Source organism: Rhodospirillales bacterium (assembly GCA_018666775.1).
In the GTDB taxonomy this organism is placed as follows: Bacteria; Pseudomonadota; Alphaproteobacteria; order SMXQ01; family SMXQ01; genus JABIXC01.
Genome location: JABIXC010000010.1, coordinates 171,783 through 229,453, shown reverse-complemented (window position 1 = coordinate 229,453; position 57,671 = coordinate 171,783). Strand labels below are relative to the sequence as shown.

Annotated in this window: 47 protein-coding genes, 1 tRNA gene and 1 riboswitch (2 of these 49 cut by a window edge); of the genes, 26 read left to right on the top strand and 22 right to left on the bottom strand. The window is 53.4% G+C overall.

All coding sequences use genetic code 11. The features are described from left to right. A protein-coding gene (locus HOJ08_06220) for an aminopeptidase P family protein (protein ID MBT5673029.1) crosses the window boundary here: on the bottom strand, positions 1 to 591 show its start. 1,236 nt of this gene lie to the left of the window's left edge; the window shows 591 of its 1,827 coding nt (coding positions 1-591); the start codon lies at positions 589 to 591; its stop codon lies beyond the left edge, outside the window. 150 nt (positions 592 to 741) lie between these two features. On the opposite strand from HOJ08_06220, the gene HOJ08_06215 reads away from it, so the two are divergent. Both HOJ08_06215 and HOJ08_06210 read left to right on the top strand, forming a co-directional pair. After that, entirely contained in the window at positions 742 to 1,011 is a 270-nt protein-coding gene (locus tag HOJ08_06215) for a hypothetical protein (protein MBT5673028.1), read from the top strand. Between the two features lie 626 nt (positions 1,012 to 1,637). Beyond that, positions 1,638 to 1,886 carry a hypothetical protein gene (locus HOJ08_06210; protein ID MBT5673027.1) on the top strand — a complete coding sequence of 83 codons (249 nt, stop codon included), beginning with the start codon at positions 1,638 to 1,640 and terminating at the stop codon, positions 1,884 to 1,886. A 13-nt stretch (positions 1,887 to 1,899) separates the two neighbouring features. Here the strand turns inward: HOJ08_06210 and HOJ08_06205 are convergent, their stop codons facing one another. From HOJ08_06205 to HOJ08_06195, 3 genes are read right to left on the bottom strand one after another with little or no spacing between them, the layout of a single operon-like run. Then, the gene (locus HOJ08_06205; GenBank protein MBT5673026.1) at positions 1,900 to 2,796 is read right to left on the bottom strand and encodes a methyltransferase; all 897 of its coding nucleotides are present in this window, start codon (positions 2,794 to 2,796) and stop codon (positions 1,900 to 1,902) included. Between the two features lie 28 nt (positions 2,797 to 2,824). Continuing rightward, entirely contained in the window at positions 2,825 to 5,167 is a 2,343-nt protein-coding gene (locus tag HOJ08_06200) for a UvrD-helicase domain-containing protein (GenBank protein MBT5673025.1), read from the bottom strand. A gap of 47 nt (positions 5,168 to 5,214) precedes the next feature. Then, on the bottom strand, positions 5,215 to 7,002 hold the full coding sequence (locus HOJ08_06195) for a chloride channel protein (protein ID MBT5673024.1): 1,788 nt from the start codon (positions 7,000 to 7,002) through the stop codon (positions 5,215 to 5,217). Between the two features lie 374 nt (positions 7,003 to 7,376). After that, positions 7,377 to 7,524, top strand: a riboswitch (TPP riboswitch). A gap of 147 nt (positions 7,525 to 7,671) precedes the next feature. Here HOJ08_06195 and thiC point away from each other — a divergent pair. After that, positions 7,672 to 9,516: a phosphomethylpyrimidine synthase ThiC gene (gene thiC, locus HOJ08_06190; protein MBT5673023.1), complete on the top strand. Its 1,845-nt coding sequence runs from the start codon at positions 7,672 to 7,674 to the stop codon at positions 9,514 to 9,516. A gap of 70 nt (positions 9,517 to 9,586) precedes the next feature. Continuing rightward, the gene (locus tag HOJ08_06185) at positions 9,587 to 10,087 is read left to right on the top strand and encodes an N-acetyltransferase (GenBank protein ID MBT5673022.1); all 501 of its coding nucleotides are present in this window, start codon (positions 9,587 to 9,589) and stop codon (positions 10,085 to 10,087) included. A gap of 10 nt (positions 10,088 to 10,097) precedes the next feature. On the opposite strand, the gene metH is transcribed toward HOJ08_06185, so the two are convergent. From metH to HOJ08_06170, 3 genes are read right to left on the bottom strand one after another with little or no spacing between them, the layout of a single operon-like run. Next, positions 10,098 to 13,814 (bottom strand): methionine synthase, encoded by a 3,717-nt coding sequence (gene metH / locus HOJ08_06180; protein MBT5673021.1) that lies wholly within the window; start codon positions 13,812 to 13,814, stop codon positions 10,098 to 10,100. Next, positions 13,814 to 14,719, bottom strand: coding sequence for a methylenetetrahydrofolate reductase (gene metF, locus HOJ08_06175; protein ID MBT5673020.1), 906 nt, complete (start codon positions 14,717 to 14,719; stop codon positions 13,814 to 13,816). Before metF ends, metH begins: the two co-directional genes overlap by 1 nt. Further along, a complete protein-coding gene (locus HOJ08_06170) occupies positions 14,719 to 15,669 on the bottom strand; it encodes a metalloregulator ArsR/SmtB family transcription factor (GenBank protein ID MBT5673019.1) in 951 nt (316 codons plus the stop codon). Before HOJ08_06170 ends, metF begins: the two co-directional genes overlap by 1 nt. Positions 15,670 to 16,124: 455 nt before the next feature. On the opposite strand from HOJ08_06170, the gene HOJ08_06165 reads away from it, so the two are divergent. Both HOJ08_06165 and HOJ08_06160 read left to right on the top strand, forming a co-directional pair. Continuing rightward, a complete protein-coding gene (locus HOJ08_06165) occupies positions 16,125 to 16,958 on the top strand; it encodes a VacJ family lipoprotein (GenBank protein MBT5673018.1) in 834 nt (277 codons plus the stop codon). Between the two features lie 72 nt (positions 16,959 to 17,030). Then, positions 17,031 to 17,663, top strand: coding sequence for an ABC transporter substrate-binding protein (locus tag HOJ08_06160; protein ID MBT5673017.1), 633 nt, complete (start codon positions 17,031 to 17,033; stop codon positions 17,661 to 17,663). A 22-nt stretch (positions 17,664 to 17,685) separates the two neighbouring features. On the opposite strand, the gene ettA is transcribed toward HOJ08_06160, so the two are convergent. Further along, the gene (gene ettA, locus HOJ08_06155) at positions 17,686 to 19,371 is read right to left on the bottom strand and encodes an energy-dependent translational throttle protein EttA (protein MBT5673016.1); all 1,686 of its coding nucleotides are present in this window, start codon (positions 19,369 to 19,371) and stop codon (positions 17,686 to 17,688) included. Between the two features lie 183 nt (positions 19,372 to 19,554). On the opposite strand from ettA, the gene HOJ08_06150 reads away from it, so the two are divergent. Beyond that, entirely contained in the window at positions 19,555 to 20,532 is a 978-nt protein-coding gene (locus HOJ08_06150) for a hypothetical protein (GenBank protein MBT5673015.1), read from the top strand. Between the two features lie 134 nt (positions 20,533 to 20,666). Here HOJ08_06150 and HOJ08_06145 read toward each other — a convergent pair whose 3' ends face one another. Beyond that, positions 20,667 to 22,622, bottom strand: coding sequence for a methyl-accepting chemotaxis protein (locus HOJ08_06145; protein ID MBT5673014.1), 1,956 nt, complete (start codon positions 22,620 to 22,622; stop codon positions 20,667 to 20,669). 437 nt (positions 22,623 to 23,059) lie between these two features. Here HOJ08_06145 and HOJ08_06140 point away from each other — a divergent pair, with 437 nt between their 5' ends. The 3 genes from HOJ08_06140 to HOJ08_06130 all read left to right on the top strand — a co-directional run bounded on the left by HOJ08_06140 (position 23,060) and on the right by HOJ08_06130 (position 25,211). Continuing rightward, positions 23,060 to 23,722, top strand: a complete 663-nt coding sequence (locus tag HOJ08_06140) for a response regulator transcription factor (GenBank protein ID MBT5673013.1) — start codon at positions 23,060 to 23,062, stop codon at positions 23,720 to 23,722. Between the two features lie 175 nt (positions 23,723 to 23,897). Beyond that, on the top strand, positions 23,898 to 24,479 hold the full coding sequence (locus HOJ08_06135; protein ID MBT5673012.1) for a hypothetical protein: 582 nt from the start codon (positions 23,898 to 23,900) through the stop codon (positions 24,477 to 24,479). Positions 24,480 to 24,536: 57 nt separating this feature from the next. Next, complete coding sequence (locus HOJ08_06130) at positions 24,537 to 25,211, top strand: hypothetical protein (GenBank protein ID MBT5673011.1); 675 nt, start codon at positions 24,537 to 24,539, stop codon at positions 25,209 to 25,211. Between the two features lie 18 nt (positions 25,212 to 25,229). Here the strand turns inward: HOJ08_06130 and HOJ08_06125 are convergent, their stop codons facing one another. The 3 genes from HOJ08_06125 to HOJ08_06115 form a co-directional block, all read right to left on the bottom strand. Next, positions 25,230 to 26,357: a 5-methyltetrahydropteroyltriglutamate--homocysteine S-methyltransferase gene (locus HOJ08_06125; protein ID MBT5673010.1), complete on the bottom strand. Its 1,128-nt coding sequence runs from the start codon at positions 26,355 to 26,357 to the stop codon at positions 25,230 to 25,232. 64 nt (positions 26,358 to 26,421) lie between these two features. Beyond that, positions 26,422 to 26,874 carry a VOC family protein gene (locus HOJ08_06120; GenBank protein MBT5673009.1) on the bottom strand — a complete coding sequence of 151 codons (453 nt, stop codon included), beginning with the start codon at positions 26,872 to 26,874 and terminating at the stop codon, positions 26,422 to 26,424. A 26-nt stretch (positions 26,875 to 26,900) separates the two neighbouring features. Then, positions 26,901 to 26,976 (bottom strand) — tRNA-Ile (locus tag HOJ08_06115). Between the two features lie 230 nt (positions 26,977 to 27,206). On the opposite strand from HOJ08_06115, the gene HOJ08_06110 reads away from it, so the two are divergent. Together HOJ08_06110 and HOJ08_06105 are read left to right on the top strand one after the other, a co-directional pair. Continuing rightward, entirely contained in the window at positions 27,207 to 29,249 is a 2,043-nt protein-coding gene (locus tag HOJ08_06110; GenBank protein MBT5673008.1) for a tripartite tricarboxylate transporter permease, read from the top strand. Positions 29,250 to 29,360: 111 nt separating this feature from the next. Next, positions 29,361 to 30,455, top strand: a complete 1,095-nt coding sequence (locus tag HOJ08_06105; protein ID MBT5673007.1) for a hypothetical protein — start codon at positions 29,361 to 29,363, stop codon at positions 30,453 to 30,455. Between the two features lie 187 nt (positions 30,456 to 30,642). Here the strand turns inward: HOJ08_06105 and rpoD are convergent, their stop codons facing one another. From rpoD to HOJ08_06090, 3 genes are all read right to left on the bottom strand, one after another. Continuing rightward, positions 30,643 to 32,943 carry an RNA polymerase sigma factor RpoD gene (gene rpoD / locus HOJ08_06100; protein ID MBT5673006.1) on the bottom strand — a complete coding sequence of 767 codons (2,301 nt, stop codon included), beginning with the start codon at positions 32,941 to 32,943 and terminating at the stop codon, positions 30,643 to 30,645. Between the two features lie 174 nt (positions 32,944 to 33,117). Beyond that, on the bottom strand, positions 33,118 to 35,034 hold the full coding sequence (locus HOJ08_06095) for a DNA primase (GenBank protein ID MBT5673005.1): 1,917 nt from the start codon (positions 35,032 to 35,034) through the stop codon (positions 33,118 to 33,120). Between the two features lie 172 nt (positions 35,035 to 35,206). Then, positions 35,207 to 35,671 carry a GatB/YqeY domain-containing protein gene (locus HOJ08_06090; GenBank protein MBT5673004.1) on the bottom strand — a complete coding sequence of 155 codons (465 nt, stop codon included), beginning with the start codon at positions 35,669 to 35,671 and terminating at the stop codon, positions 35,207 to 35,209. Positions 35,672 to 35,915: 244 nt separating this feature from the next. On the opposite strand from HOJ08_06090, the gene carA reads away from it, so the two are divergent. From carA to greA, 3 genes are all read left to right on the top strand, one after another. Then, entirely contained in the window at positions 35,916 to 37,166 is a 1,251-nt protein-coding gene (gene carA, locus HOJ08_06085) for a glutamine-hydrolyzing carbamoyl-phosphate synthase small subunit (protein ID MBT5673003.1), read from the top strand. A 3-nt stretch (positions 37,167 to 37,169) separates the two neighbouring features. Next, entirely contained in the window at positions 37,170 to 40,436 is a 3,267-nt protein-coding gene (gene carB, locus HOJ08_06080) for a carbamoyl-phosphate synthase large subunit (protein MBT5673002.1), read from the top strand. A 174-nt stretch (positions 40,437 to 40,610) separates the two neighbouring features. Beyond that, positions 40,611 to 41,084: a transcription elongation factor GreA gene (gene greA, locus HOJ08_06075; protein ID MBT5673001.1), complete on the top strand. Its 474-nt coding sequence runs from the start codon at positions 40,611 to 40,613 to the stop codon at positions 41,082 to 41,084. A 7-nt stretch (positions 41,085 to 41,091) separates the two neighbouring features. Here greA and HOJ08_06070 read toward each other — a convergent pair whose 3' ends face one another. Next, positions 41,092 to 41,574 carry an Lrp/AsnC family transcriptional regulator gene (locus tag HOJ08_06070; protein MBT5673000.1) on the bottom strand — a complete coding sequence of 161 codons (483 nt, stop codon included), beginning with the start codon at positions 41,572 to 41,574 and terminating at the stop codon, positions 41,092 to 41,094. A 181-nt stretch (positions 41,575 to 41,755) separates the two neighbouring features. Here HOJ08_06070 and trxB point away from each other — a divergent pair, with 181 nt between their 5' ends. Together trxB and HOJ08_06060 are read left to right on the top strand one after the other, a co-directional pair. Then, positions 41,756 to 42,736, top strand: coding sequence for a thioredoxin-disulfide reductase (gene trxB / locus HOJ08_06065; protein ID MBT5672999.1), 981 nt, complete (start codon positions 41,756 to 41,758; stop codon positions 42,734 to 42,736). A 34-nt stretch (positions 42,737 to 42,770) separates the two neighbouring features. Further along, positions 42,771 to 43,661, top strand: coding sequence for a LysR family transcriptional regulator (locus tag HOJ08_06060; protein MBT5672998.1), 891 nt, complete (start codon positions 42,771 to 42,773; stop codon positions 43,659 to 43,661). Positions 43,662 to 44,104: 443 nt separating this feature from the next. Here the strand turns inward: HOJ08_06060 and msrP are convergent, their stop codons facing one another. The 5 genes from msrP to HOJ08_06035 form a co-directional block, all read right to left on the bottom strand. Further along, the gene (msrP, locus tag HOJ08_06055; GenBank protein ID MBT5672997.1) at positions 44,105 to 45,100 is read right to left on the bottom strand and encodes a protein-methionine-sulfoxide reductase catalytic subunit MsrP; all 996 of its coding nucleotides are present in this window, start codon (positions 45,098 to 45,100) and stop codon (positions 44,105 to 44,107) included. Positions 45,101 to 45,210: 110 nt separating this feature from the next. Next, positions 45,211 to 45,381 (bottom strand): rubredoxin, encoded by a 171-nt coding sequence (locus HOJ08_06050; protein MBT5672996.1) that lies wholly within the window; start codon positions 45,379 to 45,381, stop codon positions 45,211 to 45,213. Between the two features lie 28 nt (positions 45,382 to 45,409). Beyond that, complete coding sequence (locus tag HOJ08_06045) at positions 45,410 to 45,865, bottom strand: hypothetical protein (GenBank protein ID MBT5672995.1); 456 nt, start codon at positions 45,863 to 45,865, stop codon at positions 45,410 to 45,412. 189 nt (positions 45,866 to 46,054) lie between these two features. Next, positions 46,055 to 47,269 (bottom strand): pyridoxal phosphate-dependent aminotransferase, encoded by a 1,215-nt coding sequence (locus HOJ08_06040; protein MBT5672994.1) that lies wholly within the window; start codon positions 47,267 to 47,269, stop codon positions 46,055 to 46,057. Positions 47,270 to 47,397: 128 nt separating this feature from the next. Further along, positions 47,398 to 48,081: a cupin domain-containing protein gene (locus tag HOJ08_06035; protein MBT5672993.1), complete on the bottom strand. Its 684-nt coding sequence runs from the start codon at positions 48,079 to 48,081 to the stop codon at positions 47,398 to 47,400. A gap of 99 nt (positions 48,082 to 48,180) precedes the next feature. Between HOJ08_06035 and uvrB the strand changes: the two genes are divergently transcribed. The 8 genes from uvrB (at position 48,181) to HOJ08_05995 (ending at position 56,511) form a co-directional block, all read left to right on the top strand. Then, on the top strand, positions 48,181 to 50,352 hold the full coding sequence (gene uvrB, locus HOJ08_06030; protein ID MBT5672992.1) for an excinuclease ABC subunit UvrB: 2,172 nt from the start codon (positions 48,181 to 48,183) through the stop codon (positions 50,350 to 50,352). A 122-nt stretch (positions 50,353 to 50,474) separates the two neighbouring features. After that, positions 50,475 to 51,455, top strand: a complete 981-nt coding sequence (locus HOJ08_06025; protein MBT5672991.1) for a calcium/sodium antiporter — start codon at positions 50,475 to 50,477, stop codon at positions 51,453 to 51,455. A gap of 35 nt (positions 51,456 to 51,490) precedes the next feature. Continuing rightward, entirely contained in the window at positions 51,491 to 52,270 is a 780-nt protein-coding gene (locus HOJ08_06020; GenBank protein ID MBT5672990.1) for an SDR family oxidoreductase, read from the top strand. 8 nt (positions 52,271 to 52,278) lie between these two features. Next, the gene (locus tag HOJ08_06015; protein ID MBT5672989.1) at positions 52,279 to 52,731 is read left to right on the top strand and encodes a dihydroneopterin aldolase; all 453 of its coding nucleotides are present in this window, start codon (positions 52,279 to 52,281) and stop codon (positions 52,729 to 52,731) included. 487 nt (positions 52,732 to 53,218) lie between these two features. Further along, positions 53,219 to 55,129, top strand: coding sequence for an excinuclease ABC subunit UvrC (uvrC, locus tag HOJ08_06010; protein MBT5672988.1), 1,911 nt, complete (start codon positions 53,219 to 53,221; stop codon positions 55,127 to 55,129). Between the two features lie 69 nt (positions 55,130 to 55,198). Next, entirely contained in the window at positions 55,199 to 55,780 is a 582-nt protein-coding gene (gene pgsA / locus HOJ08_06005; protein ID MBT5672987.1) for a CDP-diacylglycerol--glycerol-3-phosphate 3-phosphatidyltransferase, read from the top strand. Continuing rightward, on the top strand, positions 55,777 to 56,028 hold the full coding sequence (gene moaD, locus HOJ08_06000) for a molybdopterin converting factor subunit 1 (protein MBT5672986.1): 252 nt from the start codon (positions 55,777 to 55,779) through the stop codon (positions 56,026 to 56,028). Before pgsA ends, moaD begins: the two co-directional genes overlap by 4 nt. Before the next feature lie 15 nt (positions 56,029 to 56,043). Continuing rightward, the gene (locus tag HOJ08_05995) at positions 56,044 to 56,511 is read left to right on the top strand and encodes a molybdenum cofactor biosynthesis protein MoaE (GenBank protein MBT5672985.1); all 468 of its coding nucleotides are present in this window, start codon (positions 56,044 to 56,046) and stop codon (positions 56,509 to 56,511) included. Positions 56,512 to 56,523: 12 nt separating this feature from the next. Here HOJ08_05995 and HOJ08_05990 read toward each other — a convergent pair whose 3' ends face one another. Beyond that, a complete protein-coding gene (locus HOJ08_05990; GenBank protein MBT5672984.1) occupies positions 56,524 to 57,423 on the bottom strand; it encodes a branched-chain amino acid aminotransferase in 900 nt (299 codons plus the stop codon). A 77-nt stretch (positions 57,424 to 57,500) separates the two neighbouring features. Between HOJ08_05990 and HOJ08_05985 the strand changes: the two genes are divergently transcribed. Beyond that, positions 57,501 to 57,671: the 5' end (the start) of a MarR family transcriptional regulator gene (locus tag HOJ08_05985; GenBank protein MBT5672983.1), read on the top strand. The gene runs 384 nt beyond the window's last position; the window shows 171 of its 555 coding nt (coding positions 1-171); the start codon lies at positions 57,501 to 57,503; its stop codon lies beyond the right edge, outside the window.

Below are 57,671 nucleotides of genomic sequence, written 5' to 3'. Positions count from 1 at the left end.
CAACACAGCCGCATCGATCCCTGCCGCAGCCATCGGACCGGCGATTTGGGATCGCTTGTCCCGGGCGCTTTTGCCAGAATATTTATTTGGAAAGACCTTAACTGGCCCCATCGGTGGTAGAGGGCGATCCGTCCAAATGGCATCAATGGGATTTGCCGAGACCGATACCAATTTTGCACCGGCCTTTTCTGCACCCGCCCCAAACCGTGCCCAATCACGGCCTGTCACCAACCACGGGTCAAACCCGATGCGCGCACCCCGTTTGGCATTGGCCGCAATCCACGCCATGGGGGAAAGCTTGGCCGTTTGGTGAATTGAAAGCTGGCCGGTATCGACCTCATGGCGGGCCTGCAACCCATAACGCCCATCGACAAAAAGGGCTGCCTTATCCTTCAACACCACTGCCAAACCGGCTGATCCGCTAAAGCCCGTTAACCAGATAAGGCGTTCTTCTGAAGGTGGCACGTATTCACCCTGATGGGCATCGCTGCGGGGCACAATAAACCCATCCAGCTTCATCTTTGCCATTCGCGCGCGCAACTGCCTTAAGCGCTCACCCGATTCTGTCTTGTTGTTTGACGTGTTTGCCATGAATTACCTGTAGATTGATCACCCGAAGCTAATGGCGTGATCCACCCAACACAAGCCCCCCACCCCACGAAGTCATACAAAAGCCTTTAAACATGATGATATAATTCCCATGTTAATCGTGCGGAGCTGAAAACAACAGGAGATGCCATTATGTCTGATATTAATCATCTGCCCTATGAAGAAGAAGCAAAGCTTATGACTGACATCATCAACTTTTTTACCGAACGCCTTCCCCATGCAACAGGGGATGCCCTTGAGCTTCTGGATGAAGCCGCCCTTGGGGCCGAACTCTTTGAAAACCTGTCGGCCAGAACCACTGCAGAGCTTGCAGAACTCGGTATTGAACGCGATGACCTTTCCCGAGTTTCAGCGGCAGCAGCTGGGTTGTTTATCATCGCCCATAAAAACAAACTGGGCTGAATCTAACCATTCCTGACCTGATATTACTATATAAGTCACTGTAATTGTTTAATAAACTGCCATGTATGATTTGCATGGCAAAGGCCATAAAAATGGCTTCTTTACAATCTCTATATAATTAGTTAGAATACTAATTATAGTGACGAGAATATCCATTGTTTGAAGTTATACCCTGATTACCCAGTTAGTTGGCGTTAGTCCCCCAGCCACCTAACACCCCTAAATAAGGCGACCCCCCATGGTCGCCTTTCTTTTTGCAACTTTTTATGGGCACTTCAGGCCTGGATCAGGTGGGAAGCATGTCTGAAATGTTGTCTTAACATGTTGTATTTGCAGGGTAAGTTAACAATCCGACGACGAATGCTTAACAAAATATGAACAAGCCATGCTAATTGTGCATGGCTCCGTTTACCAATGGGCGCTGCTCATTTTTGTGGTTTGGGTGCATAAACACGCCAACGACGACGGTCGCACCCGGGAAACCCATTCAGACTTCCCACAAGGCCAGACCAGCCGCCGACACTAATAAAAGACCGGCAGTTTCAGGGGATGATTACGGAGCAGTCCGTTGCATCCCAGTAGCGAGTTGGTTTTTTGAAGCAACCATTTATCAGGAGTTAGAACCCATGACCGACCATTCAATCCTCGCCCCAGGCATCGCTGATCTTCCTTTTCGCAAAGAAGCCGAATTGATCTCCCGTTTCATCAAGTTCTTCAGCGCACCAAAATCCAACACGCTGGCCTATGCCATTTATGCCCGTGATCTGTTTGCTACCCTTGAGCCCCTCAATGATAGCCAGCTTTCCAACCTTGGCATCGACCGCCAGGGCATTGCAGTCTATGCCGCCAAAAAAGCAGGCATCCTCGACCGCTAAACCAAGATTACGCTTATCGGCCCAGTATCATCGTGCTCCATTCACCGAGCACGATGGTACGGCTAAGCTTAAGACCAACGTCCCTGTATGCGCTCATGACATCGCCTTGCTGGCGGGTCAAAAGCCCAGACAGGATCAAAGCACCCCCCGGGGCCAACCGGGCTTCGATATCACCGGCCAACGCAATCAGCGGTTCGGCCAATATGTTGGCAAATATCAAATCAAACGGTGCCTTGTTTTGCACCCCATCAGCGGCCACACCAGACGCAGCCACCGCATCAACCAAATGCGCCAGCCCGTTGGTTATGGCGTTGTTTGCTGTTGTTTCGGCCGCCACAGGATCAAGGTCGCTGGCCATGACCGGTTTGCCCGTGGCGCGCGCAAATGACAACGCCAAAATGCCCGACCCACAGCCAAGATCAAGGGCATGATCAAACGCCCGTTCATTCAGTAATTCATCAAGGGCCAACAGGCAGCCCCGCGTGGTTTCATGGGTGCCCGAACCAAAGGCCGGGCCGACATCTAGATTGACCACATGTTTGTCAGATGGCGGTGTGCCATCAAAGAAACTGCCATGGATAAAAAACCGCCCGGCGGTGATGGGCGGGAATTGGCTCCGGTTCAGGGCCAGCCAATCCACATCATCCATTTTGGAAATATGAAAATCAGGCATATCCCCATGGGCCTGACCGACGGCAGCAGCAAGGCAAAGGGCCACCTCTGCGATGTCGGGCTCTTGATCCGCAATCGCTTCTATCCGCCAACGCTTTGCCATGCCATCCGGGATATCTTTTTCCTCGAACCGGGCAACCGACTGACCAAGGGGAGCCAAGGCAGCCTCCAGAACCGGGGCAAGCACATCATCAGTGTCGAGCCAGATGCGCCAATAGGCAGGCGATTGTTCAGCCAAGGGTTACACTCCGATTGTCTAAATGCCTTTAGGCAGGGTTCACAAAACTGGCCATGACCTTTTTGCGCCCGGCCTTATCAAAGGAAATATCAAGCTTGTTGCCTTCAACGCCCTGCACCCGGCCGTAGCCAAATTTTTGGTGAAATACCCGGCTGCCCTTGGTCAAGCCATCGGGGGTTGCAGCAACCATTGAGCCCGCATCTTCCTTTTTTGAAGATGGCTTGGAACGGCGTTTGCCGCCATAGCCCTGCCCATGCGCACTGCCACCACTGCCACCACCACCATATTTTTTCTGGCGCTCCTCTGGAGGCGATCCCCCATAAAGCCCCTTGGAGACATCCACCTCCACATGGTCTTTGGGTAGTTCTTCGATAAATCGCGACGGAATGGCCGAATTCCATTGGTTATAAAGCCGCCGATTAGCCGCAAAACTGATATAGGCAAGCTTTCGCGCCCGGGTAAGCCCAACATAGGCAAGGCGGCGTTCTTCTTCCAGGCCCGCAGCGCCTTGTTCATCCATGGCGCGTTGATGGGGAAACAGGCCTTCTTCCCAGCCGGGTAAGAAAACCACATCAAATTCCAACCCCTTTGCCCCGTGCAGGGTCATGATATTGACCATGTCCGTGCCCGTGTTGTCTTCGTGCTCCATCACAAGGGAAACATGCTCTAGAAAACTGTCCAGGCTTTCAAAGTCTTCCAATGCCGAAACCAGTTCCTTCAGGTTTTCAAGTCGACCAGGCGCCTCTACCGATTTGTCGTTTTGCCACATTCCGGCATAGCCCGATTCGTCGAGCACAATTTCTGCCAATTCTGACGGGTTCATATTCTGGGCCTGGGCGCGCCAGCGGGAGAAATCTTCCAGCACCCTGGCCAATGCCGTACGGGCCTGGGGCCTGATATCATCGCTGCCAATCAGTGCGCCACAGGCGGACACCAAAGACGTGCCTTCGGCCCGGGCCAGAACATGGGCAACCTGCAAGGTGGTGTTGCCCAAGCCCCTGCGCGGCGTGTTGATAATGCGTTCAAAGGCAAGATCATCATCGGGCTGGGCAATGACACGGAAATAAGCCACGGCATCCCGGATTTCCTTGCGTTCATAAAAACGCGGCCCCCCGATAACCCGGTAGGGAATGGCACAGGTAATAAACCGTTCTTCAAAGGAACGGGTTTGTGACCCTGTGCGCACCAGAACGGCAATTTCATTAAGGCTTGTCCCGCCCCGCTGAATGGCCTCAATGGTCTCGGCCACATCCCGGGCCTCTGCATCGCCATCCCAAACGCCGGTTACCCTGACCTTTTCACCATCATCGCCTTCGGTCCACAGCGTCTTGCCCAACCGGCCCTCGTTATGGGCGATCAAGCCACTGGCTGCGGCCAAAATCTGGGGCGTTGAACGGTAGTTGCGCTCCAGGCGAACAATGTGAGCACCGGGAAAATCTTTTTCAAAGCGCAGAATGTTGCCAACCTCTGCCCCGCGCCAGCCATAGATGCTCTGGTCATCATCCCCGACACAGCACACATTGCTGCCACCCTGGGCCAGCAAGCGAAGCCACAGATACTGAGAAACATTGGTATCTTGGTATTCGTCCACCAAAATATATTTGAACCGGCGCTGGTAATCAGCCAGCACATCCGGGTGTTTGGTAAACAGGGTCAGGTTGTGCAACAGCAGGTCGCCAAAATCACATGCATTCAGGGTTTTAAGCCGGGATTGATAAAGCCGGTAAAGATTAAGGGCCTTGCCAGATGCAAATTCGCTGGCCTCGCTGGGGGTGACCTTATCCGGGGTTAAGCCCCGATCTTTCCAGCGCTGAATAATGGCGTTAAGCGCACGGGGCGGCCATTTTTTATAATCAACATTTTCCGCCTCCATGACTTGTCGCAACAAGCGATGCTGATCATCGGTATCCAGAATAGTGAAGTTAGATTTCAAGCCCAACATTTCTGCATGGGCGCGCAATATCCGGGCGGAAATGGAATGAAAGGTGCCCAGCCACAACCCCTCGGCACCACCCCCCAACAAATTGCCCACACGCTCCATCATTTCCCGCGCGGCCTTGTTGGTAAAGGTCACCGCCAGAATTTGCCCCGGAAAGGCCCGGCGCGACATCAGAATATGGGTAAGACGCGTCACCAGAACACGGGTTTTGCCCGTCCCCGCCCCGGCCAAAACCAGAACCGCACCATCCAGCGTGCCTGCGGCTTCGCGTTGTTCGGGGTTCAACATGGCAAGATACGGTGGGTCCCCTGCCGCCATCGCACCACCGGTCACCGGGCCGGATGCTTTAGGTTCCGCTTCTGGCCCAGATGCGGGCACAGATTCAGGATGCGCTTCAGGCGTGTTTTCTGAAAATTCAAAGGGATCTGACATCGACCCCTTATAGCACGATCAGGGTGCCCCAAATCCACGACTAATCACTATCCCGACGACACTTCGCCTCTTTCTTCGGCCCGGGCGGCTTCCATGGCCTGATTGTAGGCCGCCATGACATCGCGTTCCCGCAAGAAGCCAACCAGCGTCATGCTTTCCATGTCTTCAACGACGGCAATCTGGTTTTCCTGGGCGTCATCCAGCAGGCGTCGCGCTTCCTCCAGATTGGCGCTGATGGGCAGCACCGGCGGGTTGGCACGCGCCACATCCACGGCCTTTAAATGCGCGTCATATGACGTTTCAAAGGCCGCTTCGGATAGATCGGCCAAAGTAATGGTGCCACTTAAGGCGCCATCTGCGTTGATCATGAAGAGTTCACCGTACGAAACCTTTTGCAGGCGTGCGCGCAATTGCGGCAAGGACATATCTTCGGGCACCCCATCGTAATCATCGCGCATGATCTCATCCACCCGCCTGGAGCGCAAAAGCCCGGTTTCCCGCCCACTATCAAGGCTGATGCCCCGGCGTTTCAACTGCTGGGTAAAGAACGAATGTCCTGCCGCCTGTTCTGTGATCACCGAAGCCACCACCACCCCCACCATCACAGCAATGGTCAGGGTGAAATTGGATGTCAGTTCGAAAATGATCAAAATGGTTGAAATCGGCGCCCCCAGAACCGCGCCCGCCAACGCTCCCATCCCAACAATGGCATAGGTTCCAGGCCCCGATGACAATTCCGGAAACGCCGCCGTTGCGATGATGCCAAAGGCACCGCCGGCCAGTGCCCCCATCACCAAAGACGGGCTGAACACGCCGCCAGAAAAGCCAGCACCCAGACATAAAACTGTCATGGCCCATTTCAAGATCAGCAATCCGATCATCATGGCCAAAGAAAATTTCACGGACAAAGCCGCATCGGTGGTTTCATAGCCCACCCCCAAAACATGGGGAAATGCAATCCCAACACCACCCAATATCAATCCAGCCATCGCCGGCCTGATCCAGACAGGACCCGGCAATTGCGCCGCCTGATTTTGCGCCGCCATGGTCGCCTTGATAAAGGCTGTGGCAATGATGGCTGCCACCACGCCCAAAAGCGCAAAGGCTGGCAATTCCAGAAACGATGCAATGGTTTGATTGGGAATGGTGAAGGCTGGAAAGTTACCGTAGTAAAGCCTGGAAATGATGGTCCCGGTCACAGAGGCGATGACAATAGGGGCAAAAGAAGAAAGGGCGTAATGCCCGACCACCACTTCAAGGGCAAAAAACACCCCGGCAATGGGCGTGTTAAAGGATGCCGCAATGGCCGATGCCGCCCCACACCCCAACAGCGTCAACCGGAGCTGGCGCGACAGATGCAACCTGCGGGCAATCCATGCAGACAGGGTTGCGCCCAAATGAACCACCGGGCCTTCACGGCCAACGGATGCCCCGCTCCCAATGGACACCATTGATGCAAGGGCCGCAACCATGCCTGTCCTGAAGTTCAACCGCCCGCCATGAAGCGCCGTTGCCTCCATCACATCAGGCACGCCCCGGGGCCTTCGATCAGGCATATAAAAATGGATCAGCAAGCCCACCATCAACCCGCCAAGGGTTGGCACCAAAAGGATCTGCCACCACGGCAATTGGGCGGCCTGGGTATACATACGCTCTGATGAGAAACCAAAACCAACGAACTGGATCAGCCCGATCAAATCGCGAAAGGCAATGGCCGCCCCTGCCGCCACCGCGCCAATGGCAATCCCCAATCCAAACAAGACAAACTGGCGGTTCCTGACAAATGTGTTCAGAAACGATAGGACATCATGAAAATGCTGCGCTGGTTTGGCCATGCTCTTGGGGTTTTGATAAGGGTTCCCCATCTTAAAGCCAAAAACGTTTATGAATCAAAAACTTGTTTACGAGCCTTGTCCGCAACATGGGATTCCAGGAAAGCGATTGCGCTTTCGGAAAAATCTTGAATGGCCTTTGATCTGCTTAAATTGCCCACGGTATTATCCGCCAACGTTAAACCAAATGATCAGTTTATAGCCGGCCCCCCCGGCGTTTTACGTGACCCATCATGATCGCCAGAACCTTAAGGCGCCGTTTATCCACAGCCCCTAAAAAAACCCGAAAACAGCCAAAAATTACCATGTTATTCAACATTTTTTACGGCCGCAAACAAGTCCACCCTTGACCTTTAAGAAGCGTTCGCACACCATGGGCCTGTTCCTGGGGGTGCTCCTGCATGGGGCTGAGAACCATCATCTCAGGGCCGTAAAAAGAACTGCTTTTTCACGGCATTAAAGATGATAGAACCCTTTGAACCTGATCCGGATCGTACCGGCGTAGGAAAGGAATGAGGCGAGGCCTAACGGCAACCATTTAGCGGCAATTTTTGATCCGCGCCTCAAGGCTTCAATGCCACTTTCAAATGCCCCACGGTTTTCCCCGGATCAGCCCTGTAAAAATCCAGATACAGTATGTCTGGATACAAAAAACACTTTAAGGAGGCGATCATGGCCGACGGCACAAACCCACAGGATTTCACTGTAACCACCGGGGCACTACCGGCATCTGACAAAATTTATATCGAAAGCGATCGCTTCCCCGGCGTCTCTGTCGCCATGCGGGAAATTAAGCTGGACGCCCCCGAAGACCCCCCCGTCGCGGTCTATGACCCATCTGGCCCCTATACCGATCCTGCCATGGACATTGATATCCGCAAAGGGCTGCCCGCCCTGCGCCGCGACTGGATCATTGCCCGCGGCGATGTCGAAGACTACGAAGGCCGCATTTGCCGCCCCGAAGACAATGGGTTCACGGAAGCCAAACAAGACCCCTTTATCGAATTCCCGTCAAAGCCTGAACGCCCGCTTAAGGCCAAACCGGGCCAAACCCCAACGCAGCTGGCGTATGCCCGTGCGGGCATTATGACGGCGGAAATGGAATACATCGCCATCCGCGAAAACATTGGTCGCAAAGTTGGCGCCGATGCGCCATCGGGTGGTGAAAATTATGGGGCCAACCTACCCGCCCTGGTCACCCCGGAATTTGTCCGCGATGAAATCGCCGCCGGACGGGCCATCATTCCTGCCAACATCAATCACCCCGAAGCCGAACCCATGATCATCGGGCGCAACTTCTCTGTGAAGATCAATGCCAATATTGGCAATTCCGCCATTACGTCCACGGCCGCAGAAGAAGTAGACAAGCTGGTCTGGTCCATCCGTTGGGGTGGGGATACGGTGATGGATCTTTCCACCGGCACCAACATCCACAACATCCGCGAATGGATCATTCGCAACTCTCCTGTGCCCATTGGCACGGTGCCCATCTATCAGGCGCTGGAAAAGGTTGATGGCGTTGCCGAAGACCTGACCTGGGAAGTGTTCCGCGACACCTTGATTGAACAATGTGAACAAGGCGTCGATTACTTCACCATTCACGCCGGTGTTCGCCTTGCCTATGTGCCCATGACCGCCAAACGCATGACCGGGATTGTTTCCCGCGGTGGCTCTATCATGGCCAAATGGTGTCTGGCCCATCATAAGGAAAGCTTCCTTTATGATCATTTCGAAGACATCTGCAAAATCATGAAGGAATACGACGTGTCCTTCTCTCTGGGTGATGGCTTGCGGCCGGGTTCAATTGCCGATGCCAATGACGAAGCCCAGTTCGCAGAACTGCGCACCTTGGGTGAGCTGACCAAAGTTGCCTGGAAACATGATGTTCAGGTGATGATCGAAGGCCCGGGCCATGTGCCCATGCACAAGATCAAGGAAAACATGGACGAACAGCTGAAGCATTGCGCGGAAGCACCGTTCTATACGCTTGGCCCGCTGACCACCGATATCGCGCCCGGCTATGATCACATTACATCGGCCATTGGTGCCGCACAGATCGGCTGGTACGGCACAGCCATGCTGTGTTACGTGACACCCAAAGAACATCTGGGCCTGCCTGATCGCGATGATGTGAAGGTGGGGGTTGTGACCTATAAAATTGCCGCCCATGCCGCCGATCTGGCAAAAGGCATGCCCGGTGCGCAAATCCGCGATGATGCCATTTCAAAGGCCCGGTTTGAATTCCGCTGGCGCGATCAGTTCAACCTGTCCCTGGACCCGGAAACGGCCATCGATTACCACGATCAAACCCTGCCCGCCGAAGGCGCAAAGATTGCCCATTTCTGTTCCATGTGTGGCCCTAAATTCTGCTCCATGAAAATTTCTCATGAAGTGCGGGAATATGCCGAAAGCGGCATGGAAGAAATGAGCAAAGCCTTCAAGGAAACCGGCGGAGAGGTTTATCAGGAAAAAGAAGTCTTCGACAAAAAAGCCAAAACCCTGCCTGCCGCCGAATAGCCAAGCAGTTAAAACAAATCTAAAAAGGGCGGGGAAAAATTCCCCGCCTTTTTTTTATAAGGATCAGGTCATGCCGCCCGTCACTATCCGCCTTGAAACGCCTGCCGATCATTTGGCCATTAAGAATGTCACCACGGCAGCATTTGGACAAAAGGACGAAGCGCAATTAATCCAGCGTTTGCGCGAAGACGGTTCCGTGATCTTGTCTCTGGTGGCAACGAATGATGCGGGCCGGGTCATTGGCCACCTGATGTTCACCGATCTGATCATTGAGGGCATTGAAAATGCCGCCGCGCTGGCGCCAATGTCCGTGCACCCCGATCATCAGAAAAAGAGGATCGGCACCGCCATGATCAAGGAAGGGTTGGAAATATGCCGAAGTTTAGAGATAAACGTGATCGTCGTGCTGGGCCACGAAATGTACTATCCACGCTTTGGGTTTTCGGCTGATCTTGCAAGATGCCTTGATGCACCTTTTTCAGGCCCGGCACTGATGGCCCTTGAATTAACCCCCGGCACGCTTTCCGGGTCAGACCTGAAAGTAACCTACCCTGCTGCATTCGGGATTTAAAAAGACGGGTTTATTTTCCCGGTGTATAGGCCAGATTGGAGGCCAGCCAGCGCTCAACTTGTTCGGTGCTGACATCACGGCGGTTTGCGTAGTCTTCGACTTGGTCGCGGCCGATTTTACCTAGGCCAAAATAGCGCGCGTCCGGGTGGCCGATGTAATAGCCAGACACGCTGGCGGCGGGCTGCATGGCGAAGCTTTCGGTCAATGCCATGCCGGTGTTTTGGCGGGCTGATAACAATTCGAACAGGGCTGGCTTTTCCGAATGATCCGGGCAGGCGGGATAGCCCGGAGCAGGGCGAAGGCCTGCGTATTTTTCGGCAATCAAATCATCATTCATCAGCGCTTCTTGTGCGCCATAACCCCAGTATTCAACGCGCAGGCGTTGATGCATGCGTTCGGCAAAGGCTTCGGCCAAACGATCGGCCAGCGCCTTCAACAAGATTGATTGGTAATCATCCCCCGCTGCCTCAAACGCTTTGGCCCGCGTCGCACAGCCAAGCCCTGCCGTAACAGCAAAGCCACCCATGTAATCCTTTATCCCGGTTTCCTTAGGTGCCACGAAATCAGCGAGGCACACATTTTGGCCCCGGGTCTTTTTCATCTGCTGGCGCAGGAAATGCACCGGTTCCATAACGGCTTTCCGGGTATCATCGGTATAGAGTTCGACATCATCGCCGACGGCGTTGGCCGGCCACAAACCGATCACGCCCCGGGCAATCAGCCACCGTTCATCGATAATTTTTTTCAGCATTGCTTGCGCATCATCAAACAGGCTGCGCGCGGCCTTACCTTGTTTGGCATCTTCTAAAATGGCCGGATAACGGCCTTTCAGTTCCCAGGTTTGGAAAAAGGGCGTCCAGTCGATAAATTCTGCGATTTCGGCCAGATCATAATCGTTAAACGCCTGAATGCCGGTCAGGGCCGGGGTTGGTGGCGCATACCCATCCCAATCAATTTTAACGCCATTGGCCCGGGCATCTTCAATAGTGTGCAGCCGGGCTGTGTCATCGCCGGATTCGAACGCCACCCGCACATCGTTATAATCATCGGCCACTTCTTTTACGAAAGCGCTGGCCTGGGTATCAGACACCAGTTTTTGGGCAACCCCAACGGCGCGCGATGCATCCAGAACATGGACCACAGGCCCTGAATAATTGGGCGCAATTTTTACAGCTGTATGCACCTTTGATGTTGTGGCCCCGCCGATCAAAAGCGGCAGGGTTAATTTCCTGCGCTCCATTTCCGCAGCGATCACGGTCATTTCTTCCAACGACGGCGTGATCAGACCTGAAAGCCCGATCATATTGGCTTCGTGTTTGGCTGCGGCTTCCAAAATGGTGTCATAGGGCACCATGACGCCCAGATCGATGACTTCGAAATTGTTGCATTGCAACACAACGCCAACGATGTTCTTGCCAATATCGTGAACATCGCCCTTAACCGTGGCCATGATCACCCGGCCCTTCGGCCCACGCTTGCCCGCCGCTTTTTCGTCTTCGATAAAGGGGATCAAATGGGCCACGGCCTGTTTCATGACCCGGGCAGATTTCACCACCTGGGGCAAAAACATCTGGCCTGATCCAAACAAATCGCCCACCACGTTCATGCCATCCATCAACGGGCCTTCGATCACTTCAATGGAAAAATTGGCCTCAAGGCGGGCTTCTTCGGTGTCTTCGACAATGTATTCGGTGATGCCCTTGACCAATCCATGGGTCAGCCGTTCGCCCACCGGGGCTTCGCGCCACGACAGGTCTTCAACTTTTTCCTTACGTTCGCCGCGCACATGGTCGGCCACTTCCAGCAATCGGTCGGTGGAATCTTCGCGACGATTGAGCACCACGTCTTCGACGCGTTCGCGCAAATCTTGCTGAATATCGGCATAGATGGCCAATTGGCCCGCATTGACGATGCCCATATCCATGCCTGCCTTCACCGCGTGATACAAAAATACCGCGTGCATGGCTTCACGAACGGGATCATTACCCCGGAACGAAAAGGACAGGTTCGATACCCCGCCCGAAATATGGGCATGGGGTAAATCGGCCTTAATGGTGCGGATGGCTTCGATAAAGTCCACGCCATAATTATTGTGTTCTTCGATCCCGGTGGCGACGGCAAAAACATTGGGATCAAAGATGATGTCTTCGGGCGGGAAATCGACGGTTTCGGTCAAAATCTTGTAGGCCCGGGCACAGATGTTGATTTTTCGTTCCAGACTATCGGCCTGGCCCTGTTCATCAAAGGCCATGACCACCACGGCGGCACCGAAGCGTCGAACTTCGCGGGCTTGATTGATAAAAATTTCTTCGCCTTCTTTCAGGCTAATGGAATTCACCACGCCCTTTCCCTGCAGGCATTTAAGCCCGGCAATCACCACGGGCCAGCGCGACGAATCCACCATGACCGGCACCCGCGCAATGTCTGGTTCTGCTGCCACCAAATGCAGAAAACGCACCATGCATTCTTCGGCATCCAGCATGGCGTCATCCATGTTGACGTCAATCACCTGGGCGCCGTTGTTCACCTGTTCACGGGCAATTTTCAAAGACGCATCAAAATCGCCTTCGCGGATCAGTTTGGCAAACCGGGCAGAACCCGCAACATTGGTGCGCTCACCTATATTGACAAACAGGGCGCCACTGCCAATTTCATCCTCAGAAGAGTTGCCCCCAATTGTCAGAGGCTCCATCCCTGAAAGACGACACGCAGGCGTTATTTCCGGGACGGGACGGGGGATTACCCCGTCAACCTGATCGGCAATTTCGCGAATATGTTCCGGTGTGGTGCCACAACACCCACCAACGATGTTGATGATGCCATCACGGGCAAACCCGCCGATCTGGAATCCCATCATTTCTGGCGTTTCATCATAGGTGCCAAAGGCATTGGGCAGGCCCGCATTGGGATGAACCGAAATGGGCACCCCAGCCACCCGCGACAAGGTATGGATATGGGCGCGTAGGCCCTCTGCACCCAAAGAACAATTGAACCCCACCGACAGGGGCCGCACATGGGAAACGGCATTCCAAAAGGCTTCGGGGGTTTGGCCCGATAACGTGCGCCCGGATGCATCCGTGATGGTGCCCGATATCATCACCGGCGGCATTTCACCGGTTTCATCGGCGCGCGCCATCAAGGCATATATCGCTGCCTTTGCATTCAAAGTATCGAACGAGGTCTCGATCATGATGATGTCGGCCCCGCCTGCCAACAACCCATCAAGGGCGAGGCGATAATCCTTGGCCAAATCATCAAAGGAAATGTTGCGAAAGCCCGGATCATTCACATCGGGAGACATGGTGGCCGTGCGGTTGGTTGGCCCCAACACACCGACCACAAAACGGGGCTTTTCCGGGGTTTTTTTGGTCCATATATCTGCCGCAAACCGCGCAAGAATGGCACCCTGTTCATTCAATTCATGGACAAAATTCTGGGTCCGATAATCGGCCTGGGAAATGGTAGTGGAATTGAAGGTGTTGGTTTCAATCAGATCAGCGCCCGCTTCCAGAAACGATTCGTGGATATCGGCAATGATATCGGGGCGGCTCAGGTTCAAAAGATCGTTATTGCCCTTCAGATCACAGGTCCAGTCCCTGAAACGGTCGCCAGAGAAATCCTCTTCGTTCAATTTCCGGTTCTGGATCATGGTGCCCATGGCCCCATCGAGCACTAAAATGCGCTCTGCCATGATCGCTTCAAGGCGCGCGCGAATGTCGTTATCCATTACGCGCCCTCTCCAACACTGGGTCGAAGCCCCAGAATGTGACAAATGGCATAGGCAAGATCAGCGCGGTTCAGGGTATAAAAATGAAACTCCTGCACCCCGCCTGCGGCCAGTGCCCGGCATTGTTCAGCCGCCAGCGTCGCTGCCACCAGTTTGCGGGTTTCGGTATCTTCATCCAGGCCTTCAAACAATTGCGCCATCCAATCGGGTATTGATGCACCACACATCTTTGAAAATTTCTGCACTTGGGCAAAATTTGTGACCGGCAAGATGCCCGGGATAATCGGCACGCTGATGCCTGCTGCGCGAACGCGATCCAGAAACCGAAAGTAAGTATCAGGATCGAAGAAAAACTGGGTAATGGCGCGGTTGGCTCCGGCATCAATTTTGCGCTTTAAATTATCAATATCGGCTTCCGGGCTAACTGCTGTGGGATGCGATTCAGGATAAGCCGCAACGGAAATATCGAAATCCCCAACACTTTTCAGCCCCGAAACCAGTTCTTCGGCATAGGCAAACCCGCCCACATGGGGAACATAGGCTTGATCGCCATCAAGCGGATCACCCCGAAGGGCCACAATATGGCGCACACCGGCGTCCCAATATTCACGGGCCACCTCTAATACTTCTTCGCGTGATGCGCCCACGCAGGTTAAATGTGCCGCAGGGGTGAGTGCCGTTTCTTTCAAAATGCGCACCACCGTTGCATGGGTGCGTTCCCGTGTTGTGCCCCCGGCACCATAAGTTACGGAAACAAACCGGGGACCAAGGGGTGCCAAACGCCCGATTGAATCCCAAAGGGCTGCTTCCATTTTTTCGGTCTTTGGCGGAAAAAATTCGAATGAAACCGCGATATCGCCCGTGATATTTCCACTGGCCCCTGCATCAAAAAATGGTGCTCTCATCATGATCCTGCTCCCGCTGCCTTTTGGGAAAGCCAGATTTTTACCGTCAAGGGCTCTCCGGCAAGAGAGACCGGGGCCTGAGGCTCAAGGCCCGCAGCAACACACCAATCAGAAACTTCGTCATCTTTGAACCCAAGACGGCGGTGGGCATGATCGATGCGCAGCGTTTCTTCGCTGTGGGGGGCAAAATCAATGATCACCAGAGAGCCACCGGGCTTAAGAACCCTGGATGCCTCAGCGATGACCACCCCGGGCTGGTCGGCGTAATGCAACACCTGATGGATGGTCACCAGATCAAACTGGCGGCCATCAGCGGACAAGCCATACATGTCGCCATGACGAACCTGACAATTAACGAGCTTTGCACGTTCCAGATTGGCCCGGGCCACGTTTAACATGTCGCTTGAGAAATCAATGCCGAGCCCGTCTTTTGCGCGCGGCCCCAGCAATTCCAGCATGCACCCGGTGCCGGTCCCGATATCCAGGAACGACCCAATCGGGGCATCGCCCAAAACTTTAAGCACGGCGGCGTCGACCATTGAATCATCGGCATGTAATTTACGTAATGCATCCCACTGGGCAGCATTTTTACTAAAATAAGCTTGGGCTTCTTTGGCCCGGTCCTGCTGAATGTCGGAAAACCGCTCCATATCCCGGGTAAACGCGAGATCATCCATCGGCAACATATCAACAATTTTACGGGCAAGTTTAGCCCGGTCTGTTTCCCGCGCCAGACGATAAAAAGCCCATGTGCCTTCGCGGAATCGTTCCAAAAGCCCCGCATCGACCAAAAGTTTGAGGTGTCTGGAAACACGCGGCTGGCTCTGGCCCAAAATCTGGGTCAATTCCGTCACCGTTAATTCGCCACTGGCACACAGCACCAGCAACCGAAGTCGGGTCGGCTCAGCCGCTGCCCGAAGACTTGTCAGAAATTCATCAAAACCAACCATCACGTTTTCCATTCTTTGCGCGCAACCCACATCATCTCAGTAAATTGCCCCCCAAAACGGCGGGGCGGTGTGGATGCGGCAACATATCCTATATGTATATATTAATAAATATATTATTATGTATGAAGAAATTGTAAAAAAATGACGAATATTTGGGGGTAATCACAGATTTTTTGCCCCAAATAACGACCCCCTGCAAAGAACAAAACCTATAATTTAGATGCATTTTTGGATATGCGTAAAAAATTAAAAAGCCATATTTTTACGTCCAATTTAAGAAAAACTTTACATGACGGAGCAATCATAGCGGTTCAATTCAAGCCCCCTTCCATGCTTGCCAAAATTGGGGTAACTATCTAAGACCCGTGTATTTTTTTGTGTAACTTGTTTGGTGATCAATCTATTATATGGTTAACTACGGCACGATTTTGGGCCGCGTTTATCGGAAAGACATGATGTTTGCTTTTTCTTCATTAGGGTTAAGTGCCCTGCCACGGTTTGTGGCTGGTTTGACCATCGTCATGGGTGGCTTCCTTTTGCAGGGGTGTGCCACCCCGCCAAGTGACCCAGCTGCGCGGGCTGAATTTGAAAATGACAACGACCCATTGGAACCCTTTAACCGGGCAATGTTCCAATTCAACCTTCAGGTTGACGGCATGTTCTTCAAACCTGCGGCAACCGTTTACCGTGAAGTTTTACCCGAACCTGTCCAGAAGGGCGTCAACAATTTCCTTTCCAATTTGCGCTCTCCCGTGGTTTTGGCAAACGACCTTTTACAAGGTGAAATGGACCGCGCGGGCAATACCACGGGTCGGTTTGTGATCAACACCACGGTTGGTATTCTAGGCGTCTTCGATGCTGCCACGTCTATGGGCATGGAACGCCATTCTGAAGATTTTGGGCAGACCTTTGCCAAATGGGGTGTCAGCGACGGGATGTATCTGGTTCTGCCATTTTTCGGCCCCAGCAATCCCCGCGATGCGGCTGGTCTAGTCACCGAATATTTCCTAGATCCTGTTAACATCTGGGCACGCAATGAAAATGCCGATGGCTGGATCACGGCTCGGGCAATGACCACCGGGATCGATTTTCGGGCACGAAATATGGAAACCCTGGACGAGCTGAAACGGACCTCGATTGATTACTACACCGCTATTCGCAGCCTGTACCGTCAACGCCGGACCAATGAAATCCTGAATGGGGCGCCAACCTCTGCCCAACCCGTGCCTGGCATTTCATACCAACCGCGCAACAATAAACTCGACAACAAATCTGCAAGCGCAGAGTAAGCCGTCTAAAGCCTTCAGATGGGATGTTTTGCGATGAATTTTGCATGCTCACAAATTACTGGACTGAGCCGGATGGCCGGACCCAATCGGGCCACCCGCTTCTTTTCTGTCCTTGCGGTAGCGCTAATGTTGGCAACCCCAACGGTCGCACAGTCACGCAGTGGTGCCAGAGATTTTGTCCAGAATTTGAGCGACACCGTTATCAAGGATCTGGCCTCAAGAAAGATCAGCGATGGCGAACGTGTAATACGCTTGCGCCAGTTGTTAACACGATCCTTTGATATCCCTGCAGTCGCCAAGTTCGTTCTTGGCGTTTATTGGCGTCGAACCAACGACAAACAATTCAACGAATTTCTCAAACTCTATGAAATTTATGTTGCCCATAATTATGCTGGGTTGTTCAAGAAATACAGTGGGCAAACAGTGGATGTCCTTCGGGTCGTCCCGGTAAATGACGACCTGACCGTCGTCTATGGCCGCATCAATCAGGTCTCAGGGCCGGCCATCAGCATGGAAATGCGTATTCGTAAAAAAACCAGCGAATACAAAGCATTGGATTTAAAAATTGAAGGCATCAGCATGCCACTGACCCATCGCAAACAATTTGCATCAGTCATCAATCAGCGCCGAAAAGGCGTTCAGGGCCTCATCGAAGCCCTGCGCAAAGCCACCAACCGGTTCGAAGCAGAAACACCCTCTCAATAAACGGGCCCAGTAAACGAGCTGGTCAATTCCGGGCGAGGGGCTTGTATTTGATGCGATGGGGGTGATCAGCGGCAGCGCCAAGGCGCCGATGACGGTCTGCTTCATAATCAGCGTAATTGCCCTGAAACCATTCCACATGACTGTCGCCTTCAAAGGCCAAGATATGCGTGGCAATCCGGTCCAGAAACCACCGGTCATGGCTGACAACAACAGCGCTTCCGGGAAAATCCAGCAAGGCTTCTTCTAATGCCCGCAATGTATCCACGTCCAGGTCATTGGTGGGTTCATCAAGAAGTATAAAATTGGCCCCAGATTTCAGCATCTTTGCCAAATGCACCCTGTTGCGTTCACCCCCCGATAACTGGCCAACTTTTTTCTGCTGGTTGGGGCCCCTGAAATTAAATGCCCCAACATACGCACGCGACGGCATGTGATGTTTGCCAAGAATGACTTCATCTTCGCCATCCGAAATTTCTTCCCAAACGGTTTTGCCATCCTCCAGCGAATCACGAGACTGATCCACAAAGCCAAGCTTCACTGTTTCACCAAGGCGCAAGCTGCCCTGATCGGGCTCTTGGGCACCGGTAATCATTTGCATCAAGGTACTTTTGCCAGCCCCATTGGGACCGATAACGCCAACAATGCCCCCTGGGGGCAATTGAAAATCAAGTCCATCAATTAAAAGTTTTGCACCATGGGCTTTGGTCAAGCCTTTGGCTTCGACCACCACAGTCCCAAGACGCGGGCCAGGCGGGATTAAAATCTGGGCATTCCCAACGGTCCGGGTTTCTGCATCTGCTACCAGGCGGTCATAAGAAGCAAGCCGGGCCTTTGACTTTGTCCGACGGGCCTCTGGACTTGCCTGAATCCATTCCAGTTCACGGGCAACGACCTTGGCCTGAGCGGCATCTTCGCGGGCTTCTTGGGAAAGCCGCTTTTCCTTGGCTATCAACCATGCAGAATAATTGCCTTCAAACGGGATCGCACGGCCCCGGTCCAATTCCAAAATCCACCCCGCCACGTTATCCAGAAAATACCGGTCATGGGTCACGGCAACCACCGTGCCTTCATAATCAGCAAGGAAGTGTTCCAGCCAGGCAACGGATTCTGCATCCAGATGGTTGGTCGGTTCATCAAGAAGAAGAAGATCAGGGCGACTTAGCAATAACCGGCAAAGTGCCACCCTGCGCTTTTCCCCCCCGGACAAGGTTGTCACATCCCCATCAGACGGCGGACAGCGCAGCGCATCCATGGCGATTTCCACCTGACGTTCCAGTTCCCAGCCGTCTGCGGCATCAATTTTTTCCTGCAATTCACCCTGTTCGGCCAAAAGGGCCGTCATTTCATCATCGGTCATTTCCTCGGCAAAGCGCGCACTGACGGCTTCAAACCGATCCATGATTTCCTTGATTTCACCAAGCCCCTCCAGGACATTGCCGATCACATCCTTGGCTGGGTCCAGTTCCGGTTCTTGGGGCAGGTAGCCGATCTTGGCACCGTCCGCTGCACGGGCTTCACCTGAAAATTCGGTGTCCAGCCCCGCCATGATCCGCAAAACTGTGGACTTGCCAGTACCATTGGTACCAAGCACCCCGATTTTTGCTCCCGGCAAAAAGGCCAGGGTCACATCCTTCACAGTTTCCCGCTGGCCTGGATAGGCCTTGGTCATGTTCTGCATGGTGTAGATGTATTTTATATTTTCTAACATACTGATTTAGCACCGTTAATTTAGAGGGTCACAGGGTGTCGCCACCAAATAGCATATTGCCACCAAAAATTCAGTGTGTTTCTAGAACGCCCCTTAGAAAGATTAGCTGTGCTTTGCTACTCTGGATGGTTAACTGGTCCTATAAAAATAGAAACACCGCTACAGGTGGATACAGGGGGAAACATGAGCGAACAAAAATCACCAAAAGAGGCGAGCGAAAACTGGGTCAGCGCATCAACCATCCGTGCCCAACTGGTTCTGGAAATGGCCGCTGGCATGGTGGCGATCGAAGATCAGCCCATGCGCCAAGTCAATATCCAGATACGTGAAAAAGATGCAAATACCTGGCCCGTTTCGCTGTTTGGCAACAGCACAATGGAAGGCCTGAATGCGGTCATTGATGGCACGGCAACCCTTTCCATGATTAATCCGGCCGCCATCTTAACCATGGCCCATCGGGGGACTGGCATTTTTACGGCCCCCCAACCCGTTCGCATGATCGGTGTCATCCCGTCTTTTGATCAACTGGTATTCGCCGTTAATTCAGATTCAGGGATCACTAATCTGGAAGATATTGGTGCCAAAAAATATCCCCTGCGCATGTTGCTGCGCGATCCACCCAACCATTGCATTCACATAATGGTCGAGCACATTCTGGCCGCCGCCGGCTTTTCAATTGATGACATCAAATCATGGGGTGGCAATGTCGATTATGCTGTGCGCCCCGGAAAACCCCGGTTTGGTGCCATTGAAGCCGGCACGGCCGATGCCATCTTTGATGAGGCAGTGCAGGAATGGGTTGAAGATGCCATTGATGCAGGCATGAACATCCTGTCGCTTCGGGAAGAAACCGTTGTGAAGCTAGAAGCCATTGGGTACCGCCGTGGGATTATCAGCAAAAGCCTATATCCCAAATTACCTCACGATATTCTCACCATTGATTTCAGTGGTTGGCCGATCTATGTCTTGGAAAAAACCCCCGATGATCTGGTACACACCATTTGCAAAGCCCTGGATGCCCGACGGGACCTTATCCCCTGGCAAGGCGAAGGTGCGCTGCCGGTAGCACGCATGTGCAGGGATGCCCCAGATACGCCGCTGGATGTGCCGCTGCATGATGCGGCTGAAGCCTATTGGCGTGAATGCGGTTATCTGGACTAGGGCACAAAAGGAAACCGGCCCGCAAAATTTGCGGACCGGTTTAGAAGGAAAAAAATAATAATTCAGAATGTACCAGATATTCAGTAGAGAAATTGCCCGCCCGAAGTTTGACCTTCGGGCGGGTAAAACCGGCCTTATGCAGCGCCAATTTTGCTCATGAACTGATCAATTTCAGATGAAAGCTGGTTGCCCTGTTTGGCGAGTTCCGAAGAAGCATTCAGAAGATCTTCTGATGCCTTTCCGGTCTCCTGGGCGGCTTCGGTAACACCAGCAATATTGGAGGAGACCTCCTGGGTGCCTTTCGAAGCTTCCTGGGTGTTGCGGGCAATTTCCTGCGTTGCAGCACCCTGCTCTTCAACCGCCGCCGCAATGGCACCAGCGATTTCATTGATCTGTTCAATGGTAGAGGTAATGCCCCCAATGGCGGAGACCGCTTCCTGGGTTACCGTCTGCATTGAATTGATCTGAGCAGCGATTTCTTCAGTCGCCTGGGCCGTCTGGGTGGCCAGGCTCTTGACTTCAGAAGCCACAACCGCAAAGCCTTTACCTGCATCACCGGCACGGGCCGCTTCGATGGTTGCGTTCAGGGCCAACAAGTTGGTCTGAGCCGCAATATCGTTGATGAGGTTCACAACTTCACCGATCTTTTGTGCCGCTTCGGCGAGACCCTGGACCGTTTCGTTGGTCTTTTGGGTTTCTTCAACTGCCTGGCGGGCAATGTTGGCAGACTGGGAGACCTGTTCCCCGATCTCGTTGATCGAAGCGGACAGTTCTTCCGCAGAAGATGCCACAGTCTGGACATTGGTTGTTGCCTGTTCAGAGGCAGCCGCCACAGCACCAGCCTGCTGGTTGGTTTCTTCTGCCGTTGCCGACATGGATTCAGCAGTGGATTTCAGTTCGGTCGCTGATGCAGCAACTGCATCAGTCACTTCACGAACGCGAATGCCCATGCCGATCTGTTCACTGATCACATCCCAACAAACCATCGGCCCAAGATACTTGCCACTTTCATCACGGACTGCTGAAACTTCCAATTTCAGAGTTTCATCGCCGAGTTTGATATTGGCTTCATGGGGCAGGTTATCAGGGTTGCCAAGCAGCTGACGCTGATGGGCAGGATTTTTATGGAAGATATCCACACATTTGCCTGCAACTTCTTCCGCACTACACGGCAACAGGCTTTCAACCTGCTTGAGCGTATTTTTAGAAGTCTGGTTCAGGTAGTTAATGGTGAAGTCTTCTGGATCCAGGGTCATCACATTGATCGGCATCTGATCAACCATGCTCAACAGGCGCTTGGTATCAGCTTCGGACTTGATCTTGGCTGTGACAATATCCCAGCTGAGCATCGGCCCAAGGTATTTGCCTGACTTATCGGTGATCGCCGTGACCGTCAGGTCCAAATATTCTCCGGCAAATTCGATAATCGTCTGATGGGGCAAATTAGCAGGATCGGCCAACAGACGACGCTGATGGGCCGGGTCCTTGTGGAAGATATCAATACAGGTGCCAACCAATTCATCGGTCTTGACCGGCATGACATGTTCCAGGGTCTTGATCGTATCCAGTGTCGCCTGGTTGGCATAATCTATCTTGAAGGTTTCAAGATCAGCCGTCATGACATTCATGGGCATCTGCTCAATCATGTTCAAAAGACGAGACGTTTCAAAATCGGCCTTCACCTGTTCGGTAACAATGGACCAGGTGAGCATGGGGCCAATATATTTGCCCGAAGCGTCATAAATAGCTGTGACCAAAAGATCCAGAATTTCATCTGCCACAGTGATCTGCGCTTTATGGGGCAGATTGGCGGGATCAGACAGCAGCTTGCGCTGATGGGCCGGGTTTTTGTGGAAAATATCAACACAGGTTCCAACCAGTTGATCAGCCTTGACGGGAAGAACGGCTTCCAGTGTTTTCGCTGTGTCCAAGGTTGATTGGTTCACATAGTTGATCTTGAATTCCACGAGATCACACGTCATCACATTGATGGGCATTTGATCGACCATCTGGCGGAATGCCGCGGTCTCCAATTCTCCTGAAGTGCTGACCTCAGAGGGGCCAACTTTCTTTTTAAGTGCCGAAAACATTATTTTTTCCTTCCTAGTGGGCCTTTTAGGGGCCCTATGGGTCTCCAAAGGTAAAATCAAGGCTGTCCCCCAGCCTCTGCATTTTTTGACCTTTGCATTCATTTAATAGCGTTATGCGAATGAGTGGCATTTCGCTGGCAGGCTAGTGTTACGCAAATTTCGTATCTACTTTGTCTAAAATCCAATCTTGTTTTTAAGGTAAACCGGTAAACAAAAGGTTTAATTTCGAAATGACTCATAATTATTCGCAACACCGGAGAAATATTCTGGCTGTTATTCAGGCCTTCAAGGTTATGTTCTGGGCCAAACCTACTAGACTTTTATGCCGAACTCCCCTAAGAGTGGCTCTGTATTTATGGTAAATTAAACAGTAAGAATTGGGATATGTCGGCAAACACTATAGGGCCGCATCTGCCAGCCAGAGGAAATGCGGGCTCATGAATATCTTGATTGTCGATGCCCATTGGGCAACGCGAGCCGGGCTTGCCAGCCACCTTCTAGATATAAATCCTCGCTCTAAAATCACAGAAATTGAAAATCTGGACATGGCCCTACAGGCCCTTGCCTCCAAAACATCCTTTGATCTTTGCCTGTTTGATTTCTCCATCCCTGAAATTGAACCTTTGGGTGAATTGAAACGCCTGCGCCAGACCGCTCCCACGGTCCCCATTATTGTCATGACGGCCACAGATTCCCGGCGTTGGGCATTGCGCGCCATTGAATCAGGGGCGGCGGGGCTATTTCTCAAATCATCCCCACGGGCGGCCCTGGACATTGCCATTGAACGCGTCCTGTCTGGTGAAATTTGGCTACCCGCAGGACTGGCAGATACACCAGAACCTGGAATATTGCAGGAAACCCAAACCAGCTACATCTATGAAGACGACAGTAGCCCCCTGGGGGTTTTGACATCCCGCCAGCGCCAGGTTCTGGAATTGGTCGCCACAGGGAAACGCAATGCCGACATCGCCAAGGCCCTGGAGATATCGCCGCGCACCGTACAAATCCATGTTTCCACCATTTTAAAGCTGCTCAAGGTTAACAACCGTACCGAGGCCGCCCTTCTTGCACACAAGTTCGAACAGGCCAAAGCCGGATAATCACACCTTCGAATGGCAAAGCCCCCCTGCCTTCTGGCCCCACTTGGCGGGCTAAACCTGGTTAGCAAACACCAATTTATCTAAATTTAAGAATTTCAATGCAACCCTTGTTTCGCCTGCTGCTAAACATGGCAGCTTAATTTGACGTGTCTTTGTTGGACCATTAAGGCGGGTTATGAAGATCGAGAAACGCGATTGCAGCCCTGATCGGATTGCAAGTTTTCGTGCTGAACTGGATGCCCTGGCCGAAGGCTGCGGGCAGCAGACGATCCCCTGTGCCGCGAATTGCCCCAAGGCCAACCCGAATACATGTTCAAGATACTGCCCTGATGTTGGCGAGATGCTGTCGAGCGACCCTGAGAATTATCCCATTGAGCCAAAAATCGCACCGCTGGTCTTTGAATTAAAAAGCTATTCCGTGTTTGATCCCTGCTGGTCCTGCGAAGGACACGCCCACACCAATGGCCAGTTGTGGAAATTGCCCAGGGTTTGGTTCTATACCGATTCGTTGATCCACATCCGAATTTTAGGGGAATGCCTGGAAGACCTTTTCCACAGGGATATCATCAACGCTCGCTGGCGGGTCGTCCTGACCTTCAGCGATGACGACAATGCTGACACCACCTTTTGTGTTGAGCCCATCACCGACGACAACCCCCAGCCTCTTGAGATACTTCAGCAAGATGTCGCCACCATTGCTGAGCGTCTAACCCCGCTCATGAAGGCTCGAACCTCCCGCTTGAAAGGCGCGCTATAGCCCTTAATTGTGATTTTAACACCGCCCGCTCCGACGATCCTTGAAACAGCCCCCTTAATGCCGCAGACCATGTCTGTCGATGGCGCTACCGTCACCATGCGCATCCTGATTCCCAATTATCGAGAAAATATCGAAGCCCATTATGGCGCATCGGCAATGGGGGCCGGAATCACTTGCCCGTTTGAACATTTTGGGCTTTTGGTTTCATTCGATCACGAAGTGGAACTCGCAGCCTATAACGCTGACTGGGTTCTCCATGACACTATCAAGGATATGATCGCGCGCTTTGGCGTGGTTTTATTCAAACACACCCATCTTTCATCCGAAGAACGGGCCCAGGGACAGAAAAATATTTTTCCGTCTCTGGCATTTCATTACGACCGCCCCCCTGACAGTGACAATGTTTATTCCTTTTTTTGCCGCGACCCCTTTGATCCCATCCATAAGGCACCCAGGACATCAACCACTCTGTTGTGTGCCAATGCGGTCTGTTATGCCCAGTCGCTCAGAGAAGGCACGCGCGCCCATAGCCCGACCAAGGCCCATTACGACCTGTTTGCCAATGAAGCGGTGGAACCCTTAATTGGTGACATCATGGTCGAAGAAAAATGGCGCGCCCCTGAAGGGTGCGGTGAAATTTGCGTGTTTGATAACCGAACCATCCTGCACGCAAGCTACTACCGCGACCCGCTAAAAAAGGGCTATCCCATCGGGGTACGGTATTTGCTCTAGGCGATCCCGAATGCGGGTTTAGGCATCGGACCAAAGTTCACGGGCCACTTCAATCAGGCGGGTCAATTTGGCACGCTGCTGTTCGACGTTCATAACCCCTTCGACCGAGCTTGAGAACCCGCACTGGGGTGAAATGCAGAGCCGATCAAGATCAACAAATTCAGCCGCTTCCTTGATCCGTGCTTTCAGGGCATCGGCGGTTTCAAGCTCTGCTGATTTGGTTGTCATGGCGCCAATCACCACGGTCTTGTCATCGGGCAGCGCCGCCAACGGTGCAAATGACCCGGCACGTTCGGAATCATATTCCAGAAAATAAGTATTGATCCGAAGATTGCGGAACAGTTTTTCAGCAACATCATCATAGCCACCCGCTGCCTGCCAATGGCCTGCTTTATTGCCCCGGCAAAGATGGATGCCAACGGCCATATCATCGGGGGCACCATCGGCCACTGCATTACAGGCCTCAATATAGGTATCCAGAAGTTGTTCCCAATCATCGCCGCGTTCGGCCAAGCCAGCGCGAATTTCAGGGTCACCCAGTTTGGCAATGGAGGTTTCATCGATTTGGAAATACCGGCACCCCCCGTCATACAAAGACTTGATTTCCCCATGATAGGCCCCGACCAGATCTGACCAGTAATCATCCAGATTGGGATAGATGTCTTCGGAAATATTGGCCCGGCCCGCACGAAAATGGATATACGCCGGCCCCGGAACGGTCATTTTAACAATCGCCGATTTGGTGCAGGATGCGGCAAACTCATAATCGGAAACATTGGTCGGTCCGGCCCAGCTTACCTTGTCATAAATCTGGGGAACGCGCTGTCCGATGACATCACCGCCCTTGTCATGATAGGCAAATTTACCACGGATATCGGGGCCTTCACGCATGCCTGTAATGCCGTGGGTGGTGAAACTGTCGTAATAGGAATAACGCCGCAATTCCCCATCGCTAACCACCTTGAAGCCCAGCTCTTCCTGCAAGGCAATAACCTTCTTGATCTCAGCACTTTCAACGTCGCGCATATTGGCAGCATCGGTCTCACCTGCTTCAAATGCCTTGCGCACCGCCTTGATGGCATCGGGACGGATCAAGCTGCCGATTAATTCGGCACGAAACGGGGGGTTATGGGGCGCATTGGCCATGTGAAAATCCTTCTGAATTTAGCGTAAATGAGACGTCATTGGTCCTTGTGAAGGCCGGAATGTATCAGGCCTGCTGGTCTGGTGCCATATTCTTTTGGGCCAGTTCCCCCAGCACTTCTTCGCTCTTTTGCACCCCGTCAACGCCCATGGCTTTTGCCACATGTTCCACCTTGGTGAACTGAACATTGTCATAGGCCACAACTTCGATCCGGTTGCCCCATGGGTCCCGGAAATTAAGGCGATCACCAATGATTTCCACCCCCATTTCACCCAGCGTTTCGCGAATGCCGTCCCGGTTATCCACCACAAACCCGAAATGACGTTTGGTATCGATCGCCCCGTCGCGTTTGTTCAATGTTAGCTGGATAAACTGGTCCCCCATATCCATGAACACATTGTGGTCGCCCCGATCCCGGGCGGTAATATCAAAAATGCGGCCATAAAATTCCAGCGCCGCATCCAGGTCTTCCACTTCCAAAACCACGTGATTAATGCCCAACGCCTTTGCCTTGCCCATGTTTTCTTCCCCTAATCGCGCAAAAATGGTGGGCCCGGCTGGATTCGAACCAGCGACAACACCGTTATGAGCGGTGGGTTCTAACCACTGAACTACGGGCCCACCGCAAATTACCCGATTTCCCCGCCTTCGTCCAAGGGCGGGATGCCAAACACACAAAATAAATCGCAGAGGCGAAAGCAGTCCCGTTTAAAGCAGGCGTTGTGGGTTGCCAGCCCCCCCCGGACCATGACATTCTGGGGCCAAGGGGGTCAGAAGAAATGTGCCCCCGTCAAAATAGAACAAAAGTTGCCCTGTAAACGGGCGCGTGGGTGGTAAATATGCTTGTTGAAATGTTGGATGCGGCCGGGAATGCGGTTGTCATCATGTCTGACCCGATGCGACTGGGTTTCCTTTTTCTGGGCGTTATTATAGGCCTTGTTCTTGGCGTGATCCCGGGCCTTGGTGGCATTGTCGGGCTCGCCATTCTGCTTCCCTTTACATTTGGCATGGATACCTATGCCGCCTTTGCACTTCTGTTGGGCATGGGTTCGGTAACCACCACATCGGATACAATCCCGGCAGTCCTGTTCGGGGTCCCCGGGACGTCGGGATCTGCTGCAACGATTCTTGATGGGCACCCACTCGCCAAACAGGGCCAAGCCGGCCGGGCCTTCGGGGCGGCATATACGGCGTCCCTTCTTGGCGGCATTTTTGGTGCTTTTCTTCTTGCCATCAGCATTCCCATCTTGCGACCGGTCATGCTGTCTTTTGGGTCTCCGGAAATGCTGGGGCTTGCCATTTTTGGCCTGTCTATGGTCGCGGTCCTGTCCGGGTCCTCGCCGCTTCGCGGCCTTTGCGCAGCGGCGCTGGGACTCCTGATTTCCTTTGTTGGAACCGATCCGCAGACCGGGAACCAGCGCTGGTCCTTTGATACCCTTTACCTTTTTGAAGGGTTCCCCCTTGTCCCCATCTCGCTTGGCCTGTTCGCCCTGCCTGAACTTGCTGACATGGCCATCCAGAGGCGATCCATCGCTTCGGATTCCCATGTCGATAGCCGCAAGGGACAGATGCAGGGTGTCAGGGATACGTTCAAAAACTGGTGGCTGGTCCTTCGGGTGGCTTGGCTGGGTGCGGCGCTGGGCGCGGTGCCTGGTCTCGGCGGGCCTGTTGTGGACTGGATCGCTTATGGCTATGGCGCAAAATCGGAAAAAGGCGGATCGGAAACGTTCGGCACAGGCGATATCCGGGGCGTCATATCGTCAGAAGGCGCCAACAATGCCAAGGAAGGCGGCGCGCTTGTGCCGACCATCGCATTCGGCGTTCCCGGCTCTGCGGGGATGGCTATTCTGCTCGGGGCGTTCATGATCCACGGGCTACAGCCCGGACCGGAAATGCTGACCACGCATCTTGACCTTACCTATTCAATGGTGTGGTCGGTTGCGCTCGCGAACATTCTTGGGGCCGGCATCTGTTTTATGTTTTCCGACCAGTTCGCCAAACTGGCACTGATCCGTTTTTCGGTGTTGATGCCGCTGATCCTGTCCATCGTCTTCATTGCAGCCTTCCAGGGGTCACGAAAATGGGGCGATCTCTACGCCGTATTCATTTTCGGACTTGTGGGGTGGATCATGAAACGCCTTTCCTGGCCACGACCCCCGCTGATCCTGGGGGTGGTCCTTGGCGATATTGTCGAGCGATATATGTTCGTTTCGGTCGATCTCTTTGGCTTTGACTGGCTGTGGCGTCCCGGCGTGATCATTCTGTTTGGCATGGCCCTTATTGGGATTGCCCGGCCTTTTATCCGCGAAGTAAAAGCATCCAGTGGCGTTGGTGCAATGTTAAAAAATATGAGCCGCCCGAAGGTCAACATACAAACTGCTTTCTACGCCGCTTATATCAGCCTGTTCGTCTGGCTTCTCTGGCTGACCCGAGACTGGGACCCGTTATCCAAAATTGTCCCACTGATCGTTCTCTATTCGGCCCTGCTGTTCTCGGCTATCAGCCTGTTCAACCACACGTTCCGGAATGATGATGACGATGCTGTTGGAGACGACGGTGCCAAAATCCGCAAAGAATTGCATCTTGATACAAGAGCCGATGATCAGGGGCTGCCGACGCGTGACATGCTGAAGCGGGCTGCGGCTTTCTTTGGATGGCTTCTGGGCTTCATGGTTTTTGTCGCCCTTATCGGCATGATCCCGACGGTAACCCTTTTCGTTATCGCCTACATGCGGGTTGAAGGGCGGGAGCCATGGCGGCTCGTCGCTATTCTAGCGACGGGGATGACGGTATTTTCATACCTGCTCTTTGAAAAATTGTTACTGCTGCCCTGGCCAGCGACCGTCCTCGGCGACCTGTTCCCGATCCTCCATGACACCATTCCATCCATGTAGGCAAACCCCCGAACGACCATCGGGATTGACACCTGTACCCGGCCAACGGACTATGAAACAGAAATTGAACCGCATATAAAAAAATTAAACCAACCAAACGGGAGAAGAAAGATGATTAAAACAATCAAGGTGGCCGCTTTCGGGCTGGCTGTTGCCGTTGCCCTCGGAAGCCTCGCTGGCAGCCCGGCACAGGCTGCTCCATTTTTCAAAGGAAAAACCCTGACGCTCTGGATCGGCGGCGGCGTTTCCGGTGGCGTTAACCTCTATGGACGCACGTTTGCGCGTCACGTGATGCGGCATCTGCCAGGGAACCCGGAATTCGTAGCCCGCAACTTACCGGGTGCCGGTGGCATGGGCGCCGTCACGACGCTGTATAATCGGGCTAAAAATGATGGCACTGAATTCGCCACTTGGGCACAGGGGCCGATTACCGATCCCCTTCTGCGGCCAAAACGCAAATATAACTACGACATGCAAAAGTTCGTCTGGATCGGCAGCCTTCAGAGCAATATCCAGGCCTGTTACGTTCGTTCAGATTCCGGTTTCAAGACGGTTCAGGACGCACGGGACAAAGCCGTAAAAATGGCCGCGACCGGGGCACGATCCGGCACATCGAAAACACCACTCGCCCTGAATGCCGCCATCGGCACACGGTTCAACCCAATCACCGGTTATCGGGGATCGGGCGGCACCTACCTTGCAATTGAACGGGGCGAAACCGCAGGTCGCTGCGCCAGTTACGCATCCCTCCAGGCCGTTCATCCAGACTGGATTGCAAGTAAATACGTTCGTTTTCTGGTCCAGATCGGTCCCAGGGCCCATCCCATGCTTCCCGGCGTCCCACGTGCCATAGACCTTGCCCTCAACGACGAGGCCAAAGCACTGATCCGGTTCATGTACCAACCCCTCGAGATTTCCAATGCCTTCGCTCTGCCGCCTGGCACAAACAGCACAAGGACAAAGGAATGGCGTGCGGCTTTCGGGGCCACCATCAAGGACCCGAAGTTTTTGGCCGAAGCCAAAAAAATGAAACTGGAACTCGTTCCTTCAAATGGGGAACGGATCGGGGTCGTCATGGCAGCAATTTACGCAACGCCAAAATCCATTCTAAAGCGGGCGGAAAAGGCCTTCCGCGCGCGTAAAGGACGGTGCAACCCAAAGGTCTCTAAAAAGTGCAAGAAAAAGAAAAAGCGTAAAAAGAAATAAGGTCTCAGCCTTTTATTCAGGGCTGATACCTTAAATTCCCTGCGGGTGGCGATGGACGATCTGTCTGCCGCCATCCGCACCGGAAATGCTGGAGCCCTTCCTTGATCAAAGGTGGAGGGCGTCAGAAACACAAAAAAAACGGTGCAACCAAAATTGCACCGTTTTTTCGTGTCTGAAATGCAGTGTTTTAGGTATCCAGGAAGGACCGCAAAAGCCGTGAGCGCGAGGGGTGTTTCAATTTGCGCAATGCCTTGGCTTCGATCTGGCGGATACGTTCACGAGTAACCGAGAACTGCTGGCCCACTTCTTCCAACGTATGATCTGTGTTCATGCCGATGCCAAAGCGCATCCGCAGCACGCGTTCTTCGCGCGGCGTCAAGGATGCCAAAACCCGGGTGGTGGTTTCCCTGAGATTGGACTGGATCGCCGCTTCTACGGGAAGGATGGCATTTTTATCTTCGATAAAGTCGCCAAGATGGCTGTCTTCTTCATCGCCAATGGGGGTTTCCAGACTGATGGGTTCCTTGGCAATTTTCAGAACCTTACGCACTTTTTCCAAAGGCATGCCAAGACGTTCTGCCAATTCTTCCGGCGTTGCTTCACGACCAAATTCATGGAGCATCTGGCGCGAGGTCCGAACCAGCTTGTTGATGGTCTCAATCATGTGGACAGGGATACGAATGGTCCGGGCCTGATCGGCAATGGAACGGGTAATGGCCTGCCTGATCCACCACGTCGCATAGGTGGAGAATTTATAACCCCGGCGATATTCAAATTTATCCACCGCCTTCATCAGGCCAATGTTGCCTTCCTGAATCAGATCCAGGAATTGCAGGCCACGATTGGTATATTTTTTGGCGATGGAAATAACCAGCCGCAGGTTGGCTTCGACCATTTCCTTCTTGGCGCGCGCCGCTTCACGCTCGCCACGCTGGACCCGGTGGACGATGCGCTTGAACTCATCAACATCCAGCATGGAACGCTCGGTGATCACCACGATATCGCCACGGATTTCCTTGATCTCATCTTTGTGCTTTTCGGCAAATGCCTTCCAGCCCTTTTCCTTGAGCTTGGATACCCGGCGCAGCCAGTTGGGATCGACTTCAGCGCCTGAATATTTTTCCAAAAAGCTTTCCCGGCTGATCTTCTGCTTAAGCGCCAGACGCAAAAGGCGACCTTCCAGCCCCACCATACGGCGGTTTAGGCCATACAATTCATCCATCAACTGTTCAATGCGACCATTGTTAAGATGGACACCTTCCATCAGGTCGATCAGTTCGCGGGTCAGCTTTTCATAACGTTTTTCGATGGCAGGGGGCAGAGATTGACCCTTGCGGACGATTTCCATCCTTTTATCTTGATGGGTTTTCAGCCGTTTAAAGGTCTTGGCAATATCATCCAGATTTTTCAGAACCTTTGGCTTAAGCCGCTCTTCCATGACGGCAAGCGAAAGGTTTACTTCGGCATCATCTTCTTCGTCGTCATCGTCTTTATTGGCTGCAGCACCAGGGGCCGCCGCGCCGTTTGGCTGGGCCGCGCCATTGGGCTGTGCCGCGCCATTCTTCTGGTTGTTCGGATTGTTCGGATGGTTCGGATGGTTCGGGTTATTCGGATTGTTCGGGTTGTTCTGATTCTGTGCGGTTTGGCCGGGTCCGCCGCCATAGGTGGCATCAAGATCAATGATGTCGCGCAGCAAAAGGTCTTCGCTCTTTAACGCGTCGCGCCATTCGGTCAGTGCAGCAAGGGTCAGCGGGCTTTCACAGATGCCGCCAATCATTTCTTCACGGCCGGCCTCTATACGCTTGGCAATTTCAATTTCGCCTTCACGCGACAGAAGCTCAACAGAGCCCATTTCGCGCAGATACATGCGAACAGGATCATCGGTGCGGCCATATTCGTCATCGGATCGCGTCGTGGTTTTTGTCGCAGGTGCCTTTCCTGCATCGGGGCTTCCGGCAGCTGCAGGGGAAGAACCATCTTCGGTCTCTTCGTTCTCTACAACGCTCACGCCCATTTCATTGAGCTGCGCCATCAGGTCTTCAATTTGTTCAGACGTAAACTGGTCTTGGGGCAGGGCTTCGTTCAGTTCATCACAGGTGACAAAACCGCGTTCTTTTCCCTTGGCCAGAATTTTCTTGATGGTCGCGCCAAGGGCATCAATGACGGGACCTTCTGTAGCATTCTCTTCTGACGATTCTTCTACTACTTCAGATTTTTTCTTCGGGGCCGACTTCTGGTCTGCCTTTACTTTGGCCTTGGCTTTTGGCTTCGTTTTCAGCGCAGCTTTTGATTTCGCTTTGGGTGCTGGTTTGGCCGTTGCCGTTGCCTTTACCTTGGCTTTTACCTTTGGCTCTGGTTTTGCCTTCAGCGCGGGCTTTGATTTTGCCTTGGGTGCTGGCTTGGCCTTCAATGCAGGCTTTGGTTTTGCCTTCAGCACAGGCTTTGGCTTGGCCTTGGATTTGGACTTTTGCTGTAATTTAGTCGCCATTGATCAATTTACCCCGCTTCGATGTGCCAGAATCTCGCGCTTTAACGGAGACAGAATGGACACAGACAAGCCGTTCGCGGCCAGCCTAAAATTAGGCCAGCGCAACGGCAAGGCATAGATAAGGCCTAAACCTCTATTATTCAAGACCCCCAACCCCACAAATTATCAATCGGGTTAACCATCTTCACTCGTAATTTTTGCCGAAGGGGTGCTTTGGGTCCCGGTTCTGGTCGCATTTCGCCCCGATGCAGGACCAAAATCTTCGTCCCCTTCGGTTTCGATCAGGTTAGATTCCATACTTTTCTTGAGATTTTGCAGCCGCAGCCAGTTTTCTTCGGTGGGGTTTTCCGCAAAAGCGGACTCACAAACCGTCAATTCAGTCCGCCCAATGCTGAAATGGCGATGCAATTCGAGGGCTTTCTGAAATCCCTTCAACGCATCTTCCACGGCCGCACTGGGGCGAGCGAACCAATCCAGCACCCGTGCCTGGCCACCCAATCCATCAACAACGCGACCAAATCCGCGATCACTCAAGCCCCGCGCCAGCTTGGCCGCATCCAGATCGTCTGCACCCTGATTATCTTCTGTGGCCGCGACATCCAAGATGGCCTGGCGCAGGCTATCCAGCTCATGGCTGCCGATATCCACACTGATGAAGTCTTCCGCAACCTCACCCAGCAGCGCTGGATGGTTCAACACCGTTGCCACCAAAACCCGTTCCCGTGCCTCGGCCCGGCCTTCTTCAGTACCGATCAAAGGATCGCTGGCCAGTCGGGACAGACGAGACGCATTCATGTTGGGCCGGCGCGCCCCCTTGACCGGGGTAAAATCAGAAAACGCATCGCGCAACTGTTTGCGGAAATGTTGCACATAGTATTCCTGCACCTGTTGGTCTTCGATGGACCGGGCACGGGCCATCAGATTTTTTTCCACCAAGGCCCGGCGTTCCGGCGTGTCGATGGGTTTGCCCATTGTTTCCATGCCCCAGATCACCTCAGCCAAAGGCTTGGCCGTTTCCATCAGGGCTTCAATGCCGCGACCCCCACGGCTTTTGACCAGACTGTCTGGGTCTTCGCCTGGGGGCAGGGTGACAAAACGGAAACTTGATCCAGGCTTTAACAGGGGCAGCGCCCGTTCGGCGGCGCGCAAGCTGGCCCTTTGGCCCGCCGCATCCCCATCGAAACACAACACCGGTTCATCAACCACCCGCCACAGCGACACAATCTGTGCTTCCGTGAGCGCCGTGCCAAGGGGTGCCATGGCAGGAATGCCTGCGCGGATCAGCGCAATAACATCCATATAGCCTTCCGTTACGGCCAGATTTCCGGTTTCCCGGGCACCCTTTAGCGCATGGGACCAGCCATAGAGAAGGTTGCCTTTCTGGAACAGGGGCGTTTCAGGAGAATTCAGATATTTAGGGGTCCCATCGCCTAAAATACGCCCCCCAAATGCCACCGGACGCCCGCGCCGGTCAAAGATGGGAAAAATCACCCGGCCCCGGAAACGATCATAACTGGAACGCCCTTCATCGGGCTGGATCAAAAGACCGGATGTCACCAAAAGCGATTCCGTGACGCCACTGCCCACTAGGGCCGTCTTTAACGCATCTCTGGAATCGGGGGCAAAGCCAATGCGGAATCTGGCAACGGTTTCCCCATCCAGGCCACGTTCTAGCAGGTACTTGCGCGCAGCCCCGCCACGGGGGCCTCTCAATTCACTTTCGAACCAGGCACAGGCCTTTTCAGTCACGCTGTAAAGCGACACAGCCACTTCGGCGCGTTGGCGTTCTTCGGGGCTGGTGACGGGGACTTCTATTCCCGCATCATCGGCCAATCGTTCCACCGCTTCGGGGAAGGATAAATTATCCGTGTGCATGACGAACCCGATCACATCGCCATGGGCACCACAGCCAAAGCAATGATAAAAGCCCTTGTCTTCGTTGACGGTGAAAGACGGTGATTTTTCATTATGAAACGGACAAAGGCCTGAATATTCACGGCCTCGCTTCACCAGCTTTACCTTGCGCGAAATTCGCTCCGCAAGCCCAATCCGGGCGCGGATTTCATCAAGGAAACGCGGCGTAAAGCTCATAACGTGAATATGCCCATCATAGAACAGCCCGCAAGGCAGATGTTCTTTTGATTAATGATAAGCAAGTTTAGCCCGAGGCTAGGTCGGGGGCAATTGCCCAGCTTGTGGAAAAGAAATTCCAGTGGGGATAACTCTTAATAAGGGGAATATGGGGAACCGCCCCAAAAAGGCCTTAGCCTGCGCTCAACCGGGCTTTAACAAGCCCTGAGGCCTTGCCAAAATCCATGCGGCCCGCAAACTTTTCTTTCAAAGCAGCCATGACCTTGCCCATGTCTTTGATCGACGATGCGCCCAGCCCTGAAATCACTTCGTCAAGGGCGGCGGCCATTTCATCCGCGCCCATTTGCGTGGGCAGGAAGCGATTGATGATATCAATTTCTTCGCTTTCCTGGGTCACCAGATCCGGGCGATTGCCCTTTGTATATTGTTCAATGGAATCGTGGCGCTGCTTGATCATTTTTTGCAGCATTTCCAAAATGGCATCTTCTTCGATGCCAGTATCATTTCCGCCAGCACCGCGGGCAGCAATATCACGATCCTTGAGGGCCGCCATAATCAGCCGAAGCGTCGAAATTGTCCGCTTCTCTTTTGCTTTCATGGCCGTCTTCAACGCCTCGTTGATGGTTTGGCGCAGCATGGAATGTTCCATTCATTGTGGGAAAGGCGGGAGACTACCACAAACTGCCAAAAAATGGCAACGGCAAGAGAAATGACAAGCCATTGAAAAACAACAGAAAAATAATAAAAAAATAATAAAAAATTTTAGCCCTGTTTTGCCCCTTCCCCCTTGACGCCCGGGGCTGGATTGCTTATCTAACATCCCGATCATGCGGTGTCCCAATCCGGGCCATCGGAAACTTCCCTCAAGGGACAAATGCCCCATGGCGCAAGCCACTTCGACGCCCTCTAATCGGCGCATTGCGCGCAAGGGGGCCGTGGTTTCTGCTTCTTCTAAAACCATCAAAGCCAATATCAACAGGGCCCTGAAAACCCGGGCACCAGACGATAACGCTGCGCTGGTTCTGGCCGATGGCACCACGTTTTGGGGCCGGGGCTTTGGGGCTGCGGGTCAGACCGTAGCTGAGGTGTGTTTCAACACTTCTATCACCGGCTATCAGGAAATCCTGACCGACCCATCCTATGCGGGACAAATCATCACCTTCACCTTTCCCCATATTGGCAATGTCGGCACCAACGCAGAAGACATCGAAACCACCACACCGGCGGCGCGCGCCATGATTGTCCGCGCAGACATCACAGAACCTTCCAGCTGGCGGTCAAGCCAGCCCCTGCAAGCCTGGCTGGCAAAGAACAAGATGCCGGGCATTTCAGGCATTGATACCCGCGCTTTGGCTGCCCGCATCCGCGATTGCGGGGCCCCCAATGGTGCGTTGCAATATGCCCCAAAAGGCAAGATCGACATCGAAGCGCTGGCGCGTAAAGCAGCCAATTGGCCCGGCCTTGAAGGCATGGATCTGGCAAAAGAGGTCACGTGTAAAAAATCCTATAGCTGGACCGAGACCGCCTGGGATCTTGAGGCAGGATATGCCAAACAGACAAAGCCAAAACACCACGTGGTGGCCATTGATTTCGGAGCCAAGCACAACATCCTGCGCTGTCTGGCCACCCTTGGCTGCAAGGTCACCGTGGTTCCGGCAAACACGCCCGCCAAAAAAATTCTGGCACTTAAACCCGATGGCATTTTCCTGTCCAATGGCCCGGGCGATCCTGCGGCCACGGGGACATACGCCGTGCCCATCATCCAAGACATTTTGAAATCATCCGTGCCGGTCTTTGGTATTTGCCTTGGCCATCAATTATTGGCCCGGGCCCTGGGTGCCACCACCACCAAAATGGCCATTGGCCACCGGGGTGCCAACCATCCGGTGCAGGATTTAAAGACCAAACGGGTTGAGATTACATCCCAAAACCATGGATTCAAGGTGGATCTGGAAAGCCTGCCCAAAGGGGTTGAGGCCACCCATATATCGCTGTTCGATCAATCTTTGGAAGGGCTGAAAGTTCGGGGCAAACCGGTTTTCTCCGTCCAATACCACCCCGAAGCCAGCCCCGGCCCCGAAGACAGCCACCACCTGTTCGACCGCTTCGTCAAATTGATGGGAAAGAACTAACCCATGCCCAAACGCACGGACATAAAGAGCATCTTGATCATTGGCGCCGGGCCGATTGTGATTGGCCAAGCGTGCGAGTTTGATTATTCAGGCGCTCAGGCGTGTAAGGCCCTGAAGGAAGAGGGTTACCGCGTTATTCTGGTCAATTCCAATCCGGCCACCATCATGACAGACCCCGATCTGGCCGATGCCACCTATATTGAGCCCATCACGCCGGAAATCGTCGAAAAGATCATCGCCAAGGAACGCCCCGATGCCCTGTTGCCCACCATGGGCGGGCAAACCGGGTTGAACACGGCCCTGACGCTGGCATCGCGTGGGGTGTTGGACAAATACAATGTGGAAATGATCGGTGCGCGCAAGGAAAGCATCGATAAAGCCGAAGACCGCGAACTGTTCCGCCTGGCCATGGAAAAAATTGGGCTGGAATGTGCCCACGCGCATCTTGCCCATAACATGGAAGAAGCCCGCGAAGGGCTGGAGATCATCGGCCTGCCCGCCATCATCCGGCCTTCCTTTACCCTTGGCGGCACCGGCGGGGGCATCGCCTATAACCGCGATGAATTTTTTGAAATTGTCGCCGGCGGCATCGATGCATCCCCCACCAACGAAGTGTTGATCGAAGAATCAATCCTTGGCTGGAAAGAATTTGAGATGGAGGTGGTCCGGGACAAAAATGATAACTGCATCATCATCTGTTCCATCGAAAATGTAGACCCCATGGGCATCCATACCGGTGATTCCATCACCGTTGCACCGGCGCTGACATTGACCGACAAGGAATATCAGATCATGCGCAACGCATCCATCGCGGTGCTGCGTGAAATTGGCGTTGATACCGGGGGCTCCAACGTCCAGTTTGCCGTTGATCCCAAAACCGGGCGGTTGATCATCATTGAGATGAACCCGCGCGTTTCCAGATCATCGGCGCTGGCATCCAAGGCCACGGGCTTTCCCATTGCCAAGGTCGCGGCCAAATTGGCGGTGGGCTATACCCTCGATGAACTGGACAACGACATTACCGGCGTCACCCCGGCATCGTTTGAACCCACCATTGATTATGTGGTCACCAAAATCCCGCGCTTTACGTTTGAAAAGTTTTCCGGCACGCCCAACACCCTGTCCACAGCCATGAAATCCGTGGGCGAGGTCATGGCCATTGGCAGAACCTTTGAGGAATCCTTTCAAAAGGCACTGCGCGGTCTTGAAACCGGGCTGACGGGCATTAACGAGCTGGCCATTCCCGGTGCCGATGGCGCAGACCGGGACGCCGCCATCCGCAAGGCATTGGCCACCCCCACCCATGACCGAATTCTGACCATTGCTCAGGCTTTCCGCGAAGGGTTGAGCGTCGAAGAGATCAATCTGGCCTGCCATTACGATCCGTGGTTTCTGGAACGCATCAAGGGATTGATCGACGACGAAAAAGACATCCGCAAAAACGGCCTGCCCAAACGCGCAAGCCCCCTGCAACGGCTTAAATCCCGGGGCTTTTCCGATGCCCGTCTGGGAGAACTTTCAGACATGACTGAGGCCGAGGTTGCGCGTCGCCGTGGGCGGCTTCGGGTGCATCCGGTTTTCAAACGCATTGATACCTGCGCCGCAGAATTTCCATCGCTCACCCCCTATATGTATTCCACCTATGAAGGGTCCGGGATCGTGCCGGGGGCGGATGAATCGGATGTGTCGGACCGCGACAAGGTGATGATTTTAGGCGGTGGCCCCAACCGCATAGGACAAGGCATCGAATTTGATTACTGCTGCGTCCATGCAGCCTATGCCATGAAAGATGCCGGGCTGGAATCGATCATGGTCAACTGTAATCCGGAAACCGTTTCGACCGATTACGACACATCGGACAGATTGTATTTCGAACCCCTGACCGAAGAAGATGTTCTGGAAATTATCCGCACTGAAATGGCCTCAGGCAATTTCTTGGGCGTCATCGTTCAGTTTGGGGGGCAAACACCCCTGAAGCTCGCGAAGGCGCTGGAAGCCGCCGGCGTGCCCATTTTAGGGACATCACAAAATGCCATCGACATTGCCGAAGACCGCGACCGTTTCAAACAATTGTTGCGCCGTTTAAAACTGCGCCAGCCCGAAAATGGCATCGCCACATCCACCCAGGGTGCCACCCGGATTGCAGCCCGGATCGGCTACCCCGTTTTGTTACGCCCATCCTATGTTTTAGGCGGGCGCGCCATGGAAATCATCCATAATCCAATGGACCTTGAACGCTATATGACCTTTGCGGTTCAGGCGTCGGGGGAAAACCCGGTTTTGGTGGATCGCTATCTTCAAGATGCCATCGAAGTTGATGTCGATGCCTTGGCCGATGGCAAAGATGTGATCATTACCGGCATTATGGAACATATCGAAGAAGCCGGCGTTCATTCCGGTGATTCCGCCTGCTCCCTGCCGCCCCGGTCCCTTTCAAAAAAGGTGATCAAGGATATTTCCACCCAGACCGAAAAGCTGGCCCGCGCGCTCAAGGTGGTTGGGCTGATGAATATCCAGTTCGCGGTCAAAAATGGCGATGTTTATATTCTGGAAGTGAACCCCAGAGCATCACGCACGGTGCCCTTCGTTGCCAAAGCCACCGGCATCCCCATTGCCAAGATCGCAGCCCGGATCATGACCGGGGAAAAACTTTCCACCTTCAAGCTCAAGTCCTTTCTGGCCGATGGCAAACAACCCAAACATGTTGCCATCAAAGAAGCTGTCTTTCCCTTTGCCCGGTTCCCAGGCGTCGACATTATTTTAGGCCCGGAGATGAAATCCACGGGTGAGGCCATGGGGATTGATGCAGATTTTGACCGGGCCTTTGCCAAATCACAATTAGGCGGCGGCACACGAGTGCCCGTTTCCGGCACGGCCTTTATTTCTGTGAAAGAACGCGACAAAGCAGCCATGGTAGAGCCCGGCCAACAATTAATTGCCCTTGGCTTCAAACTGATCGCTACCCGTGGCACGGCTGAAGTTTTACGCGACGCGGGCCTTGAATGTGCCATCGTCAACAAGGTTTTAGAAGGCCGGCCCCATATTGTCGATGCCATGAAAAATGGCGAAATTCAGCTGGTTTTCAACACCACCGAGGGTGCTGAAGCCATCCGCGACAGCTTTGATCTTCGTCGTAATGCGCTTACACACAAAATACCGTATTATACCACCGTTGCCGGTGCATTGGCGGCAACTCTGGGAATAGCGGCACTGAAAGCAGGAGACCTTGAAGTCAGACCCCTGCAGTCCTATTTTCCAGATAGCCTTTAATTAACCCTTTATTAAGCATGTTTTTGATTTTATGGGGGTCGACCATCACGCCACCAAACACATTATTCTTGATTTAGGCCGAACCATTTGAGGTTCTAAAATTTGAATGTTTTATTTACCCTTGGGCTTCATTAGAATGCACCCAAAGGGTCCAAGATAAAGACGGAAGATATTATGGATAGAGTCCCCATGACCGAGGGGGGTCACGAAACCCTGGTCAAAGAATTGAAAAATCTCAAAAGCGTTGAGCGGCCGAACGTCGTTGATGCCATTGAGGAAGCGCGCGCCCATGGCGATCTTTCAGAAAATGCTGAATATCACGCCGCCCGGGACAAACAAAGTTTCATTGAAGGCCGGATTGCTGAACTGGAAGACAAGCTGTCGCGGGCTGAGGTGATCGACACCAGCCAGATCAAGGGCGTCATCATCCGTTTTGGGGCCACCGTGAGCGTTGTCGATGAAGATACGGATGAAGAATCCACCTACCAGATTGTTGGCGAAGATGAAGCCGACGTTGGATCAGGGCTTTTATCCGTCACATCCCCACTGGCCCGCGCACTGATCAGCAAAGAAGTTGGTGATTCCATTGAACTCACCACGCCCGGCGGTTCCAAGGGTTATGAAATCCTGAAGCTGCTATACAAATAAGCTTCGGCTATTCATCCACATCGGTATTAACAGGGACGCCTGGGTTATCCTTCGAGGTGCGAATGGTCTCCAGAGTCTGAACTTTGGCGACATGGGCAGCAGAAGTTAACTGCATGGTCAGGGAATCCCGGTGGGGTTTATCCCTGGCAACCATTTTCAACAGAAAATCCCCGCCGCCGCGAATCATGTGACATTCGCGGACTTCCGGCCAATCGGAAACCGCTTCTTCAAATAGCGACAAGACTTCCTGGGACTGGGAATCCAGGCCGACAAGGGCGAAAAACATTTCCTTGAAGCCAAGGGATTCTGCATCCAGTTTGCCATGATACCCCTGAATAAAGCCCGCCTCTTCCAGAGCCCGAACCCGACGCAGGCAGGGTGGTGCGGAAATACCGGCATTTCGGGCCAGATCCACATTGGTGATGCGGCCATCTTCCTGAAGATCCGCCAATATCTGGCGATCAATCCTGTCCAGCCTTACCCGTTGCATGCCCCGCTCCGTTTTCTTATATGTTCTTGATGATCCAAAGATGCTTTGGAACCGAGGCGAAGTTTACCCCTTTTAGGAATACAGGGTAATATTATTTCAAAGCCCCCATTCGCCTTGCCCTTGGATGGCGGCGTTTCTATTGTGTGGGCATCCTTAATTTTTTAATTAGTGATTGTCATCCATGACCGAAAACACACCAGAACCCAGCACAGAAGACACAGGTGAAGACACCCATTCAAAGGTACTGATCCTAGGCTCCGGCCCCGCCGGATTAACGGCTGCCATCTACACCGCCCGGGCCAGCCTCAAACCCATGATGGTTGCAGGGCTCCAGCCCGGCGGCCAGATGACCATCACCACTGAGGTGGAGAATTATCCGGGTTTTGCAGAAACCATTCAGGGCCCATGGTTGATGGAACAGATGCAGGCCCAGGCCGATAAGGTTGGCACCGAGATCATCTCTGACATCATCATGGGCGTCGATTTTTCCAAACGCCCCTTTATCTGTACGGGTGATTCCGGGAAGATTTACACCGCAGACTCGATCATCATTTCCACCGGCGCGCAGGCACGCTGGCTGGGGATGGACAGTGAAGAAAAATTCAAGGGTTTTGGGGTTTCTGCCTGCGCCACCTGTGACGGGTTCTTTTACCGTGGCAAAAAGGTCTGTGTGATCGGCGGCGGCAACACGGCCGTTGAAGAAGCCATCTATCTGACCAACCATGCCGACGAAGTCATCTTGATCCATCGGCGCGACAGTTTGCGTGCCGAACAAATTCTCATCGACCGGCTGGAAGCGAACCCGAAAGTCCGGATTATTTGGGATACCGTGCTTGATGAGGTTCTGGGTGACACCGATCCTTTAGGGGTAACCGGTGTTCGGCTTAAAAATGTAAAATCGGGCGAACAATCCACCCTTGATCTTGATGGGGTGTTCGTTGCCATTGGCCATACCCCCAACACATCCCTTTTTGAGGGGATTCTGGACATGGATGATGAACATTATCTGGTTACAAAACCCAATTCCACGGCAACCAATATCCCCGGCGTGTTTGCCGCAGGGGATGTTCAGGATAAAATTTTCCGCCAAGCCGTAACCGCCGCCGGTACCGGTTGCATGGCAGCACTGGAAGCAGAACGCTTTTTGGCAGAGGCCGAATAGGACGCTTAAGGCCAAGAGGGAAGGCAAGAGAGATATGGACTGGGACAAACTTCGCATCTTCCACGCCGTCGCCCAGGCAGGCAGTTTCACCCATGCCGGGGAAACGCTGAACCTCAGCCAATCGGCCATATCCAGACAAATCTCTGCGCTGGAACATGATCTGGATGTGGTCCTGTTCCACCGCCATGCCCGGGGCTTGGTCTTAACAGAACAGGGGGAATTGCTGTTCGCCACCAGCCGCGAAGTGGTGGATAAAATTGCCGATACCCAAAACAAGCTGTCTGAATCAACGGACCGGCCAAGCGGGCCCTTGAAGGTCACCGCGACCGTGGCGCTGGGGTCCATCTGGCTCACCCCCAGGGTCAAGGAATTCATCGATCTGTACCCCGATATTTCCCTGACACTTTTGTTGTCTGATGAAGAAATCAATATTGGCATGCGCGAAGCCGATGTTGCCATCCGGCTCAACACCCCACGCCAGCCGGATTTGGTGCGCCGCCCCCTCATGGCCATGCACAACCATGTCTATGCGGCACCTGAATACCTTCAGGCCCATGGCATGCCCCAAAGCATCGAAGAATTAAGCAATCACAACCTGGTCGTTTACGGCGAAGCCCTTCACCCACCCACGGCGCACATTAACTGGCTTGAAAAAGCCGTCAAAAAAGCTGGCGTCACGCCCAACAACACCTTGAAGGTCAACAACATCTACGGCATCTATCGCGCCGTGCAATCGGGGGTGGGCATTGCTGCCCTGCCCGATTACACCGTCCGCCAAATCAGCAACATGGTCCGCATTCTGCCAGAACTGGAAGGGCCGACCTATGACAGCTATTTTGTCTATCCAGAAGAACTGCGCCAATCCAAACGAGTCGCTGTTTTCCGTGATTTCCTCTTGGGTAAAATCAGCGAAACCCGGTTCTAACTCTTAATTTTATATATATTTCAATGGGTTGTCTCGAAACATAGCCATGCACTGTGTGCATGGCTATGTTGTTGTATTGGCACTGGAAGTTTTACCACCAGACCCTATTTTTACGGTGTTCTTACGGCGGTTTACCCCTATCCCGCCGAAAGCGTTTCCAGGCTAAGGCCTGGATCACGGGCCTCCCGCGTATTTGGTGAGGTCCGACGTCTCCCAGACGTGAAGCCTCCCTGTTAGACTTGCCGGTTCCTTCGGGAACCGGCTTTTTTTTGTTTGGATTATTTGCCCGAATATTTGAGGTGTTTTATCCGCCTTGTACATGTACGGGACCCGCAATGCCTTATCCCGGATACCGGTCCAGAAATTCAATCCGAAACAACTTTTGTTGGACTGCTGCAGCCCCAGAAAATACGGAATTTTTTGGGAGCGGTTTAAGTGCCGAACTATTTATAAAGGTCTTCGCCCGCTTTGTCCTTGTACAGGCTGGCGACAAATTCTTCGTAACCATTGAACATTTTGGTTGGCACACGGATGCCTTCACCCAGCAGTTTTTCTGTGGCCTGGCTCCATCTGGCATGAGGAACTTCGGGATTAACGTTGGCCCAGAACCCATATTCCGATGCCTGAATTTCTTCCCAGAACGTTTTGGGACGTTTATCGGTGAAGCTGATGCGGGTAATGGATTTGATGTTCTTGAACCCGTATTTCCATGGCACCACAAGACGCAACGGTGCCCCGTTTTGTTTGGGGATCGGCTTTCCATAAAGCCCGGTGGCAATAAAGGCCATTTCATTGCGGGCCTCAGCCATGGTCAGGCCTTCGATATAGGGCCAGGGATACCAATGCTGTTTTTGGCCCGGCGCAATATCAGGGTTCTTGAACGTTTCCATGCGCAGGTATTTTGCCCCCGACATTGGCTTCGCCAAATCCACCAATGCTTTTAACGGAAAGCCAGACCACGGCACGGTCATGGCCCAGGCTTCGACGCAGCGGAAGCGATAGACCCGTTCTTCCAGTTGCATTTTTTTCAACAACCCGTCGATATCGATGTCGAACGGCTTATCCACCATGCCATCAATGCGGATGGTCCAGGGGCGAATGGGAAGTTTTTGGGCTGCTTTGAAAATAGATTTATGGGACCCAAATTCATAAAAATTATTGTATTCGATGGCATCAGATTCCGCCGTCATCTTGCGGTCCACCCGGTAGCGCAAATTCCGGCTCACAGGATACAGGCCCGCCGTTGGGTCTTTGATATCGGCTGCCTTGGCATTGGCACCGTCATCACCACCATCACAGGCCACCAACAGCGGTGCCGTCGCTGCCAAAATCGGCCCGGCGGCCAAACCCTTCAGCAATTGACGACGGTCATTGTAAATATGTTCTGGTGTAACAGCGCTTTCAGGCAGCGCCCAGCCCGGCTTCTTGATGATGTGCATGGTCAAATCCTCCGTTATAGGGAGGATACGGGTTTCACCCTTTACTGCAATGCACAGTTTTGTGAACACCCGTGACAATGCGCCAAAGACACACTGTCACGGGGTTTTGATTAATTGCTTTCGATGATCGGATAGAATTCTTCTTTGCCGACACCACATTCCGGGCATTCCCAGGTATCGGGCAGGTCATCAAAGGATGTCCCCGGCGCAATCTTTTGGGTCGGGTCCCCTTTTGCAGGGTCGTAGATATAATCGCAATCACCACAAATATATTTCTGCATGGCTCTATCCTTTTTATAGAACGTCTATTTAAGCGTTGGGAGCCTTGTCCGCGGCAATCACTTCTACATTATTGGGATCAAGCTTTTGGGGGGCCGCATCAACGCGGCGCAGATTGGTGCCTTTTTCAAAACCAGCCATCTGGAGAAGCTCCAGGTCCTGGCTTTCATCGGCACTTTCAAACCAATACTGAACGCCACTGGGGATCAGGATGCCTTCCATTGGGCCAAATTCGCCAATGATCTCGTCGTTAACACCATAAAAACGCACCCGGCCTTTCAAGGTCATCCAGAAACCGTCCATGCCATCATGGGAATGCAGGTTGTTTTCCCCGCCCCTGCGCACAACCTGAACACGCCCGCGAATGACATCGCTGCCAGCAAGCTGGACGATCATCTTGTCGCCAGGCAGGTTTTCAGGCTTTTCGTACTTAAACGTGGTGCAACGCGTTGCTGCTGCAACGTCTTCAACTTCACTGACAGACATGGGGTTTCCTCTTCAAATTCTAGCGTTCATTGATTTTCATGTGCGCAGAATTAAACCATTCCCGATGATCAGGCAAGAGGCGGCACCATAATCACCGAAACGACAACCCTGTCCTTCATTGTGCCGCTGGGGCTTCCGCTTGGCGATCGAGGACAATGCGTGCCGCAAAGCTGTCACTTAAGGCTTATTTTAAGAAACGCTTTTACAAGCCCGTGCGATGCGCGAACAGGCATCTTCCAGAACTTCCAAAGAAGTCGCATAAGAAATGCGGAAACACGGTGACAGCCCAAAGGCTGCCCCCTGGACCACGGCAACCCCTTCGGTTTCCAAAAGCCAGGTCACCACATCGCCATCATTTTCCAAAATCTTGCCCGCATCAGTGGTCTTGCCGATCAACCCATCACAGCCGGGATAGACATAAAACGCGCCTTCCGGTTTAGAACACGTGATGCCCGGTGCAGTATTAAGCAGGTCAACCACCCGGTCACGGCGTTCCTTGAAGGCAGCAACCCGGACAGGGATAAAATCCTGTGGGCCGGTCAATGCCTCAACCGATGCCGCCTGAGAAATAGAGCATGGACTGGATGTGGACTGGGACTGGATTTTCGCCATGGCCTTGATCAATTCTTTCGCACCCGCCGCATACCCAATGCGCCAACCGGTCATGGCATAGGCTTTCGATACCCCGTTCATGGTCAAGGTACGATCCATCAGGTTTGGTTCAACCTCTGCGATGGTCGCGAATTTAAAATCGTCATAGATGATATGTTCGTAAATATCATCGGTCATGATCCAGACATGGGGATGCTGCATCAAGACATCGGCCAGTGCCTTCAGTTCATCGCGGGAATAGGCCGCCCCTGTCGGATTGGACGGCGAATTCAGCAAAACCCATTTGGTTTTAGGCGTGATCGCCCGATCCAGTTGTTCCGGTGTGATCTTGAATGATTGGGAAAGCGGGGCCTCGATGATCACAGGCGTACCACCAGAAAATAACACGATGTCGGGATAGCTCACCCAATAGGGGGCTGGAATAATAACCTCATCACCGGCATTCAGGGTCGCCATCATGGTGTTGAAGATGATGTGCTTGCCCCCACAGGCAACCGTGACCTGATCGGCGGTGTAATCAAGGCCATTTTCGCGCTTGAATTTATCAACAATGGCTTCACGCAATTCGGGCGTGCCATCCACCTTGGTGTATTTTGTATCCCCACGCGCCATGGCCGCCGTGGCCGCCGCCTTGATATTTTCCGGCGTATCAAAATCAGGCTCACCGGCACCAAGGCCGATAATGTCCCGGCCTTCGGCCTTTAATTCAGCGGCAAGCGCTGTCACTGCCATGGTGGCTGATGGTTTAATGGCAGAAAGCTTTTCTGAAAGAAACTGTTCAGGGATGGTCATTTAAGGTGTCCCGCAGGCGTGGTGGTGGATGGTAATGGTTCGTGGTCGTGGCCCGAAAAAAATCAACGTAAACATAGTCTATGCCATACAACCGGGAACGGGCCTTAATCAAGGTCAAAAAGAAGGAATTAGCAACCTTTCTTGCTGTCGAACACCAGTTGCGCCAAATCTGTGATCCCCGCACCGTCGGAAGCCCCCAGTTTGGTGCCATTTACAGCCATATCGCCGGCCACCCCCTGGACCCAGATCCGGCGTCCCGGTTTGGGAGCATAATCCAGCGTTTCTCCGGCCCCAAGGATGGCCCCGTATAGGATTGCATTGCCCTGAATCACAACCGCATCTTCCCGGCCCTCCATATCTGGGCCAGCGGCAATGGGGCAAAACCGCCCATATTTTTCATCCGCGCCGAATGCACGCTGGTGATAGGCCGGAGCGTAGCCTTCGCGATCAGGATGAAGCCAGATTTGCAACAGATGCGCCGGGTCTGTTTGGGATGCATTAACTTCTGAATGGCTGATGCCCAACCCTGCTGTCATGGCCTGAACCTCACCGGCCTTGATCGTAAAGCGATTGCCCATGCTGTCTTCATGGGCCAAGGCGCCATCAATCATATAGGTGATGATTTCCATATCCCGGTGATCGTGGGGCCTGAAACCTCCGCCAGGGGCAATATGATCTTCGTTGATCACCCGAAGTGGGCCAAAATCGACATGCGCTGGGTCTTGATAATCGGCAAAGGAAAAGCTGTGGTGACTTTCCAGCCAGTCCAGCCGGGTTTCCCCTCTATCTTTTGCAGCCCTGATCAAAATCATGGTGTGGCTCCGCGGATCTAGTATTCAATTTAAGCAACAAATTAAGCCCGGGCCGCTCAGGCTCTGGTCAGACCCGGTTTTATCCGACTATAAAGGGAAATGAGCGGCCCAGAATCCCCAAAACCTGAGAATGTCCCCGGCACCATTCCCAAACGGGCCCATTTACGGCCCTCAGGGGATGCTAATTTCCATTTGGTAAGCGATTTTAGCCCAACCGGCGACCAACCCAAAGCCATTCAGGAACTGACCGAAGGGCTGCATCAGGGCACCCGCAATCAGGTTTTGTTGGGTGTCACCGGGTCAGGCAAGACCTTTACCATGGCCCATTGCATTGCCAACCTGAAACGCCCTGCCCTGATCCTCGCCCCCAACAAAACGCTGGCGGCGCAGCTTTATGGTGAAATGAAGGGCTTTTTCCCTGATAACGCCGTCGAATATTTTGTCTCCTATTACGATTACTACCAACCCGAAGCCTATGTGGCGCGGTCCGACACCTATATCGAAAAAGACGCCTCCATCAATGAAGAAATCGACCGCATGCGCCATGCGGCAACACGCTCCATGCTGGAACGCCGCGATGTCATCATTGTCGCCTCCGTGTCTTGCATCTATGGCATTGGTGCCGTCGAAGATTATTCATCCATGACGATAAAAATAGAAAAGGGCCAACAGATTGAACGCGCAGACCTGCTGCGGTCCTTGGTAGAACGGCAATATCGGCGCAATGACGGGGCCTTCCTGCGGGGTGATTTCCGGGCCCGGGGCGACAGTGTCGAAATCTTCCCGGCCCATCTGGAAGATCGCGCATGGCGGCTCAGCCTATTTGGCAATGATGTAGAAAGCATCACGGAATTTGACCCCCTGACCGGGGAAAAGGCGGCCAGCCTTGATCGCATCACCGTCTATCCCAATTCCCATTACGTCACCCCGCGCCCCACCATTGATCAAGCAGCAAAGGGCATCAAGGTTGAGCTGAAGGCGCGCCTGATCCAGTTGCGGGCGGAAGGTAAATTGTTGGAAGCCCAACGTCTGGAAGAACGCACCACCTTTGATCTGGAAATGATGGAAGCCACCGGGCACTGTTCAGGCATCGAGAATTACTCCCGCTATCTGACCGGTCGTAAACCCGGCGAACCGCCGCCGACCTTGTTCGAATATCTGTCCGAAGATTCCACATTGTTTGTCGATGAAAGCCACGTCACCGTGCCCCAACTGGGCGGCATGTACCGGGGCGATTTTAACCGCAAATCCACGCTGGCCGACTTTGGGTTTCGCCTGCCATCATGCATCGACAACCGCCCCTTGAAATTCGAAGAATGGGATGAAATGCGGCCAGACACCGTGTTTCTTTCCGCAACCCCCAGACCATGGGAGCTGGAACAGACCCACGGGGTCTTCACCGAACAGGTGATCCGGCCCACGGGTCTGGTGGACCCGCCCTGCATTATCCGCCCGGTGGAAACCCAGGTGGATGATCTTTTGGGGGAATGCAAGGCATTGGCCGCCAATGGCCAGCGCGCATTGGTGACCACGCTGACCAAGAAAATGGCCGAAGACCTGACTGAATACATGCACGATGCGGGCGTGCGCGTGCGCTACCTGCATTCCGATATCGACACTCTGGAACGGATCGAGATCATCCGTGACCTGCGCCTTGGGGCCTTTGATGTATTGATCGGCATCAACCTGTTGCGCGAAGGGTTAGATATTCCGGAATGCGCATTGGTGGCGATTTTGGATGCCGACAAGGAAGGCTTCCTGCGTTCCCAGACATCCCTGATCCAGACCATTGGCCGGGCGGCGCGCAATGTTGATGGACGGGTGATTCTCTATGCCGACACCATGACCGGGTCGATCACCGGGGCCATCGAAGAAACCGATCGACGCCGGAAAATTCAGGTCGCCTATAACAAAGCCAACGGCATTACGCCGGAAAGTGTGCGCAAAGGAATTGGCGATGTTCTGCAAACGGTGTTTGAACAAGATTACGTGAATGTCGATACCGGTGCCGATGCCGTCCATTTGACCGGCCATAACCTGCGCAAGGTCATTGAAGACATGGAAGCCCGCATGCAAAAATCCGCAGCAGATTTGGAATTTGAAGAAGCCGCCCGTTTGCGCGATGAAATCCGCAGGCTTTCGGCCCATGAACTGGGTACCGACCTGGGGGCCGCCTTAAGACGCCCCCAAGCGAGAAAAACCAGCAAAAAAGGTGGCAAAAAGCCCGATGGCCGCGCCAAGACCGGCCAGCCCCAAGGCGGGGGCGCCTGATCAATCACGGCCGCGCCTGACAGATAGCCCACGGAGCTGGCCCCCGGCCCCACGTTGCGGTTTCCCCTGCTCCGTGTTAGACGAAAGCCCTCAAACAACAGGCCCAAATACAGGGAAATATAATGACGACAGTTTTTGAAATTATTGGCGGCTTTATTCTTTTACTTTTCGGGGCGGAATATCTGGTGCGCGGCGCAGTGTCCCTTGCGACGCGTCTAAAGGTATCGCCCATGATCATCGGCATGACCATTGTCGCCTATGGCACAACGGCACCGGAACTGGTGGTCAGCCTTGAAGGCGCGCTGATCGGCCAACCGGGCATTTCTGTCGGCAATGTGATCGGATCAAACATTGCCAATATCTTGCTGATTTTGGGAACATCGGCCCTGATTTTTCCCATAAATTGTAATCCCCGCGCGCTCTACCGCGATGGCTCAGTCATGTTGGGGTCGGCCTTTCTGTTTGTCGGTCTGGCTCTGGAAGGCACCATCAACCGGGTTCAGGGCATCTTGATGATCGGTGCGTTGGTGACCTATTCAATCTATGCCTTTTGGACCGAACGCAAGCAGCACCGGGTGGCCAGCGCCAATGGCGATGTCATCGCCCAGGAAGCTGAAGAATTTTCCGAAGGACCAAAATCAACCTGGCTGGCAATCATATCCGTGGTTGGCGGCATTGCCGCCGTGGTGTTCGGGGCACGGCTTCTGGTTGCCGGTGCTGTCACCACAGCGCGGGAATTTGGCGTTGGCGAAGAAGTCATTGGCCTGACCATGGTTGCCATCGGCACATCCCTGCCGGAACTGGCCACCGCCGTGGTTGCTGCATATCGCAAACATTCTGATGTCGCCATTGGCAATATCATTGGGGCCAATATTTACAACTTGCTGGCCATCATGGGGGTGGTTTCCATCGTCACGCCCTTAAAAGTGCCGCCGCAAATTCTTAAATTCGATCTTTGGTTCATGCTGGGGGTGACCATTGTCTTGCTGGCATCAATTACCCTTAAGCGCGGTATATCGCGACCCGTAGCCATTGGCTTTCTGGGAACCTATGCTGCCTATACAGCGTTACAGTTTTATGGGGTTGAATCCCTGCCCTTTTGATCCCGCCATAAAATTACAAAGATGATGATGAAGCCATGACCGCACCTGAACCCGTTTCAAATAAAGGCTGCGCAATTGTGACCGGGGGCGGGCGGCGCATTGGGCGTGCCATTGCGATTGCTTTGGGCGGTGCTGGATATTCGGTTTGCGTGCATTACAACCAATCTGGCAAAGATGCCGAAACTGTCGCGTCGGAAATTCAGGCCAATGGCGGCAAGGCCATGGCCATGCAGGCCGATCTCAGCCAAGAGGATCAAACCCAAACGCTGGTATCACGCACGCAAGATGCCCTTGGGCCGGTCACCACATTGATCAACAACGCATCCCTGTTTGAACGTGATGAGGTTGATACGGTCAACCGGACAAGCTGGGACGGGCATATGGAAACCAATTTGCGCGCCCCCTTTGTGCTCTCTCAGGCGTTCGCAGCCGGGCTAGGAGAGGGCCTGGAAGGCAACATCATCAATCTTCTGGACCAGAGGGTGAAAAACCTGACACCGCATTTTGTGTCCTACACCCTATCGAAATCGGGGTTATGGACCCTGACCCGAACCTTGGCCCTGGCGCTGGCCCCGAACATCCGGGTCAACGCCATCGCACCCGGCCCGGTACTGCCCAGCACCCGCCAGAATACTGCCCAGTTTGAGGCCCAAGCCCAGGCAACCCCGCTGGGACGCGCCGTGGCACCTGAAGAAATTGCCCATGGTGTTCTTTTTCTGCTTGCCGCGCGCTCTATTACCGGGCAAATGATATCCCTCGATTCGGGCCAACACCTGCATTGGTCAGCACCAGGCCCCGCACCGGAAACGGAATAACAAAACCCATGTCCCAAGATTCCAAAATTTCCACGATCCAGCCCCTGCGTCCCTTCCACGCACCGACCCACGCAGCTGAAAGCACAGGGGACCAGCAGCGCCTGCGCCGGGTCTTTATCCGTGACCTTATGGCATCGTGCTCTCTCGGGATTCACGCCCATGAAAAGCAAAGCCCGCAGCGCGTCTGCATTAACATCGATGTTGCCGTGCTCGATGATGGCCCACCGCCTGCGGATGAAATTGTCCATGTTGTCTGTTATGAAGACATTGCCCATGGCATACGGGCCATTCTGGGGGGGCCACATATCAACTTGGTGGAAACCCTCGCCGAAAAAATTGCGGGTTTTTGTCTCGAAGATGAACGCGCCGTTTCAGCGCTGGTCCGGGTGGAAAAGCTCGATGTTTTTGAAGATGCCACCAGTGCTGGTGTCGAAATCGAACGATTTCGCAAAACCGATTAATCAATCGAACGATTTCGCAAAACCGATTAATCACAAGAACAGAGGCAAAAAGCCGCAAATAGACGCAAAAAGGGACAAAAAAGACCCCATTGGGCCCAATGCATGCGCTTTGCCACACCCCTGAGACCTCTAAATGTCACTTAAGTTGTACACAGGGAAAAAACCTCCGGTTTAGAATCCTTGCAATCATGCACAAAAATTATTCTTAACAGAGTGTTAATCGTTGACTTTTGATTTCGCATTTAATTTCAATAGGTTATTAATTATGCCTAAATTTTAGGCAATCCGGTGTCCTGCCAGTGTCTTCTAGGGGTGGGTATTTTACACAAGCCTTTGCCCACAGACTTATACACAGAATCGGTGGATAGAAATTTAAGACCCCCCCCTCGAAAACCATAGCCTCAAATGGAATTTTCGCTAACAATTCCAGAGCTTACCCAAGGTCCTTATTGTTGACGCATCACTGTCAGGAACGACAATCGCCATCATGGCAAAAAAAACACAGATCAAAGCAGCGGCCAAAGCAACAGCCAAAGCATCCAAATCACCCCTTACCGGGGCGGCCCTGATCAGTGCCGAACTGGCCACCATGCCAACCCGGCCCGGTGTTTATCGAATGGAAAATGCCAAGGGCGATGTTTTATATGTGGGCAAGGCGAAGAACCTGAAAAAACGCGTCATGGCCTATGCCCATCCTGAACGTCTTGGTGCCCGCATGGGCCGTGTGGTTGGGGCAACGGTACGCCTTGAAATTGTCACCACCCATACAGAAGCCGAAGCCTTGCTTTTGGAAAGCAATCTGATCAAGCGTCTGAAGCCGCGCTATAACGTGTTGCTGCGCGACGATAAAACGTTTCCCCATATCACCATCACCACCGACCACCCGTGGCCCCGCATCACCAAACACCGCGGCGCCCAGAAAAAAACCGGGGAATATTTTGGCCCCTTTGCTTCTGCCGGGGCCGTGAACGCAACGCTGGCCCAGCTGGGCCGGGCCTTTCCGTTGCGCTCATGCTCCGATAACACCTTTGAAAGCCGCACCCGGCCTTGCCTGCAATTCCAGATCAAACGATGTACAGCCCCTTGTGTCGGGCGCATAGAAAGCGATGATTACCTTGCTCTGGTGGAACAGGTTCGCGCCTTCCTGAAAGGCCAAAGCCGGGGCATTCAAGATCAATTGGGCAAACAGATGCAGGCGGCCAGCGATGCACAGGATTATGAAACCGCCGCCGTATATCGCGACCGCATTCAGGCGCTGACCCGCATCCAGAGCCACCAGGACATCAACCTTAAGGGCCTTGGTGATGGCGATGTGATCGCGCTCCACAGCAATGGCGAGGCCTGCGCCATACAGGTTTTCTTCTTTCGTTCCGGCCAGAATTTTGGCAACCGGGCCTATTTCCCGAGCTTTCCGTCCAAGACCAGTGATGCCGATATTCTTGAAAGTTTCATTGGCCAGTTCTATGCCCGCCACATGCCCCCGCCGCTGGTGATGCTGAGCCACCCCATCCCCAACACCCAATTGGTCACCGATGCCCTGAAAATCAGGGCCGAACGCAAGGTGACCCTCACGGTGCCCAAACGGGGCGCACGCCGAAGTGCTATGGAACATGCCACCAACAATGCCGAAGCGGCACTGGCACGGCGGCTGGCTGAAAATGCCTCCCAACGCAAACTGATGGAAGATGTTGCCCAAACCTTTGGGCTGGCTGATGCGCCGAAGCGCATTGAAATTTATGACAACAGCCATATTTCCGGGACCAACGCTGTTGGTGCCATGGTTGTTGCAGGCGCGGAAGGCTTCATCAAATCTGCATACCGGAAATTCAACATCAAAAATCCTGACGGTGATATGGCGCCGGGCGATGATTACGCCATGCTGCGCGAAGTGTTGAACCGGCGGTTCTCCCGCGCCCTTCGCGAAGATGCCCGCCAAACCGATGGCCAATGGCCCGACATGGTCTTGATTGATGGCGGCCCGGGCCAGATGAGCATCGCGCGTGACGTGTTTGCCGATCTTGGCATCAATGATGTGGCACTTGTCACCATTGCCAAAGGACCGGACCGGAATGCCGGCCGTGAACGGTTTTTTGTTCCAAATAAAGAGCCGTTTTCTTTGCCTGATCGGTCTCCTGTGCTTTACTTTCTGCAACGCCTGCGCGATGAGGCACACCGATTTGCCATCGGCACCCAACGCGCAAAACGGACCAAAGCCACCATCCGTTCTGAACTGGACAAGATTTCCGGCATTGGGGCATCCCGCAAACGGGCACTGCTCCAGCATTTTGGGGCCGTCAATGCCGTCGGTGAGGCAGGCGTTGAAGATTTAGGCAAAGTAGAAGGGATTTCCACCACCGTTGCACGCCGTATCTATGACCACTTCCACGGCGAGCCATAGAGCGTTAAACTCCCCATCACCGGAACACTGAGAATCCAACCAATAACCATCAAGAAAACTTTCTGAGCCATGCTGACCACCTTGCCCAATTTTTTAACCTTGTCGCGGATTGCCGTCATCCCGCTTTTGATCGGCGCTTTCTTTCTCGACAAGCCCACCGCCCATTGGGTGGCAGCAGGGTTGTTTGCGGCCGCGTCGCTCACAGATTTTATGGATGGCTATCTGGCACGCTCATGGGATCAGGTCACCCGCCTTGGGCAGTTTCTTGACCCTGTCGCAGATAAAATCATGGTCGCAGTGGCCCTGTTCATGATGGTTGCAACAGAATGGATGTCGGGTTGGCTGATCATGCCCGCACTGGTTATTTTAGTGCGCGAAATTTTGGTCTCCGGGCTCCGGGAATTTCTGGCCGAAATTAATGTCGGCCTGCCTGTGGGACAATTGGCCAAATGGAAAACAGCCCTGCAAATGACGGCCATCTCTTTATTGCTGCTTGGCGAAGCCGCACCACCGGCCCTTGGCACGCAAATAGTCGGTGCGTGGGGATTGTGGATTGCCGCCATCCTGACGCTGGTGACAGGGTATGACTACCTGCGGGCCGGGCTTTCCCACATGACTGAAGACAGTGACGAGCCGGGAAATAAATCATGAAAATTCTCTATTTTGCATGGTTGAGAACCACCATTGGCTGTGCCGAAGAAACCGTCACGCCGCCTTTGGAAATAAATACTGCAGGCGCCCTTGTTGCGTGGCTTAAGGACATCGATGCCAAACATGGCGATGCTTTATCAAGACCGGAACTGGTCCGGATCGCTGTTAATCAGGAATTCGCCACCCCGGACACCCCGGTCTCCATGAATGATGAAATTGGGCTATTCCCGCCGGTCACCGGCGGATAGCCGAAAGAGGCAACCATGATCCGGGTTCAAAAAGAACATTTCGACGTCAGCACCGAACTGGCCGCCATGACCCAGGGGCGCACAGACATTGGCGGCTTGGGCATTTTTGTCGGCTTGGTGCGGGATTTTGTTCCCAACGATGATGCGGGCACCAGCGCCATTCGCGCCATGACCCTGGAACATTACCCCGGCATGACGGAAAAAATGCTGACGGAAATTGAACAAGACGCCCATCGACGGTGGAATTTAGACGCAACGCTGATCATCCACCGCTATGGCACTTTGGACCCGGGCGAAGAAATCGTCATGGTTGCTTGTGCGGCGGCGCACCGAGGCGATGCGCTTGAATCCTGCACCTTCCTGATTGATTGGCTTAAAACCAAAGCACCCTTCTGGAAATGCGAAGACACAGAAGACGGTGAAAAATGGGTATCTGCGCGCGACAGCGACACAGAGGCCGCGAAGCGTTGGGAAGAAGACTAGTCAGATTCTGGATCAGGCGGCAGAAACAGCCGTGGTCGTGTTTGTCCGCACCAGCTTGTCGTAATCTTCTATCAAACCCCGGGTGATCTCACCAACCACGAAACTGTGTTCGTCAATCTCGCTCACGGGGGTGACCTCTGCTGCGGTGCCGGTCAGGAACACCTCATCGGTATGGGCCAATTCTTCAGGTTTAATCTGGCGTTCCACCACATCAATCCCACGATCACGGGCAAGGGTGATCACCGTGCGCCGGGTAATGCCATCCAGAAAGCAATCGGGCACAGGGGTGTGCAGTTTGCCGTCTTGAACCAGGAAAATATTGGCCCCTGTTGATTCGGCAATCAACCCCCGATAATCCAGCATCAAGGCATCATGATAGCCCTTGGCCTCGGCATCGTGTTTGGAAAGGGTGCAGATCATGTACAGGCCCGCAGCCTTGGCATCTGTTGGTGCCGTATCTGGGGCTGGGCGACGCCACGATGCCAGTGTCAAACGAATGCCCTTAAGGCGATCTTCGGGATTGAAATAGCTTGGCCATTCCCAGGCGGCAACCGCCACATGGATGGTCGTCTTCTGGGCTGAAACCGCCATCATCTCACTGCCGCGCCACGCGACAGGTCGAACATAGCCGTCTTTGATACCCTGGGTTTCTACGGTTTGTTCGCAGGCCGCGTTGATGGCATCAATGGTATAGGGGATTTCAAAGCCCAAGATTTCAGCGGAATGAAACAGGCGTTCCGTATGCTCACCCAATTTGAAAATTTTACCGCCATACACCCGCTCACCCTCAAAAACACAGGAAGCGTAATGCAGTCCATGGCTCAAAACATGAAGCCGGGATTCGCGCCACGGCACCAAATCGCCATCGGACCAGACGACCCCGTCACGATCATCGAAGGGAATTAACGTCATGAACCAATGCTTTCAAAGAGTTACGCAAAGTTAGAAGAATGTTGCGTTGACTAGCATTTGATATCATATATGTCAATATGGCTGACTTAAAATCAGGTTTCAATCCGCTGTTCCTGCGCGAAGAAGATCTTCGCGAAGGCATGGAACTTTTGTTTTTCGCCTACCGTGATTTTCTGGCGGAAGCGGACGAGGTTCTTGCACGCCACAAACTAGGCCGTGCCCACCACCGGTCCCTTTATTTCATCGGT

What these genes read in the sequence shown, in the direction of transcription:
- HOJ08_06215 (MBT5673028.1), top strand. Translation starts at nt 742, where the DNA reads ATGTCTGATATTAATCATCTGCCCTATGAAGAAGAAGCAAAGCTTATG.
- HOJ08_06210 (MBT5673027.1), top strand. Translation starts at nt 1,638, where the DNA reads ATGACCGACCATTCAATCCTCGCCCCAGGCATCGCTGATCTTCCTTTT.
- HOJ08_06200 (MBT5673025.1), bottom strand. Translation starts at nt 5,167, where the DNA reads ATGTCAGATCCCTTTGAATTTTCAGAAAACACGCCTGAAGCGCATCCT.
- HOJ08_06195 (MBT5673024.1), bottom strand. Translation starts at nt 7,002, where the DNA reads ATGGCCAAACCAGCGCAGCATTTTCATGATGTCCTATCGTTTCTGAAC.
- thiC (MBT5673023.1), top strand. Translation starts at nt 7,672, where the DNA reads ATGGCCGACGGCACAAACCCACAGGATTTCACTGTAACCACCGGGGCA.
- HOJ08_06185 (MBT5673022.1), top strand. Translation starts at nt 9,587, where the DNA reads ATGCCGCCCGTCACTATCCGCCTTGAAACGCCTGCCGATCATTTGGCC.
- metH (MBT5673021.1), bottom strand. Translation starts at nt 13,814, where the DNA reads ATGGATAACGACATTCGCGCGCGCCTTGAAGCGATCATGGCAGAGCGC.
- metF (MBT5673020.1), bottom strand. Translation starts at nt 14,719, where the DNA reads ATGAGAGCACCATTTTTTGATGCAGGGGCCAGTGGAAATATCACGGGC.
- HOJ08_06170 (MBT5673019.1), bottom strand. Translation starts at nt 15,669, where the DNA reads ATGGTTGGTTTTGATGAATTTCTGACAAGTCTTCGGGCAGCGGCTGAG.
- HOJ08_06165 (MBT5673018.1), top strand. Translation starts at nt 16,125, where the DNA reads ATGTTTGCTTTTTCTTCATTAGGGTTAAGTGCCCTGCCACGGTTTGTG.
- HOJ08_06160 (MBT5673017.1), top strand. Translation starts at nt 17,031, where the DNA reads ATGGCCGGACCCAATCGGGCCACCCGCTTCTTTTCTGTCCTTGCGGTA.
- ettA (MBT5673016.1), bottom strand. Translation starts at nt 19,371, where the DNA reads ATGTTAGAAAATATAAAATACATCTACACCATGCAGAACATGACCAAG.
- HOJ08_06150 (MBT5673015.1), top strand. Translation starts at nt 19,555, where the DNA reads ATGAGCGAACAAAAATCACCAAAAGAGGCGAGCGAAAACTGGGTCAGC.
- HOJ08_06145 (MBT5673014.1), bottom strand. Translation starts at nt 22,622, where the DNA reads ATGTTTTCGGCACTTAAAAAGAAAGTTGGCCCCTCTGAGGTCAGCACT.
- HOJ08_06140 (MBT5673013.1), top strand. Translation starts at nt 23,060, where the DNA reads ATGAATATCTTGATTGTCGATGCCCATTGGGCAACGCGAGCCGGGCTT.
- HOJ08_06135 (MBT5673012.1), top strand. Translation starts at nt 23,898, where the DNA reads ATGAAGATCGAGAAACGCGATTGCAGCCCTGATCGGATTGCAAGTTTT.
- HOJ08_06130 (MBT5673011.1), top strand. Translation starts at nt 24,537, where the DNA reads ATGCCGCAGACCATGTCTGTCGATGGCGCTACCGTCACCATGCGCATC.
- HOJ08_06125 (MBT5673010.1), bottom strand. Translation starts at nt 26,357, where the DNA reads ATGGCCAATGCGCCCCATAACCCCCCGTTTCGTGCCGAATTAATCGGC.
- HOJ08_06120 (MBT5673009.1), bottom strand. Translation starts at nt 26,874, where the DNA reads ATGGGCAAGGCAAAGGCGTTGGGCATTAATCACGTGGTTTTGGAAGTG.
- HOJ08_06110 (MBT5673008.1), top strand. Translation starts at nt 27,207, where the DNA reads ATGTTGGATGCGGCCGGGAATGCGGTTGTCATCATGTCTGACCCGATG.
- HOJ08_06105 (MBT5673007.1), top strand. Translation starts at nt 29,361, where the DNA reads ATGATTAAAACAATCAAGGTGGCCGCTTTCGGGCTGGCTGTTGCCGTT.
- rpoD (MBT5673006.1), bottom strand. Translation starts at nt 32,943, where the DNA reads ATGGCGACTAAATTACAGCAAAAGTCCAAATCCAAGGCCAAGCCAAAG.
- HOJ08_06095 (MBT5673005.1), bottom strand. Translation starts at nt 35,034, where the DNA reads ATGAGCTTTACGCCGCGTTTCCTTGATGAAATCCGCGCCCGGATTGGG.
- HOJ08_06090 (MBT5673004.1), bottom strand. Translation starts at nt 35,671, where the DNA reads ATGCTGCGCCAAACCATCAACGAGGCGTTGAAGACGGCCATGAAAGCA.
- carA (MBT5673003.1), top strand. Translation starts at nt 35,916, where the DNA reads ATGGCGCAAGCCACTTCGACGCCCTCTAATCGGCGCATTGCGCGCAAG.
- carB (MBT5673002.1), top strand. Translation starts at nt 37,170, where the DNA reads ATGCCCAAACGCACGGACATAAAGAGCATCTTGATCATTGGCGCCGGG.
- greA (MBT5673001.1), top strand. Translation starts at nt 40,611, where the DNA reads ATGGATAGAGTCCCCATGACCGAGGGGGGTCACGAAACCCTGGTCAAA.
- HOJ08_06070 (MBT5673000.1), bottom strand. Translation starts at nt 41,574, where the DNA reads ATGCAACGGGTAAGGCTGGACAGGATTGATCGCCAGATATTGGCGGAT.
- trxB (MBT5672999.1), top strand. Translation starts at nt 41,756, where the DNA reads ATGACCGAAAACACACCAGAACCCAGCACAGAAGACACAGGTGAAGAC.
- HOJ08_06060 (MBT5672998.1), top strand. Translation starts at nt 42,771, where the DNA reads ATGGACTGGGACAAACTTCGCATCTTCCACGCCGTCGCCCAGGCAGGC.
- msrP (MBT5672997.1), bottom strand. Translation starts at nt 45,100, where the DNA reads ATGCACATCATCAAGAAGCCGGGCTGGGCGCTGCCTGAAAGCGCTGTT.
- HOJ08_06050 (MBT5672996.1), bottom strand. Translation starts at nt 45,381, where the DNA reads ATGCAGAAATATATTTGTGGTGATTGCGATTATATCTACGACCCTGCA.
- HOJ08_06045 (MBT5672995.1), bottom strand. Translation starts at nt 45,865, where the DNA reads ATGTCTGTCAGTGAAGTTGAAGACGTTGCAGCAGCAACGCGTTGCACC.
- HOJ08_06040 (MBT5672994.1), bottom strand. Translation starts at nt 47,269, where the DNA reads ATGACCATCCCTGAACAGTTTCTTTCAGAAAAGCTTTCTGCCATTAAA.
- HOJ08_06035 (MBT5672993.1), bottom strand. Translation starts at nt 48,081, where the DNA reads ATGATTTTGATCAGGGCTGCAAAAGATAGAGGGGAAACCCGGCTGGAC.
- uvrB (MBT5672992.1), top strand. Translation starts at nt 48,181, where the DNA reads ATGAGCGGCCCAGAATCCCCAAAACCTGAGAATGTCCCCGGCACCATT.
- HOJ08_06025 (MBT5672991.1), top strand. Translation starts at nt 50,475, where the DNA reads ATGACGACAGTTTTTGAAATTATTGGCGGCTTTATTCTTTTACTTTTC.
- HOJ08_06020 (MBT5672990.1), top strand. Translation starts at nt 51,491, where the DNA reads ATGACCGCACCTGAACCCGTTTCAAATAAAGGCTGCGCAATTGTGACC.
- HOJ08_06015 (MBT5672989.1), top strand. Translation starts at nt 52,279, where the DNA reads ATGTCCCAAGATTCCAAAATTTCCACGATCCAGCCCCTGCGTCCCTTC.
- uvrC (MBT5672988.1), top strand. Translation starts at nt 53,219, where the DNA reads ATGGCAAAAAAAACACAGATCAAAGCAGCGGCCAAAGCAACAGCCAAA.
- pgsA (MBT5672987.1), top strand. Translation starts at nt 55,199, where the DNA reads ATGCTGACCACCTTGCCCAATTTTTTAACCTTGTCGCGGATTGCCGTC.
- moaD (MBT5672986.1), top strand. Translation starts at nt 55,777, where the DNA reads ATGAAAATTCTCTATTTTGCATGGTTGAGAACCACCATTGGCTGTGCC.
- HOJ08_05995 (MBT5672985.1), top strand. Translation starts at nt 56,044, where the DNA reads ATGATCCGGGTTCAAAAAGAACATTTCGACGTCAGCACCGAACTGGCC.
- HOJ08_05990 (MBT5672984.1), bottom strand. Translation starts at nt 57,423, where the DNA reads ATGACGTTAATTCCCTTCGATGATCGTGACGGGGTCGTCTGGTCCGAT.